General features: G+C 73.1%; 50 protein-coding genes (2 of these 50 cut by a window edge). 21 read left to right on the top strand and 29 right to left on the bottom strand.

The genetic code is table 11. The annotated features are described in order from the left end of the window. Positions 1-267, bottom strand: partial view of a PPOX class F420-dependent oxidoreductase gene (locus HDA43_RS32415; protein WP_179828361.1) — the 5' portion only. The gene continues 132 nt to the left of window position 1, outside the view; only the first 267 of its 399 coding nucleotides appear in the window; it begins with the start codon at positions 265-267; the stop codon falls past the left edge of the window. A gap of 272 nt (positions 268-539) precedes the next feature. Between HDA43_RS32415 and hypF the strand changes: the two genes are divergently transcribed. Further along, positions 540-2,903, top strand: coding sequence for a carbamoyltransferase HypF (gene hypF, locus HDA43_RS32410; protein ID WP_179828360.1), 2,364 nt, complete (start codon positions 540-542; stop codon positions 2,901-2,903). Between the two features lie 30 nt (positions 2,904-2,933). Here the strand turns inward: hypF and HDA43_RS32405 are convergent, their stop codons facing one another. From HDA43_RS32405 to HDA43_RS32395, 3 genes are all read right to left on the bottom strand, one after another. Further along, positions 2,934-4,118, bottom strand: coding sequence for an acyl-CoA dehydrogenase family protein (locus HDA43_RS32405; RefSeq protein ID WP_179828357.1), 1,185 nt, complete (start codon positions 4,116-4,118; stop codon positions 2,934-2,936). A 30-nt stretch (positions 4,119-4,148) separates the two neighbouring features. After that, complete coding sequence (locus HDA43_RS32400; RefSeq protein WP_179828356.1) at positions 4,149-5,570, bottom strand: CaiB/BaiF CoA transferase family protein; 1,422 nt, start codon at positions 5,568-5,570, stop codon at positions 4,149-4,151. A gap of 132 nt (positions 5,571-5,702) precedes the next feature. Continuing rightward, the gene (locus tag HDA43_RS32395; RefSeq protein WP_179828355.1) at positions 5,703-6,668 is read right to left on the bottom strand and encodes a LysR family transcriptional regulator; all 966 of its coding nucleotides are present in this window, start codon (positions 6,666-6,668) and stop codon (positions 5,703-5,705) included. A 262-nt stretch (positions 6,669-6,930) separates the two neighbouring features. Here HDA43_RS32395 and HDA43_RS32390 point away from each other — a divergent pair, with 262 nt between their 5' ends. Further along, a complete protein-coding gene (locus tag HDA43_RS32390; RefSeq protein ID WP_179828354.1) occupies positions 6,931-8,181 on the top strand; it encodes a serine hydrolase domain-containing protein in 1,251 nt (416 codons plus the stop codon). A 49-nt stretch (positions 8,182-8,230) separates the two neighbouring features. On the opposite strand, the gene HDA43_RS32385 is transcribed toward HDA43_RS32390, so the two are convergent. Next, positions 8,231-9,136: a Sco1979 family transcriptional regulator gene (locus HDA43_RS32385; protein ID WP_179828353.1), complete on the bottom strand. Its 906-nt coding sequence runs from the start codon at positions 9,134-9,136 to the stop codon at positions 8,231-8,233. A 108-nt stretch (positions 9,137-9,244) separates the two neighbouring features. Next, positions 9,245-9,490: a DUF397 domain-containing protein gene (locus tag HDA43_RS32380; RefSeq protein WP_179828352.1), complete on the bottom strand. Its 246-nt coding sequence runs from the start codon at positions 9,488-9,490 to the stop codon at positions 9,245-9,247. 158 nt (positions 9,491-9,648) lie between these two features. Here HDA43_RS32380 and HDA43_RS32375 point away from each other — a divergent pair, with 158 nt between their 5' ends. After that, the gene (locus tag HDA43_RS32375) at positions 9,649-10,224 is read left to right on the top strand and encodes an ATP-binding protein (RefSeq protein ID WP_179828351.1); all 576 of its coding nucleotides are present in this window, start codon (positions 9,649-9,651) and stop codon (positions 10,222-10,224) included. 102 nt (positions 10,225-10,326) lie between these two features. Next, positions 10,327-11,145, top strand: coding sequence for an SAM-dependent methyltransferase (locus HDA43_RS32370; RefSeq protein WP_179828350.1), 819 nt, complete (start codon positions 10,327-10,329; stop codon positions 11,143-11,145). A gap of 8 nt (positions 11,146-11,153) precedes the next feature. Here the strand turns inward: HDA43_RS32370 and HDA43_RS32365 are convergent, their stop codons facing one another. The 3 genes from HDA43_RS32365 to HDA43_RS32355 all read right to left on the bottom strand — a co-directional run bounded on the left by HDA43_RS32365 (position 11,154) and on the right by HDA43_RS32355 (position 14,589). After that, entirely contained in the window at positions 11,154-12,788 is a 1,635-nt protein-coding gene (locus HDA43_RS32365) for a RecQ family ATP-dependent DNA helicase (protein ID WP_179828348.1), read from the bottom strand. A 188-nt stretch (positions 12,789-12,976) separates the two neighbouring features. Next, entirely contained in the window at positions 12,977-13,648 is a 672-nt protein-coding gene (locus tag HDA43_RS32360) for a fasciclin domain-containing protein (RefSeq protein ID WP_312873652.1), read from the bottom strand. Between the two features lie 305 nt (positions 13,649-13,953). After that, positions 13,954-14,589 carry a hypothetical protein gene (locus HDA43_RS32355; protein ID WP_312873651.1) on the bottom strand — a complete coding sequence of 212 codons (636 nt, stop codon included), beginning with the start codon at positions 14,587-14,589 and terminating at the stop codon, positions 13,954-13,956. A gap of 18 nt (positions 14,590-14,607) precedes the next feature. Here HDA43_RS32355 and HDA43_RS32350 point away from each other — a divergent pair, with 18 nt between their 5' ends. Continuing rightward, complete coding sequence (locus HDA43_RS32350; RefSeq protein ID WP_179828344.1) at positions 14,608-14,811, top strand: hypothetical protein; 204 nt, start codon at positions 14,608-14,610, stop codon at positions 14,809-14,811. On the opposite strand, the gene HDA43_RS32345 is transcribed toward HDA43_RS32350, so the two are convergent. Then, positions 14,787-15,446, bottom strand: a complete 660-nt coding sequence (locus HDA43_RS32345; protein ID WP_179828342.1) for a VC0807 family protein — start codon at positions 15,444-15,446, stop codon at positions 14,787-14,789. The two genes, HDA43_RS32350 and HDA43_RS32345, sit on opposite strands and share 25 nt — an antisense overlap. A 175-nt stretch (positions 15,447-15,621) precedes the next feature. Between HDA43_RS32345 and pgm the strand changes: the two genes are divergently transcribed. Then, complete coding sequence (pgm, locus tag HDA43_RS32340; RefSeq protein ID WP_179828340.1) at positions 15,622-17,259, top strand: phosphoglucomutase (alpha-D-glucose-1,6-bisphosphate-dependent); 1,638 nt, start codon at positions 15,622-15,624, stop codon at positions 17,257-17,259. A 116-nt stretch (positions 17,260-17,375) separates the two neighbouring features. Here the strand turns inward: pgm and HDA43_RS32335 are convergent, their stop codons facing one another. From HDA43_RS32335 to HDA43_RS32320, 4 genes are all read right to left on the bottom strand, one after another. Continuing rightward, complete coding sequence (locus HDA43_RS32335; RefSeq protein ID WP_179828338.1) at positions 17,376-18,251, bottom strand: diacylglycerol/lipid kinase family protein; 876 nt, start codon at positions 18,249-18,251, stop codon at positions 17,376-17,378. A 73-nt stretch (positions 18,252-18,324) separates the two neighbouring features. Continuing rightward, the gene (locus HDA43_RS32330) at positions 18,325-18,828 is read right to left on the bottom strand and encodes a hypothetical protein (protein WP_179828336.1); all 504 of its coding nucleotides are present in this window, start codon (positions 18,826-18,828) and stop codon (positions 18,325-18,327) included. 118 nt (positions 18,829-18,946) lie between these two features. After that, a complete protein-coding gene (locus HDA43_RS32325; protein WP_179828334.1) occupies positions 18,947-19,840 on the bottom strand; it encodes a TIGR03620 family F420-dependent LLM class oxidoreductase in 894 nt (297 codons plus the stop codon). A gap of 89 nt (positions 19,841-19,929) precedes the next feature. After that, on the bottom strand, positions 19,930-20,652 hold the full coding sequence (locus HDA43_RS32320) for an NADPH-dependent FMN reductase (RefSeq protein WP_179828332.1): 723 nt from the start codon (positions 20,650-20,652) through the stop codon (positions 19,930-19,932). Positions 20,653-21,082: 430 nt separating this feature from the next. Between HDA43_RS32320 and HDA43_RS32315 the strand changes: the two genes are divergently transcribed. After that, positions 21,083-22,303, top strand: a complete 1,221-nt coding sequence (locus tag HDA43_RS32315; RefSeq protein ID WP_179828330.1) for a collagen-binding domain-containing protein — start codon at positions 21,083-21,085, stop codon at positions 22,301-22,303. Here HDA43_RS32315 and HDA43_RS32310 read toward each other — a convergent pair. After that, complete coding sequence (locus tag HDA43_RS32310) at positions 22,218-23,360, bottom strand: anhydro-N-acetylmuramic acid kinase (protein ID WP_179828328.1); 1,143 nt, start codon at positions 23,358-23,360, stop codon at positions 22,218-22,220. The genes HDA43_RS32315 and HDA43_RS32310 overlap by 86 nt on opposite strands. A 68-nt stretch (positions 23,361-23,428) precedes the next feature. Between HDA43_RS32310 and HDA43_RS32305 the strand changes: the two genes are divergently transcribed. The 3 genes from HDA43_RS32305 (at position 23,429) to HDA43_RS32295 (ending at position 26,593) form a co-directional block, all read left to right on the top strand. Further along, positions 23,429-24,457 carry an N-acetylglucosamine kinase gene (locus HDA43_RS32305; RefSeq protein ID WP_179828327.1) on the top strand — a complete coding sequence of 343 codons (1,029 nt, stop codon included), beginning with the start codon at positions 23,429-23,431 and terminating at the stop codon, positions 24,455-24,457. An 84-nt stretch (positions 24,458-24,541) separates the two neighbouring features. After that, the gene (locus tag HDA43_RS32300; protein WP_179828325.1) at positions 24,542-25,717 is read left to right on the top strand and encodes a UDP-N-acetylglucosamine--N-acetylmuramyl-(pentapeptide) pyrophosphoryl-undecaprenol N-acetylglucosamine transferase; all 1,176 of its coding nucleotides are present in this window, start codon (positions 24,542-24,544) and stop codon (positions 25,715-25,717) included. Positions 25,718-25,861: 144 nt separating this feature from the next. Next, entirely contained in the window at positions 25,862-26,593 is a 732-nt protein-coding gene (locus HDA43_RS32295) for a hypothetical protein (RefSeq protein WP_179828323.1), read from the top strand. Positions 26,594-26,785: 192 nt separating this feature from the next. Here HDA43_RS32295 and HDA43_RS32290 read toward each other — a convergent pair whose 3' ends face one another. Beyond that, complete coding sequence (locus tag HDA43_RS32290) at positions 26,786-28,342, bottom strand: glycoside hydrolase family 10-like protein (RefSeq protein ID WP_179828321.1); 1,557 nt, start codon at positions 28,340-28,342, stop codon at positions 26,786-26,788. Between the two features lie 246 nt (positions 28,343-28,588). Between HDA43_RS32290 and HDA43_RS32285 the strand changes: the two genes are divergently transcribed. After that, positions 28,589-30,175: a glycoside hydrolase family 3 protein gene (locus tag HDA43_RS32285; RefSeq protein ID WP_246424773.1), complete on the top strand. Its 1,587-nt coding sequence runs from the start codon at positions 28,589-28,591 to the stop codon at positions 30,173-30,175. Between the two features lie 77 nt (positions 30,176-30,252). Then, positions 30,253-31,146, top strand: coding sequence for a MurR/RpiR family transcriptional regulator (locus HDA43_RS32280; protein ID WP_179828319.1), 894 nt, complete (start codon positions 30,253-30,255; stop codon positions 31,144-31,146). A 173-nt stretch (positions 31,147-31,319) separates the two neighbouring features. Here the strand turns inward: HDA43_RS32280 and HDA43_RS32275 are convergent, their stop codons facing one another. Genes HDA43_RS32275 through HDA43_RS32245 form a run of 7 tightly spaced genes read right to left on the bottom strand, consistent with a single transcriptional unit; the run spans position 31,320 to position 38,369 of the window. Then, positions 31,320-32,309: an ABC transporter ATP-binding protein gene (locus HDA43_RS32275; RefSeq protein ID WP_179828317.1), complete on the bottom strand. Its 990-nt coding sequence runs from the start codon at positions 32,307-32,309 to the stop codon at positions 31,320-31,322. After that, the gene (locus HDA43_RS32270; RefSeq protein WP_179828315.1) at positions 32,306-33,289 is read right to left on the bottom strand and encodes an ABC transporter ATP-binding protein; all 984 of its coding nucleotides are present in this window, start codon (positions 33,287-33,289) and stop codon (positions 32,306-32,308) included. The genes HDA43_RS32275 and HDA43_RS32270 overlap by 4 nt, the downstream gene beginning before the upstream one ends. Then, positions 33,286-34,116 carry an ABC transporter permease gene (locus HDA43_RS32265; RefSeq protein WP_179828313.1) on the bottom strand — a complete coding sequence of 277 codons (831 nt, stop codon included), beginning with the start codon at positions 34,114-34,116 and terminating at the stop codon, positions 33,286-33,288. The genes HDA43_RS32270 and HDA43_RS32265 overlap by 4 nt, the downstream gene beginning before the upstream one ends. Beyond that, positions 34,113-35,093, bottom strand: a complete 981-nt coding sequence (locus tag HDA43_RS32260; RefSeq protein ID WP_179828311.1) for an ABC transporter permease — start codon at positions 35,091-35,093, stop codon at positions 34,113-34,115. The genes HDA43_RS32265 and HDA43_RS32260 overlap by 4 nt, the downstream gene beginning before the upstream one ends. Beyond that, complete coding sequence (locus tag HDA43_RS32255) at positions 35,090-36,718, bottom strand: ABC transporter substrate-binding protein (protein WP_179828310.1); 1,629 nt, start codon at positions 36,716-36,718, stop codon at positions 35,090-35,092. Before HDA43_RS32255 ends, HDA43_RS32260 begins: the two co-directional genes overlap by 4 nt. 8 nt (positions 36,719-36,726) lie before the next feature. Next, positions 36,727-37,437 (bottom strand): PIG-L deacetylase family protein, encoded by a 711-nt coding sequence (locus HDA43_RS32250; RefSeq protein WP_179828308.1) that lies wholly within the window; start codon positions 37,435-37,437, stop codon positions 36,727-36,729. Then, the gene (locus HDA43_RS32245) at positions 37,434-38,369 is read right to left on the bottom strand and encodes a GNAT family N-acetyltransferase (protein WP_179828306.1); all 936 of its coding nucleotides are present in this window, start codon (positions 38,367-38,369) and stop codon (positions 37,434-37,436) included. Before HDA43_RS32245 ends, HDA43_RS32250 begins: the two co-directional genes overlap by 4 nt. 310 nt (positions 38,370-38,679) lie before the next feature. On the opposite strand from HDA43_RS32245, the gene HDA43_RS32240 reads away from it, so the two are divergent. Continuing rightward, positions 38,680-38,982, top strand: a complete 303-nt coding sequence (locus tag HDA43_RS32240) for a hypothetical protein (RefSeq protein WP_179828304.1) — start codon at positions 38,680-38,682, stop codon at positions 38,980-38,982. 661 nt (positions 38,983-39,643) lie between these two features. On the opposite strand, the gene HDA43_RS32235 is transcribed toward HDA43_RS32240, so the two are convergent. After that, positions 39,644-42,226, bottom strand: a complete 2,583-nt coding sequence (locus HDA43_RS32235) for a collagenase (RefSeq protein WP_246424772.1) — start codon at positions 42,224-42,226, stop codon at positions 39,644-39,646. 307 nt (positions 42,227-42,533) lie between these two features. Here HDA43_RS32235 and HDA43_RS32230 point away from each other — a divergent pair, with 307 nt between their 5' ends. From HDA43_RS32230 to HDA43_RS32205, 6 genes are all read left to right on the top strand, one after another. After that, a complete protein-coding gene (locus HDA43_RS32230) occupies positions 42,534-43,487 on the top strand; it encodes a LysR family transcriptional regulator (RefSeq protein WP_179828302.1) in 954 nt (317 codons plus the stop codon). A 178-nt stretch (positions 43,488-43,665) separates the two neighbouring features. Then, positions 43,666-45,369 (top strand): ABC transporter substrate-binding protein, encoded by a 1,704-nt coding sequence (locus tag HDA43_RS32225; RefSeq protein WP_179828301.1) that lies wholly within the window; start codon positions 43,666-43,668, stop codon positions 45,367-45,369. Next, the gene (locus tag HDA43_RS36170) at positions 45,366-46,319 is read left to right on the top strand and encodes an ABC transporter permease (protein WP_179828300.1); all 954 of its coding nucleotides are present in this window, start codon (positions 45,366-45,368) and stop codon (positions 46,317-46,319) included. Before HDA43_RS32225 ends, HDA43_RS36170 begins: the two co-directional genes overlap by 4 nt. Next, positions 46,316-47,305 (top strand): ABC transporter permease, encoded by a 990-nt coding sequence (locus tag HDA43_RS32215; RefSeq protein ID WP_179828299.1) that lies wholly within the window; start codon positions 46,316-46,318, stop codon positions 47,303-47,305. Before HDA43_RS36170 ends, HDA43_RS32215 begins: the two co-directional genes overlap by 4 nt. Next, on the top strand, positions 47,302-48,408 hold the full coding sequence (locus tag HDA43_RS32210) for an ABC transporter ATP-binding protein (protein ID WP_179828297.1): 1,107 nt from the start codon (positions 47,302-47,304) through the stop codon (positions 48,406-48,408). Before HDA43_RS32215 ends, HDA43_RS32210 begins: the two co-directional genes overlap by 4 nt. Continuing rightward, complete coding sequence (locus HDA43_RS32205) at positions 48,405-49,412, top strand: ABC transporter ATP-binding protein (protein ID WP_281395704.1); 1,008 nt, start codon at positions 48,405-48,407, stop codon at positions 49,410-49,412. Before HDA43_RS32210 ends, HDA43_RS32205 begins: the two co-directional genes overlap by 4 nt. Before the next feature lie 237 nt (positions 49,413-49,649). Here HDA43_RS32205 and HDA43_RS32200 read toward each other — a convergent pair whose 3' ends face one another. Next, positions 49,650-50,132, bottom strand: a complete 483-nt coding sequence (locus tag HDA43_RS32200) for a hypothetical protein (RefSeq protein ID WP_179828295.1) — start codon at positions 50,130-50,132, stop codon at positions 49,650-49,652. 377 nt (positions 50,133-50,509) lie between these two features. Between HDA43_RS32200 and HDA43_RS32195 the strand changes: the two genes are divergently transcribed. Further along, positions 50,510-51,379, top strand: a complete 870-nt coding sequence (locus HDA43_RS32195) for an alpha/beta fold hydrolase (RefSeq protein WP_179828293.1) — start codon at positions 50,510-50,512, stop codon at positions 51,377-51,379. A gap of 181 nt (positions 51,380-51,560) precedes the next feature. Here the strand turns inward: HDA43_RS32195 and HDA43_RS32190 are convergent, their stop codons facing one another. The 4 genes from HDA43_RS32190 to murQ all read right to left on the bottom strand — a co-directional run bounded on the left by HDA43_RS32190 (position 51,561) and on the right by murQ (position 55,357). After that, positions 51,561-52,430, bottom strand: coding sequence for an alpha/beta fold hydrolase (locus HDA43_RS32190; protein WP_179828292.1), 870 nt, complete (start codon positions 52,428-52,430; stop codon positions 51,561-51,563). Between the two features lie 147 nt (positions 52,431-52,577). Continuing rightward, positions 52,578-53,333 (bottom strand): VOC family protein, encoded by a 756-nt coding sequence (locus HDA43_RS32185; protein WP_179828291.1) that lies wholly within the window; start codon positions 53,331-53,333, stop codon positions 52,578-52,580. A gap of 16 nt (positions 53,334-53,349) precedes the next feature. Further along, positions 53,350-54,420 carry a serine hydrolase domain-containing protein gene (locus HDA43_RS32180; protein WP_179828290.1) on the bottom strand — a complete coding sequence of 357 codons (1,071 nt, stop codon included), beginning with the start codon at positions 54,418-54,420 and terminating at the stop codon, positions 53,350-53,352. Then, the gene (murQ, locus tag HDA43_RS32175; RefSeq protein WP_179828289.1) at positions 54,413-55,357 is read right to left on the bottom strand and encodes an N-acetylmuramic acid 6-phosphate etherase; all 945 of its coding nucleotides are present in this window, start codon (positions 55,355-55,357) and stop codon (positions 54,413-54,415) included. The genes HDA43_RS32180 and murQ overlap by 8 nt, the downstream gene beginning before the upstream one ends. A gap of 67 nt (positions 55,358-55,424) precedes the next feature. On the opposite strand from murQ, the gene HDA43_RS32170 reads away from it, so the two are divergent. Beyond that, positions 55,425-56,042, top strand: the 5' portion of a protein-coding gene (locus HDA43_RS32170; protein ID WP_179828288.1) for an exo-beta-N-acetylmuramidase NamZ family protein. The gene runs 585 nt beyond the window's last position; the window shows 618 of its 1,203 coding nt (coding positions 1-618); it begins with the start codon at positions 55,425-55,427; its stop codon lies beyond the right edge, outside the window.

The following is a 56,042-nucleotide window of genomic DNA, read 5'->3' as shown; positions in this document are numbered from 1 at the left end:
GCCCTCCTCCTCCAGCTTCGCGGTGCCGGACACGCTGACCAGGTGGAAGGCGTTCTCGGGGTCCAGCACGCTCACCGACACCCGGGGGTCGGCGCGCAGGTTGCGGTCCTTGACCCGGCCCAGGGCCGTGTTGAAGACCACGTCGTCACCGTCGACGTCGACCCAGACGACGGTGTTGTGCAGCGAGCCGTCGGACCGGACCGTGGTGGCCCACCCGTGGATCGGCCGCCGGAGCAACTCCTTGGCGTCCTCGTTCAACTTCCCCATGCCGACTCCTGTCTCGATCGCCTTCTTCTCGCCCTCGAACATCATCTTTCCCCGGTCTGTTCCCTCTTTCCGGCTCATTTTTCGTCCACTGCCCTTTACGAAGTAAGACAAGGACCGAACCGGGGACGGGCAAGATCGGGGAAAGACTTCCGGTCCGGCGGGGCCGCCGCCCCGGGCACGGGAATCGATCACGCGGCGGGGCCGTGCTCCGCGGGATGACGGGTACGGCGGGCGCCGGAGGCGGCGGACGCGCCGCGGGGTGCTGGAGGGCGATGGACGGCGGGCGGGCGGGCGAGCGGGTCCGGGCGGCGATCCGGGTGGAGGGCACCGTACAGGGGGTGGGTTTCCGGCCCTTCGTGTACGGCCTGGCCACCCGGCTCGGCCTGGACGGGCTGGTCGGCAACGACGAGCGCGGGGTGTTCATCGAGGTCGAGGGGGCATCGGCGCTGGTAGGGGAGTTCACCTCGGCGCTGCGGGACGGCGCGCCGCCGCTGGCGGCGGTGGAGCGCGTAGCGGCCGTTCCCGTCCCTGTCACCGGCCGGTCCGGGTTCGCCGTCGTGCCCAGCCCCCCGGGCGGGCGGCGCCGGGCGCTCGTCACCCCGGACGCGGCGACCTGCGCCGACTGCCTGCGCGAGCTGGACGACCCGGCCGACCGGCGGTACGGCTACCCGTTCGTCAACTGCACGAACTGCGGGCCCCGGTTCACCATCGTCACGGACCTGCCGTACGACAGGCCGAACACCACGATGGCGGGGTTCGCCATGTGCGGCGACTGCGAGCGGGAGTACCGCGACCCGGCCGACCGGCGCTTCCACGCCCAGCCGGTGTGCTGCCCGGCGTGCGGGCCCCGGCTGCGGCTGCTCGGCCCGGCCGGCCGCGAACCCGCCCCTCCCCCGCCGTCCTCCACCGCCCCCGGCGGAGCCGTCCCGAAGGGAGCCGTCGCGGACGGGACCGCCTCGGACGGGGCCGTCCTGGACGCGGCCGCCGCGCTGCTCCGGGCCGGGGCGGTGGTCGCGGTCAAGGGCCTGGGCGGCTACCACCTGGCCGCGGTGGCCGCGTGCGGGCCGGCGGTGGCGGCGCTGCGGGCCCGCAAGCGCCGCGAGGACAAGCCGTTCGCCGTCATGGCGGCGGACCCGGAGGCGGCGCGGCGGCTGTGCGAGGTGGACGAGGCGGCCGAGCGGCTGCTCACCGGCGCCGCGCGCCCGATCGTGCTGCTGCGGCGGCGGCCCGGCGCGCGGCTCGCGCCGCGGGTGGCGCCGGGAGACCGGTGGCTGGGCGTGATGCTGCCCTACACCCCCCTGCACCACCTGCTGCTGCGGCGGGTCGGCGAGCCGATCGTGCTGACCAGCGGCAACCTCGGTGACGAGCCGATCGCCCGCGACGACGGCGAGGCCGTGGCGCGGCTGGGCGGGGTAGCGGACGCCTTTCTGGCCCATGACCGGCCGATCCGGGCGCGCGCCGACGACTCGGTGGTCCGCGTCTTCCGCGGCGGGCCGCTGCCGATCCGGCGTTCCCGGGGGTACGCGCCGCGCCCGCTGCCGCTCCCCCGTCCGGCTCCCCGGCCCGTGCTGGCCTGCGGCGCGGAGCTGAAGCACACCTTCTGCCTGGCCAGGGGCGGGCGGGCGTTCGTCTCCCCGCACGTCGGCGACCTGGAGAACCACGAGACGTTCCGGTCCTTCACCGAGGGGGTCGCGCATCTGCGGCGGCTGCTCGGCGTCACGCCGCGCCTCGTCGCCCATGACCTGCACCCGGAGTACCTGTCCACCAAGTACGCGCTCGCCCTGGAGGGCGTCGACCGGACGGGGGTGCAGCACCACCACGCGCACGTCGCGTCCTGCCTGGCCGACAACGGGGTGGCGGGGACCGTCATCGGGGTGGCCTTCGACGGCCTCGGCTACGGCGCCGACGGGACGCTGTGGGGCGGGGAGTTCCTCGTCGCCGATCTGGCCGGGTTCGAGCGGGCCGGGCACCTTGCCACCGTGCCGATGCCGGGGGGCGCGGCGGCGGTCAGGCAGCCGTGGCGGATGGCCGCCGCCCACCTCGATGCCGCCTACGCCGGGGACGTCCCCGGTGACCTGGCGGTGGTGCGGCGCAACGCCGGGCACTGGGAGGCGGTGGTCGCGCTGGCCCGGCGCGGCGTGAACGCCCCGCTCACCTCCAGCGTGGGCCGGCTGTTCGACGCGGTCGCGGCGCTCGCCGGCGTCCGCGACGTGATCACCTACGAGGGGCAGGCCGCGGCGGGGCTGGAACGGCTCGCCGACGAGGACGAGAGGGACGGGTACGGCTGCCGCCTGACCGGCGGGGTGCCGTTCACCGTACCGGGGGCCGAGCTGGTCCGGGCCGCGGCCGAGGACCTGCGGGCGGGCGCGGCGCCCGGGACGATGGCCGCCCGGTTCCACAACGGGCTGGCCGCGGCGGTCGCGGCGGGCTGCGAGCGCCTGCGGGAGGCGCGGGGCCTGGGCACGGTGGCGCTGTCGGGGGGCGTCTTCCAGAACGTCCTGCTGCTGGAGCGGACGGTCGCCCTGCTGGAGGAGCGCGGCTTCACCGTCCTGACGCACCGGCGGGTGCCGCCCGGCGACGGCGGGATCAGCCTCGGCCAGGCGGCGGTGGCCGCCGCCCGCGACCGGCTCGGCTGAGGACGCGGGTGGCGGGGACGGCGCCGCGGATCAGACGAAGGCGCTGTGGCCGGTGATCGCCTTGCCGACGATGAGGGTGTTCATCTCCCGGCTGCCCTCGAAGGAGTAGATCGCCTCGGCGTCGGCGAAGAGCTTGGCGATCTCGTGGTCCAGCACGATGCCGTTCCCGCCGAACAGCTCGCGGGCCCGGGAGACCACCTCGCGCATCCGCGTCGTGGTGAACGCCTTGGCCAGCGCGGCCTGCGCGGCGCCGGCCCGGTCCTCGTCCGCGAGCTGCGCCAGCCGGACCATCATGCCGAACGACGCGGTGATGTCGGCGAGCATCCGGACCAGCAGGTCCTGGATCATCTGGAAGCCCGCGATGGGGCGGCCGAACTGCACCCGCTCGACGGCGTAGGCGCGGGCCAGCTCGTAGGCGCGCACCGACACGCCCAGCGCCTGCCAGGCGACGTTGCCGCGGGTCCTGCGCAGCACCTCGGCGACGTCGCGGAAGCCGTTGACGCGCTGGAGCCGGTCGGCCTCGGGCACCTCGACGCCGGTGAGGGTGATGTCGGCGTTCTGCACCGCGCGCAGGGCGATCTTCCCCTCGATCTTGGAGGTGGTGAGGCCGGGGGCGCCCTTCTCCACGACGAAGCCCTTGACCTGGTCGTCGGCCACGTCGCGGGCCCACACGACGATCAGGTCGGCGAAGGTGCCGTTGCCGATCCACCGCTTGGCGCCGTCGAGGATCCAGCGGTCGCCCTCACGGCGGGCGGTGGTCCGCATGCCGCCGGCGACGTCGGAGCCGCCCTCGGGCTCGGTGAGCGCGAACGCGCCGATCTTGTTCCACTTGACCATGTCGGGCAGCCAGCGGTGGCGCTGCTCGTCGCTGCCGCCGCCGTCGATGCTGCCCATGGCGAGGCCGGTGTGCACGCCGTGGGCGACGGCGAGGGAGGGGTCGACGCGGTTCATCTCCAGCGAGACGAACCCGTTGAACAGCGCCCGCTGCGGGGCGTGGCCGCCGAACTCGGGGTAGGCGTGCCCGGCGAGGTCGAGTTCGGCGAACTTGCCGATGACCTCGAAGGGGAACTCCGACGACTCCCACGCCGCCCGGGCGAGGGGCCGGACCTCGCGTTCGAGGTAGTCGCGGATCTCGGCGAGCCGCGCCCGCTCGGCGTCGGTGAGCAGCTCGGCGAAACCGAAGAAGTCCGGATCGGGGTTGGCGTGCTTCGCCATGGAAATCACCTTGCTCTTTCAGTTCGGGGGTCAGTGCTCGGACACTTCCGATGCCCCCGGTTCCGCGGGGCAGGCCTCCGCCGGGCGGATCTCCGTACGGCGGGTCCCGGTACGGCGGGCATCCGTGGGACCGGTCCCCTCGGAGCGGGCCCGCGCGGCTGCGCGGCGGTCCAGCTCGGCCAGCACCTCCTCGGTGTCCTGACCGGGGCGCGGCGCGTGGCGCCGGACGGAGGCCGGGGTGGCGGAGAAGGCCACCGGCACCCCGATCACCCGGTAGGAGCCCTCGGTGGGGTGCTCGGCGACGTCCATCAGGTGGCCCTCGCGGACGTAGGGGTCGCCGGACGCCTCCTCCAGCCGCAGCACCGGGCCGAACGGGATGCTGTGCTTGGCGCAGACCTCGGCCCACTCGGCGGTGGTCAGCGCCGGGGTGACCGACTCCACCATCTCCGACAGGGCGACGCCGTCCCGGACGACGTCGATCTTCTCGCCGTTGACCCGGGGGTCGTCGGCGAGGTCGGGCCGGCCGGCGGCGGCGAAGAGGTCGCGGTGGTTCTGCGGGCTGTAGGGGATGACCATCGCCAGGCCGTCCCTGGTCGGCCGGGCCCGGTGGCCCCGGTTCAGGGCGGGGGCGTACCCGGTCGGCGCGAGGGGCGGCTCGAAGGTGTGCCCCTGCAGGTGCTCGACGAGGTTGAAGGCGATCATGGTGTCGGCCATCGGGACCTGCACGAGCTGGCCCTGCCCGGTGGCGCGCTGGTGGACCAGCGCCGCCAGCGTGGCGTAGACGATGGTCAGCGCGCTGACCTTGTCGGCGAGGATGGTCGGCAGCACCACCGGCCGCGCGATGTCGGCGGCGCGCTCGGCGACGTCGATCAGGCCGGAGGCGGCCTGAATGGTCTCGTCGTAGGCGGCCAGCCCGGCGCGGGCGGAGTCGGGGCGGAACCCCTGGGCGTGGGCGTAGACCAGCCGGGGGAAGCGTCCGCGCAGGCTCTCGTGGTCCATGCCCAGCCGGCGCAGCGCGCCGATGCGCATGTTCGTGATCAGGACGTCGGCCGTGGCGAGCAGGTCCATGGCCCGCTCGCGGTCGGCGTCGTCCTTGAGGTCGAGGCGGACGCTGCGCTTGTTGCGGTTGACGTTGAGGTACAGCGACGTCATGCCCGGGGTGCGGTGGACGGTGCCGTTGCGGGCGGTGTCCCGCGGCGGCTCGATCCTGATGACGTCCGCCCCGAGGTCGCCGAGGATCTGGGCGGCGTACGGGCCCATGACGACGGTGGACAGGTCGATGACCCGCACCCCCGCCAGCGGCCCGGACGGCTCCCCCGCCGACGGCCCGGACGGCTCCCGAGGCGGGGCGGCGGACGGCTCCCGCGGCGGCGTGGCGGTGACGGCGGGGTTCTCCGGCTCGGGCGCCCGCCGCGGCGTGGCGGCGCCGGTGTGGTTCTTCGGCTCAGGCATTGCGGCTCCCGACGGGCGCACGCACCCGTGAAGTGTTCTGCGTATTTCTCTCCTATTCAAATTACCCGCCGATACTTAGCCAGGCGAACTATTGGCCCGACCGATACGGAAAAGGCGGTGTGACCGCCGCGGTCACGCCGCGGGGGGCGCTTTCGGGAAACGGATCACACGGCGGCTCCGAAAGGGTTCGCCGAGCCCGGTCATCTCTTTCGCCCGCGCGACGAGACGGCGCAGCGCCGGGTCGGCGGCGTACCGGTCGGCGCGCCAGACGAGCCCCGTGACCAGGGAAGGATCGAAGTCCGAGAAGGGCAGGAGCACCGTGTCCTCGTGGCGGTACCTGCGCATGGCGGTCCGCTCGCCCAGTATGGAGACGGAGAACGCCGAGCCCTGCGCCACTATTTCCCCGGTGCCGGTGTAGTCCCCGGTTTTCAGGCGGATTCGCTGTTTTATTCCCGCCTCGGACAGCTCTCGGTCCAGCCGGTCGAAATAGGCGGGCGCCAGTCCGGGGGCGGCCACGACGTAGGCGTGGTCCCTCAGCTCGGCGAGCGAGACCGAGGTGCGCGAGCCGAACTCCGCGGCCGGGAGCACCGCCCCCAGCGGCTCGGTGAGCACCTCCAGCACCTCCAGCGCCGCCGCCTCCGGGCCGCGCACCGGCAGCCGGACGAACGCCGCCGTCAGCTCGCCCCGGGCCACCGCCCGCGCCAGGTCCTCGCTGCCGCCCGGCCAGCGCCTGAGGTCGTACCACCCGGCGAGCCGGCGTTCCAGGGTGCGCAGCCCCTCCCGCAGGCTCTCGTGCAGTCCCGGTGGGACGCCGACGAGGACGACGTCGCGCCCGCCGGCGGACACCCGGCTCAGCCGCCACGGGATGTCGTCGGCGCGGGCCAGGATGTCCCGGGCGATGGGCAGCAGCGTCGCGCCCGCCTCGGTGAGGCGGACGTGGTGGGAGTCGCGCTCGAACAGCGCGGCGCCGAGCTCGTGTTCCAGGTCGCGCACCCGGCGGCTCAGCGGCGAGGCGGCCATGTGCAGCCGCCGCGCCGCCCCCGAGAAGCTGAGCTGCTCGGCGACGGCGACGAAGTAGCGCAGGTGGAACAGCTCCACACCAGCGATGCTACGCGCGGCCGTACGGCCGGCCCCGCCCGCCGGGCGCGCGACCGCAGGTGGCCGCCCGGCCGCCGCGCGGGCGGGCACGGCCGGTCGTCGGCCTTCGACGGCTCGGTGTCCGGCCCGGCCGCCGCGCGCGGGCGGACACGGCACGCGGCCCTCCGGCGCCCGCCGTACCCGGGCGAACCAGAGATCACTTCCAGGAAATGTCCGTAAGATGCTGATCTTCCTGAAGTAAACCGATGCTGGAGGCCAGAAAGTGACGACGCTCAGCCGCCGGAACCTGCTCAGGGTGGGCGCGGGGGCGCTGCCCGCCCTCGCGCTGGGCGCCCGGCCCGCCCTGGCGGCTCCCCTCCTGCCGGGAGTCACGGTCTCCGGCACCGCCCCCTCCTCGCTGGCCGGGTTCGACGACGTGATGAAGACCTTCGTCAAGGAACGGGGCATCTCCAGCGCGCAACTCGCGATCACCAAGTACGGCAAGCTCGTGCTGGCCCGCGGATACACCTACTCGGACGGCTCACGCTACGTCCCGCAGACGACCCCGACCTCGCTGTTCCGCATCGCGAGCCTGAGCAAGCACATCACGGCCACCGCGATCATGCGGCTGGTCCAGGACGGCAGGCTGAGCCTGTCGGCCCCGGTCACCACGCTGCTGGGCCTGTCGGCCACCGCCGACCCCAGGCTCGCCCAGGTGACCGTGCTGCGCCTGCTGCAGCACCTCGGCGGCTGGGACCGGGACGCCTCGGGCGACCAGCTCTGGCAGGACCACGCGATCTCCGCCGCGCTGGACGTGCCGCTGCCGATCAGCCAGGACGACATCGTCCGCTACGCCACCGGACGGCCGCTGGACTTCGACCCGGGCTCGAAGATGGCCTACAGCAACTACGGCTACCTGCTGCTCGGCCGGATCGTCGAGAAGGTCTCCGGCATGGACTACGAGTCCTACGTCCGCCAGACGCTGCTCGCCCCGGCGGGGGTCACCCGGATGCGGATCGGCCGCAGCCTGCGGTCGGAGGCGCTGCCGGGCGAGGTGTCCTACGCCTCGCAGTACACCCGCAAGACGGTGCTGGACGACTCCGGCACCGTGGTGCCGTACCAGTACGGCGGGTTCAACGTGCCCAACCATGACGCCAACGGCGGCTGGGTGGCCTCGGCGGTGGACCTCGTGCGGTTCGCCCGCGTCTTCGACGCCGCCGGAACGGTGCTGAACTCCACGTCGATCTCCCGGATGTTCGCCAAGCCGGAGATCGGCGTCAGCGGCGACGGCTGGTGGTACGGCGCCGGCTGGTACGTCCGCCAGGTCACCGGCCACCTCAACACCTGGCACGCGGGCAGCATGCCGGGCACCTACACCTACCTGGCCCGGCTGCAGAACGGCTTCACCTACGCGGCCCTGTTCAACCGGCGGGAGGAGACGGGCACGCTCGACTTCGACGTGCTCAGCCCGCAGATGAACGCCGTCAAGGTGACGAGCTGGCCGACGACGGACCTGTTCGCGAAGTACCTCTGATGCTCCGGTGCGGTTCCGCCGCCCGTCCGCGCGGGCGGGCGGCGGGCCGTCAGAGCTCGTCGCGGATCCGCCCGAGGATCTCGGGGGTGCGCGAGGCCGGCTCGGCCTCGATGCAGAGCCGCTCCATCACCTCGATGTAGCGCTCCACCTCGTCGCGCTTCTCCAGGTAGACAGCGCTGGTGAGCTGCTCCAGGTAGACGATGTCCGGCAGGTCGGGCTGGGCGAAGCGCAGGATGCTGAAGGGCCCGCCGGCCGCGGCGTGGCCGCCGACGCTGAACGGCACGATCTGCACCGTCACGTTCGGCAGCTCCAGGGCTGCCAGGATGTGGTCGATCTGGCCGCGCATCACCTCGGCCCCGCCGAGCGGGCGGCGCAGCACCGCCTCGTCCAGCACCGCCCACAGGTGGGGCGGGTCGGAGCCGCGCAGCACCCGCTGGCGCGCCATGCGCAGCCGTACCCGGCGCTCCAGCTCCTCCTCGCCCGCGGCGGGGAAGCCGAGCAGGATCACGGCCCGCGCGTAGTCCTCGCTCTGCAGCAGGCCGGGCACGAACTGGACCTCGTAGTTGCGGATGCCGGAGGCCGACTCCTCCAGGCCGACGTAGGTCTCGAACCAGTTCGGCAGGACGTCGTTGTAGTTGTGCCACCAGCCGGTCTGGTTGGCCCGCTCGACGAGGGAGAGCAGGGGCCGGCGCTCGTCGTCGTCGGTCACGCCGTACATGGTGAGCAGGTCGGCGACGTCGCGGACCCGGAAGCTCACCCGGCCGAGCTCCATCCGGCTGATCTTCGAATGGGAGGCGCGGATGGCGTGGCCGGCCTCCTCCAGGGTGATGCCGCGGCCCTCCCGGAGCCGGCGTAGCTGGGCGCCGAGCATGATCCGGAGAACCGTCGAGCTGCCCCTCGGCGCGGCGATGGGGATCGGAACGGCCGGTTCGCCGTCGGCGCGAGGTATGGTCATCAGCAGTCCTTCGTGCGCGGAACGCGACCCCCCGCCCACTCTTTGTGGCCGTCGCGAGCCTTCACCGTACTCCGATCACTCGTTCCCGGCCACAGCGAATTTTATTCTTCAACCAATCGTGACAATAAGGTCGTCGAAATCCCCGCCCTTCACTCCCCTGACGAAGGCGTCGAGGTCGTTCCGGGTGTAGACCAGGGCCGGCCCGTCGGGGTCGCGGGAGTTGCGCACGGCGACCGCGCCGCCGGGCAGGGGAGCCAGTTCGACGCAGTTGCCACTGGGGTTGCTGAACCGGCTCTTGCGCCACACCGCTCCGGCCAGCAGGGCCGCCGAGACGCCGTTGAGCTGCTCGTTCATCCTCGCCTCTCACGGGAACCACAGGGAAGAAACGCCTCGATCATAGAGCTTTGTGCATCTGCACGTGCATCTGTACTTGCTTATGCACAACACTCATGGGCAATATAGCTATTCGCATTGCGCTTGTTACGCGAACGCCACGCATCCCAAGGTCACAGATGACTGGTCACCCCACGCACCCCGCCCCCTCCCTCCGGTCCGAGACCGGCGGATGGGAGCGGTGGCTGTCCCTCCTCGGCCGCATCCTTCCCCCGGGCGGCCCACCCCCCTGGTCCGGCGCCGAGGTCCCGGCCGGGCAGCTCCGCCTGGCCGCGCGCGGACTGTCCCACGATCGCTGGGCGGCCCGCACCGCGCGGGAGTTCGCCGCGGCCGCGCTGGTGTCCTGGGAGCTCGAACCCCTGGTCGACGACGCCTCCGTGGTGGTGTCGGAGCTGGTCACCAACGCGATGCGGCACGGGCTGCGGGGAGATGCCCGCGCCCGGCCGTTCCACGACGTCCGGGTCGTCGTCTGCCACACCGAGCGCGCGGTGCTGTGCGCGGTCACCGACCCCCGCGACGAGGGCCCCCGGCTGCGCGAGCCGGACCACGAGGCCGAGAGCGGCCGCGGCCTGCAGGTCGTGCAGGGGATCTGCGAGACGTGGGGATGGGCCCCGCTGGAGACCAGCGGCAAGGCCGTGTGGGCGTCGTTCGCCCTTCCCGGCGGGACCGCCCGGCGCCTGGAGGCGTGCCGCTGAGCCGCGGCGGAAAAATAAGAATATTTCTCTTTTTGTCCACTCGCCGATGTCTATCCTTCTCCGCCGGTGTTCTCTACCCTCACAGGCGACGAGGGAGGTGACATGAACGGCACGGACCGGCGTCCGCCACCGCGGCTGGACACGAGCACACCCAACGTCGCCCGGATGCTGGACTACATCCTCGGCGGCAAGGACAACTTCGCGGCCGACCGGGAGGCCGCCGAGCAGATCCTGGCGATCGCCCCGGAGATCAGGAACATGGTCGAGGAGACCGAGGCGTTCCTCGGCCGGGTGGTGCGTCACCTGGCCCACGAGGGGATCGACCAGTTCCTCGCCCTCGGCTGGGGCCTGCCCACCCGGGAGAACGTCCACCAGGTCGCCCGCTCGGTCGCCCCCGGGGCCCGCGTGGTCTACGTCGCCGACGACCCGGTCGCGCTCTCCCACGGCAGGGCGCTGCTGGCCACCGACGACGCCACCGCCGTCGTCCGGGGCGACGTCCTCCACCAGGACGAGCTGATGGCCGACCCGGAGCTGCGGGCGCTCATCGACCCCGACCGGCCGACGGCCGTCCTGATCACCAACGCGCTCCAGTTCATCCCCGACGAGGACGACCCGCACAAGAGCGTGGCGCTGCTGCGCGACTCGCTGGCGGTCGGCAGTCACCTCGTCATCGCCCACGCCGTCTTCGACGACCACCCCGAGGTGGCCGACCCGATCACCGCGGTCTACCGCAGGGTCCTCAGCCGCTACGGCGAGCGGGCCGCGCGCACGCGCCGCGAGGTGCTGCGCTTCTTCGACGGCATGGAGCTGGTGGAGCCGGGCTTCGTGTACGCCCGCCACTGGCGTCCCGACAACCCGCTCGCCGCGCGGCGCCCCACCAGGACCTGGACGATGGCCGGGGTGGCCCGCAAGACGGGCTGACCCGCCCGTCAGCGGGCCGCCGTCAGCAGGCCCTCGCGCTCGACCGCCTCCAGGAGGAGGGTCTTGTACCCGACCTCGTCGAACAGCACGGTGATGCGGTCGCTCTCCCTGCTCATCACCATGCCGTCGCCCCAGGAGCTGTGGCGCACCTTGGCGTGCATGGCGAAGGAGTCGCTGGGCTCGGACCCGGCGGGCGCGCCCTCCCGGCAGGTGTCGCACGCGCCGCAGGCGCGCTCGTACGGCTCGCCGAAGTACTCCAGCAGGAACCGGCGGCGGCAGCCGGTCGTCTCGGCGTAGCCGCGCATCATGTCGATGCGGGACTCGTCGATGCGGCGGCGGGTGTCGTCGATCTCGACGGCCCGCGCCGTCGCCTCCTTCGGCTCCGGCCCGCCGGGGACGACGCGCACGTCGCCCTCGGTGGTGATCTCGACCGCGCCGACCTTCTCCAGCAGGTTCACCACCCGGGTGAGCCGGGTGGGGCCGACGTCCAGCACGGCGCGCAGCTCGCCCGCCGGGACGGCGCCGCCGTGCTCGCCGAGCAACGTGGCGGTCCGCAGCAGAAGCTCCTCGTCGGCCCGGCCTCCGGCGAAGAAGCGGCGCAGGCCCAGGTCCTCCGGCCGGTAGAACAGCACGGCGGAGGCCGGGCCGCCGTCCCGCCCGGCGCGGCCGATCTCCTGGTAGTAGGAGTCGGGGGACTCCGGCGGGGCGGCGTGCAGCACGTAGCGCACGTCGGGTTTGTCGATCCCCATGCCGAACGCCGAGGTCGCCACGACGACGTCGACCTCGCCGTCGCGGAACAGCTCGTGCACCCGCTGCCGTTCGGCCGCCTTCATGCCCGCGTGGTAGGGCTCGACCCGGCGGCCCCGCTCGCGCAGCTCGGCGGCGTACTCCTCGGTGGCGCGCCGGGTGGCGACGTAGACCAGTCCGACGCCCTCGCGGGAGGCGGCGTCCTCCACCAGCGCCCGCCGCAGGTCCTCGGCCGTGACGAAGCGGCGCACCTCCAGGTCGATGTTGGGCCGGTCGAAGCCCCGCACGATCCGGTGGACGTCCCTCAGGCCCAGCGTCTGGACGATCTCCTCCTGGACCGACGGGGTGGCCGTGGCGGTCAGCGCCGCCACCGGCGGATGGCCGAGGGCCTCGATCACCCGCCCCAGGCCCAGGTAATCGGGGCGGAAGTCGTGTCCCCACGCCGACACGCAGTGGGCCTCGTCGATGGCGATCAGCGAGGGGCGGGCCGCGCGGAGCCGCTCGATCGTCTCGTGCTTGGCGAGCTGCTCCGGGGACAGGAACAGGAACTCCGCCGTGCCCTTGCGGATCGCCTCGAAGGACGCCTCGCTGTCGGACTGCGCGGAGTTGACGGCGACCGCCCCGCCGGCGTCGGCCTCCCGCAGCCCGGCCACCTGGTCGCGCTGCAGGGCGATCAGCGGCGACACCACCACCGTCGGCCCGTCGATGAGCAGCGCGGGGATCTGGTAGACGGCCGACTTGCCGGCCCCGGTGGGCATGACCACCAGCGTGTCCCCGCCGTCCATCAGGTGGCGCATGGCCTCCGGCTGCCCGGGACGCAGGTCGTCCCATCCGAAGGCCTCGCGGGCGGTCTCCCGCAGCCGCCGCGCCACCTGGCCGGACCCGCCCTCGCTCATAACGACTCCCCCGTCCCTGCTCGAATACCCCGCCCGTTCCCACGGACGGGCGGGGTAGTCCTCGACGAGGAGACGAAGGAGAAAGGCCTCGTCAGAAGCTCGGCCGGAGGCGCCGTCAGTGGCGCCGCCGGGAGCGCCGTCGGAGGCGCGGTCAGGGGCGTCCGCCGCGGGCGCCCCCGCCCGGCCGGTCAGCTCGGCGACGCCGAGGCCGACGCCCCGGCCTCGGGCATCAGGACCGAGTCGATGAGGTAGATGGTGGCGTTGGACGTCTGGATGTTGCCGCAGAGGATCTTGGCGTCGTTGACGGTGTACTCCTCACCGGAGCCCGAGACGTTCAGCGTGCCGCCGCCCACTGTGGTCAGCGTCCCGCTGGCGAGGTCGGCCTGGGTCTTGCGGCCCTCGACGACGTGGTTGTGGATGATCTTGGTGAGCTGTTCCTTGTCCTGCAGGACCTTGGCCATGGCCTCCTTCGGGATCTTGGTGAAGGCCTCGTTGACGGGTGCGAACACCGTGATGTTCTGGGCGGACTTCAGCTGGTCGGTCAGCCCGGCGGCGTGGACGGCCTTGTTGAGCGTGGACAGCTGGGGAATGTCCTGCAGGGCCTGGTCGAGCGACTCGTTCTTCAGCTCGGCCGGGCTGCCCTTGCCCTCCGCCGGCAGCTGGGAGCAGCCGGGGCCGAACGGCTGGCCCGCCTCACCGGCCGACGGCGAGCCGGACATCTCGGTGGGTCCGGGGGAGGTCATGTCCGTAGGCCCCGGGCTGGGCGTGGTGAGGAAGGAGGCCGCGGTGACGGCCTGCGCCGCCGGGGCCGCCGCCAGGGTGAGGGCCGCCAGTGCCGAGGCGAGAAGAGACTTCTTCACGGTGATCTCCTTGTCGGACGGTTGAGCCCTCCGGGATCCGGTCGGGCGGACCCGAAGGTGCCCATCGTTCTCTTCGTTGATCGATTCCCCCACAATTTGCCGATAAATACCGCATAAGGTGACTCTTGACCACATATCTCCCTAAGTGATCAGTTGGGGGCGCGGTCATGGTGTGTCGCCGTACCGGGGGGTGGACGGTCCCGACGCTCCACGCCCGGCACGGCTCAGAGCGGGCGGCGGCCCGAGGCCGGCCGGCACGGCGTCGGCCGGGGCTCGCGGGGCTCGCGGGCGGCCCCGCGCGGGCTCTATCCGAGCCGTACCGTGATCTCCCCGCCGAGCTGGAAGCCGCCGGTCAGCTCCAGGTCGTCGCCGCTCCAGAAGCGGCCGGGGTCGTACCAGTGGGGCCGGCGCCCGGCCGGGAGCAGGCCCATCTCCTCGTAGGTGACGGCGACGACCTCCGCGCAGTAGGCGCTCTCCAGGGCGTTGCCGGTCGCGGCGCGCCGGAGGGCCCGCGGCACCCGCCCGCGCAGCCAGCGCCCGGCGAGCCGGGCCGTGGAGGGGAACGGCGTGCCGTCCAGCCGGGAGATGACGCGCAGCACCGCGTCCTCCATCTCGGCGGTGACCTCGGGTTCGAGCTGGCGCAGCCAGCCGCGCTGGCCGTACCGGGTGGCCCAGACGCGGACCGCGTCGCGCAGGTCGTGCAGCTGGACGCCGCGCTGGTGGGTGCCGGACCACAGGTCGGGCAGCGACCGGCCCAGCTCGGCGTGCCACATCAGGGGAGGCATGTCCTCGATGACGACGGACATGCCGACGTGGTTGACGGGGCTGTTCGTCACCGTCTGGATGGCCCGGTCGGGCACGCTGCGGCCGCGGAACAGCCACACGTCGCCGGTGCGGGTCAGGTTGACCGCCTCGTCGAGGCTGACGCTTTTGCCGATCACGGGAAGTAGCCTAGGCACATGCGGTGGTGGAAGATAGTCGGCCTGGCCGGGGTGGCGGGCGTCGCGGCGACCGGGGCGGTGGTGGTCCGGGCCGAGCGGCGGCGGCGTTCCTACACGCCGGAGGAGATCCGGGCCCGGCTCCGGGCCCGCCTGGAGGAGATCGAGGAGACCTCCGCGACCGGACCCGGCGCGGACGGTCACTCCGGCGCGGCGGAGGCGTAGACGCGGCGGTCGAACAGGCCCGCGCGCACCTGGTAGACGTTGACGATCACCAGCATGAGCACCGAGTAGAGCGCGTACAGCCCGCCGTTCAGCCCCACGGCGAGATCGACGGGCAGGGCGAAGGCGATCACCGCGCGGACCGCCGCGTCGGCCAGCGCCCCGGCCCCCCAGATGATCGTGGAGACCCGCCAGATGCGGCGGAAGAGCGGCGAGTGCTCCCACAGTTCGTCCCACGGCCGCCACCGGGCGACGGCCCACCCCTCCAGCAGCGGCCGGGACAGCCGCATCGCCATCGGCCTGGGGCCGTGGACCGGGTCGCCGCCGCGCGCCGAGTACAGGAACCACCCGCCGAAGGCCGCCATCAGCAGGGCTCCCTTGAGGAGGATGAGGCGGGGGCTCCCGGTGACCAGCGTCAGGCCGGCCCCGGCCAGCGTCACACCCGTCATGAAGAGGCCCACCGGGTCGAGCCGGCGCTCCCTGACGAAGGTGAGGGTCATGCCCGCGCCCGGCATCAGCGAGCAGGTGAGCAGCGCGGCGGTCTCGCCGAGGCCGGCCGCGCGCAGCAGGTAGTAGAGCCCGGCGGGCGCCACCAGGTCGACCAGCAGGAGGAGCCCCGCGCGGGCGCGGCCGTTCATCGGGGCCCCCGGGGCCGGCTCGGCACGCGCACCGTTTTTACTCCCATGAGTAATAAATAACTCAGACAAGTAATAACCGCAAGGGGTGAACGCCGAAGGGGGCGGTGAGCCGCCGATTCGCGGGTAAGTACCGTTGGCCTTGGCGATGTGGCCCCGGTGAGGTGAGGAGAATCTGATGACGCACGACCGCGCGGGCAAGCCCGCACAGCCGTCCGACCTGGTCGACGTGGCCCGGCTGGTGACCGCCTACTACTCCCTGCGCCCCGACCCCGGCGAGGTCGGCCAGCGGGTGGCGTTCGGGACCTCCGGTCACCGCGGCTCGTCGCTGAAGACGGCCTTCAACGAGGACCACATCCTCGCCACCAGCCAGGCCATCGTGGAGTACCGGGCGGAGCAGGGCATCGACGGCCCGCTGTTCCTCGGGGCCGACAGCCACGCGCTGTCGGAGCCTGCGCGGGTGTCGGCGCTGGAGGTCTTCGCCGCCAACGGGGTGCGGGTCCTGATCGACGACCGCGACGGCTACACCCCGACCCCGGCGGTCTCCCACGCGATCCTCACCCACAACCGGGGCCGTACGGCCGGCCTCGCCGACGGCGTGGTGGTGACGCCCTCGCACAACCCGCCCGCCGACGGCGGCTTCAAGTACAACCCGCCGAACGGCGGCCCGGCCGACACCGACGCCACCTCCTGGATCCAGGACCGCGCCAACACCCTCATCGCGGAGGGGCTGAAGGGCGTGCGGCGCGTCCCCTACGCGAAGGCGCTGGCCGCCGGGACGACCGGGCGCTACGACTTCCTCGGCACCTACGTCGACGACCTGCCCTCGGTGCTGGACCTCGACGCGATCCGGTCGGCCGGGGTGCGGATCGGCGCCGACCCGCTGGGCGGAGCGAGCGTCGCCTACTGGGGGGAGATCGCCGAGCGGCACCGGCTGGACCTGACGGTGGTCAACCCGCTGACCGACCCGACGTGGCGGTTCATGACCCTCGACTGGGACGGCAGGATCCGGATGGACTGCTCGTCGCCGTACGCGATGGCCTCGCTGATCCAGAACCGCGAGGCGTACGACGTGTCCACCGGCAACGACGCCGACGCCGACCGGCACGGCATCGTCACCCCCGACGGCGGCCTGATGAACCCCAACCACTACCTCGCGGTGGCGATCTCCTACCTCTACTCGCACCGGCCGGACTGGCCGGCCGGCGCCGGGGTGGGCAAGACGCTGGTGAGCAGCGGCATGATCGACCGGGTGGCCGCCGACCTGGGCCGGCGCCTGATGGAGGTGCCGGTCGGCTTCAAGTGGTTCGTGCCGGGGCTGCTGGACGGCTCCCTCGGCTTCGGCGGCGAGGAGAGCGCCGGGGCGTCGTTCCTGCGCCGCGACGGCGGGGTGTGGACCACCGACAAGGACGGGATCATCCTGGCGCTGCTGGCCTCGGAGATCACCGCGACCACCGGCCGCTCGCCGAGCGAGCACTACGCCGCGCTGACCGGGAGGTTCGGCGACCCCGCCTACGCCCGGGTGGACGCCCCCGCCTCCCGCGAGGAGAAGGCGATCCTGTCCCGGCTCTCGGCCGACCAGGTCACCGCCGACACCCTCGCCGGCGAGCCGATCAAGGAGGTGTTCACCACCGCGCCCGGCAACGGCGCCCCGCTGGGCGGGGTCAAGGTCGCCACCGACAGCGCCTGGTTCGCCGCCCGCCCCTCCGGCACCGAGGACGTCTACAAGATCTACGCCGAGTCCTTCAAGGGACCCGAGCACCTCGCCCAGGTGCAGGAGGCCGCCCGGGACCTGGTGTCGCAGGCGCTGAAGTAAGGGGACCCCGCGGGTCCGGGGCGGGACACCGGCCCGGACCCGCGGGGCGGCGCCCGCGGCGATGACCCGAAGGGCCGGTGGCGGCCCGCCCGGCCGGACACCTCGAGGTCACGACGCTAGGCGAACATGCGCCAGGCGGCGGGGACGACCCTCCAGTGCCGCCTGGCCGCCGGGCCGGTCAGCTCGCCGTCGGCGTTCGCCGGCACGGGCTCGCCCTCGACCGCCACGTCGCGGCCCCGGGCGGTGACGACGTCCCGCAGCTCCGGGTGGCGTCCGCCCCGCAGCCGCAGCGCGTAGACGAGCCGCCGCACCGGCCCGGTGGTCAGCGCCGCGACGACGTCCACCATGCCGTCGTCGGGCCTGGCCTCGGGGGTCAGCGGGGTGCCGCCACCGATGGTGACGCCGTTGCCGACGCCGAGCATGAGCAGCCGCCGGTCGGTGAGCGTCCGGCCGTCCACGGTCACGCGCAGCCGCCAGCCGGTGCTCCGCACGCCCGCGAGCAGCGCGCCGACGGCGTAGGCGAGCTTTCCGAAGCCGGGCTTGAGCGGCGTGGCCCGCTCGGACGCCTCCGCCCCGACGCCGAGGTGCACCGCGTTGACGACGATCCCGCCCTCGTCGTCCACCAGCAGGTCCAGGGGGCGCGGCCGGCCGGCGAGCACGACGCGGGCGGCCTCCTCCGGATCCAGCGGGATGCCCAGCCCGCGGGCGAAGTCGTTGCCGGTGCCCATGGGGATCAGCCCCACGACGCGGGAGCCCAGCTCGCCGCGCCGGTGCAGGGCGGCGACCGCCACGTGCAGCGATCCGTCACCGCCCAGCACGACCACGTCCCGGCGGGGGTGGGCGTCGAGCGCCTCGCCGAGATCCCTCTCCCCCTCGCCCGTCGTGACCTCGACGACGTCGGCCCCGGCGCGCAGCGTCTTCAGCGCCGCGTCCCGCGCGGCGTCGTCGGCGCTTCCCGCTCCCCCGTTGCAGACCGCCAGCAGCTCCGCCATGCCGTCCCTCCCGGTTCCCCTGCCGTGCCTCACCTCCCCGGTCACTGCCCGCCACGGGCGCGGTCACGCGCGGTCAGCCCGCCCTCCACCAGCGGGCCGCCGTCCAGATCCCCGCGGCGAGGGCGAACAGCCCGCCGAGGCCGTACGCCCAGGCGGTCGTCGTCTCCGACAGGTAGCCGTTGCCCACGATCAGCACCGCCATGACCACCACGCTCAGCATGCCCACGCCCAGCCCGGTGAGCAGGGCGAGCAGGAACGCCTTCAGCAGGCGGACCGGCAGCCGGTCCCGGCGGGGCGGCGCCAGGACCGCCACCAGCCGCCGGACGACGATCTCGGGGTCGTCGCCCAGCCGCCCGGCGGCGAACTGGGTGGGCATCCGGCCGTGTTCCGGCTCGCTCAGGTAGATCCATCTGCTGCCGTCCAGGAAGACCGCCGCGTCGGCGGAGCCGGGCAGGCGCAGCGACAGGAAGGGGGTGCCCTCGGGGAACTCCCTGCGGTCGTGCCGGATGACGGGCGCGGTGACGTCGAACGCCGCGCTCAGCGCCCGCAGCGCCCGCTCCTCGATCAGGTCGCCCATGGCGCTCTCCCCCTCCCCCGTATGTCCATGGTTTCGTACGGCGAAGCGGAGCGGTTGCCGGACCCCGGGTTCCCGGGCCACCGGCTCCTCGGCGGCCCCTCGGCGGCCTTTCCGCCCCTCAGTTCCGGGGCCGCACGGCCAGGGCGGGCGCCAGCTCGGCGAGCTGGGTGACGCCGCGGCGCAGGTCCGGAGGGAGCGGCTGGAGGGCGACGTGGTCGGCCCCGGCGGCGAGGTGGGCGTCGACGCGCCTGGCGACGGCCTCGACGTCGCCCCACGCGACGATCGCGTCCACGAGCCGGTCGCTGCCGCCACCGGCGAAGTCGTCGTCGCCGTAGCCGAGGTGACGGAGGTTGCCGGTGTAGTTCGGCAGCTTCAGGTAGGGGCCCATGTGCTCACGGGCGATCCGCCGGGCGGTGGCCGGGTCGCGTTCCAGGAGCACGGCCTGCTCGGGGGCGAGGATCGGGGCGGATCCGAGGATCTCGCGGGCCGCCCTGGTGTGCTCGGGCGGCACGAAGTAGGGGTGGGCGCCGTCGGCCTTGTCGCGGGCGAGCTCCAGCATGCGGGGGCGCAGCGCGGCCAGCAGCACGGGCGGGGGCGGGACGGCCTCCATCGGCAGCGCCTCCCGCGCCTGGCGCATCGCGTCGAGGTAGGCGCTCATCGCGGCGCGGGGGCGGCTGTAGTCGTGGCCCCGGGAGGTCACCAGAGGTGCGTGGCTGACGCCGATGCCGAGGACGAACCGGCCCGGGTACGCCTCGCCGTACGTCCAGGCCCCGGCCGCCATGGCGGTGGCGTCGCGGACCCAGATGTTGGCGATGCCGGTGGCGACCGTGACCTCGCGGGTGGCGGCGAGCAGGATGCCCGCGGTGCTCATCGCCTCCCGGCCGGCGGCCGCCTCGCCGTACCAGATCGTGCCGTAGCCGAGGTCCTCGATCTCCGCCGCGGCCCGTCGCGCGTCAGCGACGGGGGCGCGGGTGAGAAGGGGGTGCCACACGCCGATCTGTCCCAAGCCCATGGCCGCCCCCCGTCAGCTCGCGCGGGACCGGCCCGGCCGGTCCCGCGCCCGTTCCGCCCGGACGGCGGAACGTCATCCCGTCACGGGGACTACCCCGCCTGGGTCCTGGCCAACACCTGCGGCGCGGCCGGCGCCGGGAGCCTGACGGACGCCGGGGACGGGATGGGCGCCGAACCCGGGGCGGGGACCGTACGCGCGGCGGGTGCCGGGAGCCTGACGGACGCCGGAGACAGGACCGCCGCCGAACCCGGGGCGGGGGCGGGAACCGTACGCGTGGCGGACGGCGGGACCGTGGCGCCCTGCGGCGCGCACAGGTGGCGCAGCACCGGGCGGAGCCGGTCGCGGAGCTCCGGGTCGGCGATCCGCCCGGCCTCGTCGAACCGGCCCGCGGCCGGCGACACCGGCAGGTCCACGCCGTGCACGACGGCGCCGGCGACGCCGAGGACGCGGCGCAGCTCGATCTGCGTCCAGATCGCCTCGTACGGGCGCAGGCAGGCGGTCACCACGCCGACCGGCTTGTCCACCAGGACCGCGCCGCCGCGCCGGGACGCCCAGTCGAGGGCGTGGCGGAGCTGCGGGGGCAGGACGCTGTACGCCGGGGCGGCGATCAGCACGCCGTCCGCGGCGGACAGCGCCCGGCACAGCTCCTCCACCGGGCCCGGAAGCGGGCCGTCCCCGAACGGCGGGACCTCCTCCAGCCCCTCCCAGATCCCGAATCCGGCCGAGGCCGGCAGTTCGTGCCCGGACGCCTCCAGCAGCCTCCTGACGTACGCTCCCGAGCGCAGGCTGCCCGCGATTCCAATGATCTTCATCCCCGACCCCATTCTGTCGCCACGCTGCGACGTATGAGCGAGGGAAAACTCGCCGACGCGGTCACGCGAACGCGGCCGGCGGCGCGCGAGTCCCCAGGCTGTCCGGCAAACCCGCTGTACGAAGGCGGGGTGACCCACCACGGAAGATCCCTCTGCGGCCGCCCGGGAGCGGTTCCGTCCCCCGTCCGGACCGGACCGGTGGGTGCTCCTCTCCCGGGTGCCGCCACGACACACGTCACCGGGCTTCGCGCTCCATCACGTCGTTCGCCCCTGCCCCCGGAAACGGGTCCCGAACATGACGTACATCACATCTTTCACAGAGGATCGCCAGATTCCCTCCAGGAACATCCGGCGCGCGGCGCGGCGCGGCCGGGAACGCGCCCCCGCTCCCCAGACTCGGCCGGGGAGACGGATCGGGTACGGGGGACTCATGCGCGCGCTGAGGCACTGGCTGGGGCTGGGAGCCTGCGGCATCGGCGCGGGGGTCTTCGCGCCGGTCTCCGTCCCGGCGCGGGAACCGGTCAACCCGGTCAGCGGGAACAACGGCTTCACCGTCATGGTGGAGCGGGACGCCACGCTGGCGAGCGGCGGGAACGAGGGCACACTGGCGATCGGCGGGGACCTCGTCCTGGCCGGTGACCACCGGGTCGCCCTCGCCACGGCCGGCTCCCACGTCGTCGGCGGCGACACCCGGCCGACGGCGCTGGTGGTGGGCGGCCGGGTGGCCTTCGGCCGGAGCGCCGCCACCGGCCGCGTCGCGGTCCTCTCCCGCGGCCACGCCAAGATCGGTTCCCTGGCGGGCTCCGTCGTCATGGACACCGACGACAACGGGGTGCCGGCCCGCACGCGGGTGAACGCCACGGGGGACTACGAGGACCCCAGGCGGGTCGAGCTGAGCGTCCGGCAGCCCGCCGCCTCGGTGGGCCCGGCCACCGTCTTCGACTTCCGGCGGCTCTTCGGCACCTACCGGGAACGGGCGGCGGCGCTGGCGGAGTGCGGGAACAACGTCGTGCTGCGCGACGCGGCCGGCCGGCCGTTCCCCGGCGGGACGGTCCCTCCGGGCTCCACCGTGCGGATCGGCCTGACCCGCGGCGTCACCAACGTCGTACGGACGACCGGCCGGGACCTGGCCGCCATCGCCCGTCTGGTCTTCGGCCGCGGGCCGACGGCGGCCTCGCCCCTGCTGGTCGTCGTGGACACCACCGCCGAGGGCGGCGTCCTCACCTGGGTACCGCCCGCCGTCACCGGGATCGGCGGGAAACAGGCGCGCTTCGTCCTGTTCGACTTCCCGGACGCCGTCTCGATCACCATGCCCCCCGGGCGGGGCGGGACCGTCAAGGGGACGATCTACGCGCCGGACGCCACCCTGACCGACACGAACCCGGCCGGCATCGACGGCAACGTCATCGTCGGCTCCCTCGTCCAGGGCGGGCCGGGGAGCGACGGCGGGAGGATCCGCGATCTTCCGTTCGGCGCCGTCCTGGACTGCCCCGCCGCCGCTCGTACGGGTGCCCGTCCTCCATCGGGCGGAGCGGCCGTCAGGCTTCCATCGGGCGGAGCGGCCGTCAGGTGGAAGCGGTCCTCATACGCAGCCGGGCGGGTGCCCGGGGCGGCGGTTCGGGCAGCCGCAGCGGCCCCCGGCCGGGGGTGACGCTGCCGAGCACCCGCGGCCCCGAGGCGCCCGTGCACTCCGGGACGGTCCCGGGCAGGCCGTGGGCGGTCAGCCAGCCGAGGAAGGAGAAGGCGATCGCCTCCTTGGCTCCGGACGGCACGCCGAGCTCGTCGCTGAGCACGATCCGCGCCTCCCCGGCGCGCTCGCGCAGCATGGCCATCATGACCGGGTTGCGCGTCCCGCCGCCGGAGGCGACGACCGTGCCGAGCCGGTGCCGCCGGATCTCCGCGGCGGCGGTCTCGGCCGTCAGCGCGGTCAGCGTCGCCACCAGGTCGGGCAGGGCCAGGCCGTACGGCCCGGCGACGGCGTCGAGGTAGCCGGGGTGGAACAGCTCCTTGCCGGTGCTCTTGGGCGGCGCCGCCCGGTAGTACGGCTCGGCCAGCAGTTCGGTGAGCAGCCCCTCGTGCACCGTGCCGGCCGCGGCGAGCCGCCCGTCCTCGTCGTACGGCAGGCCCGTGGCCGCCGCGACGGCCGCGTCGATCAGTGCGGACGCCGGGCCGGTGTCGTAGGCGAGGCCGGGCTCCCGGACGGTCAGGTTGGCGATGCCGCCGAGGTTCAGGGCGCCGCTGCGGCCGGGCAGCCCGGCCAGCAGCGGCAGGTCGAAGGAGGAGACCAGCGGGGCGCCCTGCCCGCCCGCGCTCACGTCGCGCGAGCGCAGGTCGGAGACCACGGGGACGCCGGTCCGCTCGGCGATCCAGGCGGCCTGGCCGAGCTGGAGGGTGCCGCGCACCCGCCCGTCCTCGACCCAGTGGTAGAGCGTCTGGCCGTGCGAGCAGACGAGGTCGACCGGCCCGCAGCCGGCGGCGGCGTCGGCGAACGCCTGGCCGATCAGGGTGTCGAGGCGGCAGACCTCCCCCATGTCGGCCGGGCGGGGCGGCAGCGCGGCGACGATCCGGGCACGCAGCGCGGCGTCGTAGGGCCGCTCGCCGATGTGCTCCACCACCCCGGTGAGCACGTCGCCGTCCAGCGACCAGTCCACCACCGCGCTGTCGATGCCGTCGTGAGATGTTCCCGAGATCAGACCGAGTACCCGCACACCTTCTCCTTGCAGGATTTTTTCACGACAATATAGTCACAGGAAAATTGGCTACAGATGGAGCTTCCGTGACGGCACTGGTCATCGGCGTTGACGGCGGCGGGACGAGCACGCGGTGCGTGGTGGCGACCGTCTCCGGGGAGGTCGCCGGGCGGGGATACGGCGGGGGTTCCAACATCCTGTCGTCCGCCGACCCGGGCGGCAGCCTGCGCGGGGCGCTGCTGGCCGCGCTCGCGGGGCTCGACCCCGGCGAGGTGACGGCCGGCGTGTTCGGCCTGGCGGGCGGGGACTCGGCGCGCGAGCGGACCGAGGCCGTCGCCGCGGAGGCGTGGCGGGCGGCCGGCCTGCCCGGACGGCCCTCGGTGGTCTCCGACGCGCTCGCCGCCTTCGCCGGGGCGACCGCGGAGGCGTCCGGCGCGGTCCTGATCGCCGGGACCGGCGCGGTGGCCGCCCGGATCGACGACCGGCGCGTCACCGGCCGGGCCGACGGGTACGGCTGGCTGCTCGGCGACGAGGGCTCGGGGACGTGGATCGGGCGGCGCGCCGTACGGGCGGTGCTGGCCTCGGTCGACGGACGGGCGGCGCCCACCGCGCTGCTGGGCTGCTTCGGCGACGCGGCGGAGCCGGCACCGTCGCGGTCGCCGGAGCAGGCGGGACCGGGACCGGCGGCACCGGGACCGCTGGGATCGGCGGGATCGGCTCCGTCGGCGCCATCGGCGCCGTCGGCGCAGGAGATCGTGCGGCTGGTCCACGCGGGGATCGCCGAGTCCGGCCCGGCGTGGCTCGCGCGGCTGGCGCCGGCCGTGGAGGCCGCAGCCCGGGACGGCGACGCCGCGGCCACGGCGATCCTGGATGAGGCCGCGCGGCGGCTGGCCGCCACCGTGGGAGCGCTGGGTCCCGTCTCGGGGCCGCTGGTGCTGGCCGGATCGCTGCTCACCGAACCCACGCTGCTCGCCGGGAAGGTACGCGCCGGGCTGGCCGGGACCGTGGTCACCGCCCGCGACAGCGCCGCCGGGGCCGCCGCCCTCGCGCTGCACGCGGCCGGCGCGGGCGCCGTCCCCGACCCGCTCGCCGCCCACCGCCGCCTGATCGGCTGACCCCCTCCGGCGGCCGGGCTCCGTGCCTCGCCGCCGTCCCGGGGCCGTCTCTCCGCGGTGCGGGCAGCCAGTAGGGTTCATCCGGTGACCAACGCTCCTCGTCTCTCACGCCCCTTCCGGTTGATCGTCTCGGGAGGAGGTACGGGCGGCCACACGTATCCGGCCCTGACCGCGATCCGCACGCTGCGGGACCGGCTCGCCGCGGGCGGTGGATCGCTGGACGTCCTGTGGATCGGCACCGAGGAGGGGCTGGAGGCGCGTGTCGCGCCGGCCGAGGGGATCGCGTTCACGACGGTCGCCACGGGCAAGATCCGCCGGTCGAGCAATCCGCTGAAGATGCTGTCTCCGGCGAACATCCGGGACATGGCGCGCGTGCCGCTCGGGGTGTTGCAGGCCAGGAGGGTGATCGCCGGTTTCCGGCCGGACGTCGTTCTGGCGACCGGGGGTTACGTCGCCGTCCCGGCGGGCCTGGCGGCCCGCATATGCCGCCGGCCGCTGGTGCTGCACGAGCAGACGGTGCGGCTGGGGCTGGCCAACCGCAGGCTCGCGCGCCGGGCGACGCGCATCGCCGTGTCGTCGGAGTCGTCGCTGCCGCTGCTGCCGGAGTCGGTGCGCGCCCTCGGGGTCGTCACGGGCAACCCGGTCCGCCCCGAGGTGCTGGCGGGACACGCGGACAAGGCGGTCGGGGCGCTGGGGCTGTGGGGCTTCGACCGGCGCCTGCCGACCGTGTACGTCACGGGCGGCGCCCAGGGCTCCCAGCAGATCAACGATGTGGTCCGTGACACGCTGCCGTGGCTGCTGCAGCGGGCGAACGTGGTCCACCAGTGCGGGCCCGCGCACGTCGACGCGCTGCGGCGGAGCGCGTCGGCCCTTCCGCCGGAGGCGTCCGCCCGATACCACCTGACCGGGTTCGTCGGGCCGGAGCTGCCGGACGTGCTGGCCCTGGCCGACGTGGTGGTCTCCCGCAGCGGCGCCGGGACACTGGCCGAACTGACCGCGCTCGGCAAGCCCGCGGTGTTCGTCCCGCTCGCCACGTCGGCCGGGAACGAGCAGGCGCACAACGCCCGCCACCTGGAGAGCACCGGAGCCGCGGTGGCGCTGACCGGTGAGGTCACGGCGGCCGATCTGTGGCAGGCGGTGGAACCGCTCCTGGCCGACCCCGCCCGGCGGGCGGCGATGGCGCATCGGGCCAGGGCGCACGGAAGGCCGGACGCGGCGGACCGGCTGGTGGACGTGATCCTGTCCGCCGCGTCCGTCTGACCCTCGCGGGAGGTCACGGCGGGCGCCGGGCGGTGTGGACGCCGCGCCCGTTTCGATCGGCAGGGCACGAGAGGGCGCGGTCGTCGAAAGCGTCGCCGCCGGACCTTTCGGGAACCTCGGCGGGCCGGCGGCGGTATCGATGGTATGAAGCGAATCCTGCTCATCGCGGCGCTCCTCGCGCCCGTCCTGGCGTTAGCGGCCCCCGCCCGCGCGGGCGGCTGGGCCGTCACCTACCTGGACCCGGTCCCCAGGGACATCCGCCCGCAGACCCCTTACGTGCTCGGGTTCTGGCTGCTCCAGCACGGCACCCACCCCTACGACGGCGCGAACCTGGGCGAGGTCGGGCTGAGGTTCGTCCAGGGGAGGAAGAGCGTCGAGTTCCCCGGGGTGGCGCTGCGGGAGCCGGCCCACTACGCGGCGGCCGTGTCCCTGCCCCGGGGCACCTGGAAGGTGGAGGCCGTTCAGGGCTGGTTCGCCCCCTACGAGATCGGCACCGTCACCGTGCCGGGGAGCTTGGAGATCGATCCGGTTCCCGCCGACCTCCGGCGGGCCATCGACGCCCAGGGTCCGCAGGAGGACCACTGGGGGGACATCCGCCCGCCGGGGATCCCGCCGTCCGGGATCGCCCCGCCGGCCCGTTCAACCGGCGGCCCCGCCACCCCGTCCGCCCCCGCCTCTCCCGCGGCGCCACCCGGCCGGACGGCGGGTGCGTCCGGCGACGGTGACGCCGGCGCCGCGGTGACCACCGCGTCCGGCGAGTCCGGCGCGGAGGCCGGATCCGGGTGGCCGATGCCGTACGGGGCGGCCGCCGCGGCGGGGCTGGTCATCCTCGGCGGCGCGGTGCTGGTCCGCCGCGGTCGGGCGCGGCGGCGCTGATCCTCCGTGCCCGGCCACGTCGACGGGCACGGAGGCGCCCTGCGGCGTCCCGTACGGGTTCCGCCGGGCCGGGACGCGGGACGGAGCCCGCCACAGGAGCCGTCACCGCGTCCCGGCCGGCGCGCGGACCGTTACCCCGCGCCTGCGCGCCGGCCCGCGGTGCTCAGGTGCCCGCGGGCCGGCGGGCCGGGCTCAGTGCGCGCGGCGGACGTCGCTCGGCGCGCTCTGCCGGCTGACCCGGTCGACGGCCGTGACGTAGTAGTGGGAGTTCCCGCCGCCGTCGGAGTCCACCCAGCGCACCTGCTTGCCGGTGGCCGGGACGAGCGCGACCAGGTTGCCGGCGTCGTCGAAGTCCCCGGGCCGGGCCGGGCGGTCGAGCCGGAAGACCGCGTACTGGAACGGCGTCTCATGGCCCCTGGCCTGGATGCGCAGCTCGACGCCGCCGGACCCCCTCTTGGCCCAGACGAGCACCGGGCGCTCCGGGGCCCGGCCGTGCGCGAGCCTGGGCAGCAGCGGGGGAAGCGCCGGGCGGGTGTAGTGGGCGGCCACGGTCCGGGTGACCGAGCCGATCCGGTCGTCGCGGACGTCGGCGGAGTTGTACCAGATGTCGCCGCCCACCTCGGGGTGGCTGCGGTTCAGGGTCAGGTGGTTGGTGAGCTCGTCGGGGCGGAACCACTCGGCGGGCTGGCCGGCGGCGCCCGCCTTGTAGGCCGCCTGGCCGATCCACAGCTCGGTGCCGGTGCCCGCGGCCACGCCGGACCACCAGGGGACCAGCTTGGCGTAGTCGGCGTTCGACTGGCCGATGTACCAGTAGATCTGCGGGGCGATGTAGTCGAGCCAGCCCTTCTTGACCCAGCCGCGGGTGTCGGCGTGCAGGTTGTCGTAGGACTGGCTGCCGCCGGTGTCCGAGCCCAGCGGGTCGGTGGACTTGTTGCGCCAGATGCCCGAGGGGCTGATGCCCCAGGCGACCTCGGGCTTGGCGGCCAGCACGCGCTGCTGCATCTCCGAGACCAGCAGGTCGACGTTGTTGCGCCGCCAGGCGGCCAGGTCCGGGAAGCCCTGGCCGTACTTGGCGAAGGCGGCGGCGTCGTCGAAGGCGGTGGTGTTCACCGGGTAGAAGTAGTCGTCGAAGTGCAGGCCGTCGATGTCGTAGCGGGTGACCGCGTCCATCATGGCGTCCTGCACGAACGCGCGGACCTCCGGCAGGCCGGGGTTGTAGTAGATCTTGCCGCCGTAGGGGATGATCCAGTCGGGGTGCTTGCGGCCCGGGTGGTCGGGGTGCAGCTTGGCCGGGTCCGGCTGCATCGACACCCGGTAGGGGTTGAACCACGCGTGGAAGGTCAGGCCGCGCCGGTGGGTCTCCTCCACCAGGAAGGCCAGCGGGTCGTAGCCGGGGTCCTGCCCCTGGGTCCCGGTCAGGTACTCCGACCACGGCTCGTACGGCGAGGGCCAGAAGGCGTCGGCCGTCGGCCGGATCTGCACGAACACCGAGTTGAGCCTGCGAGCCTGGGCCAGGTCCAGCCAGGCGAGATACTCGGCCTTCTGCTGCTCGACGGTCAGCCCGGGCTTGGACGGCCAGTTGATGTTGACCACCGAGGCGATCCACATGCCGCGCATCTGGCGCAGCGGCGGGACGTATCCGCCGGCGGAGGGGGAGGTGGCGGAGGCGAAGGCGGGCAGCGGCGCGGCGCTCGCCGCGGCGGCGAGCGCGAGGCCGCGCAGGACGGTGCGTCGGGTGGGTGAGCTCATGCAGACTCCAAGGGGGTGTTCGCCCGTAACCCGCTTCGGCCGCGGATCGTGGCGGACGGGCCGCGGAACCGCACATCACGGGTCCGCTGCCGTCGCCGACGCCCCCGGCCGAACACGAGGTTGATCGCGGGTGTCTCGACGGCGAGAATGGCAGAAATCTACTTTTGAGGCAATGAAGATGAAAGAAAGTGTCATGGATGTGTAACCTGCCCAGGACGTCCGGTGAGTCCCGGTGAGAAGGTGACGATGAGCGACAACATGTCCGGCAGCACGTCCTCCGGCGGTTCCGGCTGGTCCGGCGGGTCCTCCGGCGATCCCGGTCTGGCCCGGATGGCCATGACGGTGCTCCAGCCCGGCTTCGACGGCACCGAGCCGCCCGAGTGGCTGCGGCGGGCGCTCGGTGAGGGCCTCGGCGGCGCCGTGCTGTTCGCCCGCAACCTCACCGGCCCGGCGCAGACCGCGGAGCTGGTCGCCGCGCTGCGGCGGGAGAACCCGGACGTGATCGTCGCGGTCGACGAGGAGGGCGGCGCGGTCACCCGCCTGGAGGCGGTGGCCGGCAGCTCCTGGCCGGGCAACCTCGCGCTCGGCGTGGCCGACGACGCCGGCCGTACCGAGCGGGTCGCCCGGGGCATCGGCCGCATGCTCGCCGCGGCCGGGATCACCCTGGACTACGCCCCCTCCGCCGACGTCAACGCCGACCCGCGCAACCCGGTGATCGGCATCCGCTCCTTCGGAAGCGACCCCGCGCTGGTCTCCCGGCACACCGCGGCCTGGGTCAGGGGCATGCAGGGCGCGGGGGTGGCCGCCTGCGCCAAGCACTTCCCCGGCCACGGCGACACCGTCACCGACTCCCACCTGGCGCTGCCCACCGTGCACGCCTCCCTCGACCTGCTGCGCGAGCGCGACCTGCCGCCGTTCCGGGCGGCCGTCGAGACCGGTGTCCGGGCCGTCATGTGCGGCCACCTGCTGGTGCCCGCCCTCGACCCCGACCACCCCGCCACGCTGAGCCGGCCGATCCTGACCGGGCTGCTCCGCGAGGAGCTGGGCTTCGACGGCATGCTGGTCACCGACGCGATCGAGATGGGCGCCGTGGCGGCCCTGCACCCGCCCGGCGAGCTCGCCGTCCGCGCGCTGGCCGCCGGGGTCGACGCGATCTGCGTCGGCACCTCCTCCCCCGGCGGGGAGAGCGTCCTCGCGATGCGCGACGCGATCGTGGCGGCCGTGCGCCGCGGCGAACTGGCCGAGGAACGGCTGGCGGAGGCCGCGGCGCGCGTGCTGGACCTGGCGGCCTGGTACACCGCGAACGCCGCCGCCCGCGCCAAGGTGACCGGGGAGCGCGAGGAGGCCTCCGGTGACCTCGGGACGGGCTCCGGGGAACTCGGGATGGAAGCCGCCCGCGCCGCCCTGCGGGTCACCGTACGGGACGCCCGCCTCGCGCCCGCGCTCCCGCTCACCCGCCCGCCGCTGGTCGTGGACATCGCCCCGCGGCTCAACCTCGCGGTGGCCCCCGGCACGCCCACCGGCATCTTCGGCGCCATGACCGAGCTGATGCCGGGCACCACCGGGCACACCGTCACCACCGACTCCCCCGGCCTGCCCGACCTCGGCGAAGGCGGCGAGGCGGGCCGGCCGCTCGTGCTGGTGGCGCACGACGCCCACCGCCAGCCGTGGGCGGCCGAGATCCTGGCCCGCGCCGTACGGCTGCGCCCCGACGCGATCGTCGTCGAGACCGGCGTGCCCGGCGAACCCGCCGGCGCCGTGCACATCGCGACCCACGGTATTTCTCGGGTTTCCGCCCGGATCGTCGCTCTCCACCTGACCTGCGGACAATAGGCTTGATCCCGGCAGGAGCGGCGAGCCGGGCGGCGACCTCCGGCCTGAGGACCGGGTCTCCACGCTGGAGGTAATTGATGAACGACCATGACGACCCCACACCGGGGAACCTGGTGGCCACGGTGCGGGCCGTCCTGCCGTCGCTGACGCCGGCCGCCCAGGCCATCGCCCGCCTCATCCTCGACGACCCGGGAATGGTGGCCCGCAGCACGATCACCGAGTTCAGCGCGGTCTCCGGGACGAGCGAGGCCACGATCGTGCGCACCGCCCGCGCCCTGGGCTTCGCCGGCTACTCCCAGCTCCGCTTCGCCCTGGCCGCCGCGGTGGCCAGGGAGGAGCCCGAGCGGCTCGTCCCCGGCGATCTGGGGCCCGACGACCCGCTCACCGACGTGATCGCGAAGGTGGCCAGGGCCGAGTCGGAGGCGCTGGCCGACACCTCGGCCCAGCTGAACCCCGACCGGCTGGGCGCGGTGATCGAGGCCGTCGCCGCGGCCCGCCGGGTGGACGTCTACGGCGTGGGCGCCTCCGGGCTCGTCGCGGTCGACATGGAGCAGAAGCTGATGCGCATCGGCCTGTCCGGCCACGCGTTCACCGACTCCCACCTCGCGCTGACCAGCGCGGCCCTGCTCCGGGCGCAGGACGTGGCGGTGGGGGTGAGCACCTCCGGGGAGACGCCGGACGTGCTGGCGCCGATGCGGGTGGCGCGCAAGGCGGGCGCGGCCACGGTCGCGATCACCAACAACCCGCGCTCGTCGCTGGCGGAGCTGGCCGACCACGTCCTGGTCTCGGCGGGCCGGGAGACCGCGTTCCGGCCCGGCGCGCTGGCCAGCCGGATCAGCCAGCTGCTGATCGTCGACTGCATCTTCGTCGGCATCGCCCAGCGCACCTTCGAGACCTCGGAGGCGGCGCTGCGGGCCACCCGGGACGTGGTGGACGAGTACGTCGCCGACACCCGCCGCCGGAACAGGTAGGCCGGGGCGGCACCGGCCGGTCGCGTCTTCCAGGTACGGTTGGGCCGCCCGGGTCGGCCGCTCGCCGTACGGAGCCGTCGGCACACGGAACCCGAAAACCTGGCAAGCCCGTAAAAGTACGGGCTTGCATCTCCGGGTGGGCCAGGTCCTGAGCCTCCGGATGGTGGGCGGGTCTAGCGGCTGAGCGCCGCGCCGGCCTGCCAGCAGTGCGTCCAGCGTCCCTCGCCCAGTTCCGTACGCCCCGGCACCTCGGTCGAGCACACCGGCAACGCCACCGGGCAGCGCGGATGGAACCGGCAGCCGCCCGGCGGGTCGATCAGGCTGGGCGGCTCGCCGTGCCGCTCGCCCGCGGGTGGTGCCACCCGGTCGGGATCCGGCGCCGACTCCAGCAGCAGCCGCGTGTACGGGTGCCGCGGCGACTGCGTGAGCTCCTCGCTCGGCCCGCTCTCGATCAGCCGTCCCGCGTACATGACCGTGATGTCCTCGGCGAAGTAACGGGCGCTGGCGATGTCGTGCGTGATGTAGAGCAGCGCCAGCCCGTTCTCCCGCGCCAGCCCTTCCAGCAGCCGCAGCACGCCGAGCCTGATGGAGACGTCCAGCATCGACACGGGCTCGTCGGCGATCAGCGCGATGGGCCGCACCGCCAGCGCCCGCGCGATCGCCACCCGCTGCCGCTGACCGCCGGACAGCTCGTGCGGCATCTTGTCCATGAACTGCTCGACCGGGGTGAGGCTGACGCGTTCGAGCAGCTCGGCGACCTGCTCGCGCTCCTCGGCGTCGGAACGGGCGTGCCCGTGCAGGCGCAGGGGCCTGGCCAGGTGATAGCGGACCCGGTGGAAGGGGTTCAAGGAGGCGAAGGGGTCCTGAAAGATGAGCTGAACCTGGCGCCGGTACTCCTTGAAGGCGGCGCCGCGGTGGGCGCGTACCGGCTCGCCGCGCAGCAGCACCTCGCCGGACGTGACCGGATAGACCTGGGCCAGCAGCCGCGCGACCGTGCTCTTACCGCAGCCGCTCTCCCCGACCAGCGCCGTCACCGAGCCGGCCCGCAGCGCGATCGAGACGTCCTCCACCGCCCGCACCGGCGGCCGCTTGCCGAAACGGCCTCGGGGACCGCGGGCGGCGGTGAAGTGCTTGGTGAGGTTGCGCCCCTCCAGGATGCTCATGACACTCCCCTCCCGTCGTCGAGCAGGCACGCGACCTCACCGTCCGCCTCCGCCCTGAGCACGGGCAGGCTCTCGGAGCACTCCGCCACCGCCATCGCGCACCTGGGGTGGAAGGCGCAGCCCGGTGGCGGCGAGCGCAGGTCGGGCGGGACTCCGGGAATGCCGAGCAGCTCCTCGCGCGGCCCTCGCAGGCGGGGGAACGAGCGCAGCAGCCCCAGCGTGTACGGATGCCGCGGCGCCCGGTGCAGCGCCTCGGCCGTCCCGGTCTCCACGACCCGGCCCGCGTACATGATGGCGATCCTGTCGGAGATCTCCATGAGCAGGGACAGGTCGTGGGTGATGAAGACGACCGCGAAGCCGTACTCCTCCCGCAACGCCCTGATCTCCGCGAGGATGTCGCGCTGCACCACCACGTCGAGCGCGGTCGTCGGCTCGTCCATGATGATGATCTCGGGGTTGAGCGCGAGCGCGATGGCGATGGCGGCACGCTGGCGCATGCCCCCTGACAGCTCGTGCGGGTAGGAGCGGCGGCGGTCGGCGCTGATGCCGACGCGCTGCAGCAGCTCCACCGACCGCTCGGTGCGCTCGTTGCGGGACATGCGGGGCGCGTGGACGCGCAGCACGTCGTCGATCTGGGCGCCCACGGTGATGACCGGGTTGAGGGAGTTCATGGCGCTCTGGAAGACGACCGCCAGCTCCTTCCAGCGGAAGGCGCGCAGCTCGTTCCCGCCCAGGGCGAGCACGTCCACGGCCGAGCCGTCCTGGCGGCGATAGACGACCGACCCCGACGTGATCGAGGCGGGCGGGCGCAGCAGCCGGGCCACCGCGTTCGCCAGCGTGGACTTGCCGCTCCCGCTCTCGCCCGCCAGGCCCAGGATCTCGCCGCGGCGCAGGTCGAGCGAGACGCCGGACACCGCGTGCACGGCTCCGGAGCCGGACAGGTAGTCCACGCCGAGGCCGCGGATCTCCAGGACGTTCATGTGCGTGCCTTCCGGGGGGCCTTGATCGTGCGCAGCCGCGGGTTGGCGATCTCGTCGATGCCGAAGTTCACCAGGGCCAGGCCGGTGCCGATGAGCGCGATGCACAGGCCGGGCGGGATGAACCACCACCAGGCCCCGATGAGCAGCGCCTGCCCGTTCTGCGCGAAGTACAGCATGCTGCCCCAGCTCACCGTGGACAGGTCGGCCAGGCCCAGGAACGACAGCCCGGCCTCGGCCAGGATCGCCGCGACCACGGTGGCCAGGAAGCTGGTGGCGATGACGGGCAGCAGGACCGGCAGGATCTCGTAGAAGACGATCCGCAGCGGCCCTTCGCCGCTCGCCCTGGCGGCCTGGACGTAGTCGCGCCGGCGTACCGACAGGGTCTGGGCGCGCAGCACCCGCGCGCCCCAGGCCCAGCCGGTCACCGCGATCACCACGGCGACCGAGGCCGCGCCGCGCTGCGGGAGATAGCCGGCCAGCACGATGATCAGCGGGAGGGCGGGCAGCACGAGGAAGATGTTGGTCAGCACCGACAGTGCCTCGTCCACGGCGCCGCCGACGTAGCCGCCGACCAGGCCGACCGCGACCGCCAGCACCGTGGCGATGAGCGCCGACAGCACGCCGACGCCGAGCGAGACGCGGGCGCCGTACACGATCTGGAGGAGGATGTCCTGCCCGGTCTGCGTGGTGCCGAGCCAGTGCTCCGCCGACGGGCCCTGGAGTCCGTCCTCGCTGGTGGCGGCGGGATCGGCGCCGATGAGCAGTGGCCCGAGGACGGCCATCAGCGCGAAGAAGACCAGGATCCCGGCCCCGATCTTGATCTTCATTCCGTCTCCTGCCTGGTCCGGGGGTCGAGCACCACGTACGCCAGGTCGGCCAGGAAGTTGGCGACGAGCACGGCCAGCGAGATGACGAGGAAGATGCCCTGCATGAGCGGGAAGTCCTCGTTCTCCACGCCCTTGAGCAGCATCGAGCCGATGCCGGGATAGGAGAAGACGATCTCCGTCAGCACCGAGCCGCCCACCACGAAGCCGAGCGAGAGCGCGAAGCTGGTGATGTTCGGCAGGATCGCGTTGCGGGCGGCGTAGGCCCACATGACCCGGCGCGAGGTCAGCCCCTTGGCCTCGGCCATCACCACGTAGTCCTCGCCGAGCGTGGTCACCATGACGTTGCGCATGCCGAGGATCCGGTCGGCCATGGAGGCCAGCACGATCGTGATCGCCGGCAGCGTCGCGTGGTAGAGCACGCTCCGCGCGAACTCACCGGTCAGCCCCGGCATCACGTCCAGCCCGTACGCCCGGCTGACCGGGAACCACTGCAACGTCACCCCGAAGACGAACACCAGCGCCAGCGCGACCCAGAAGTACGGCACCGCGTGCATGAACGTGGCCCCCGGCAGCACCCCGTCCAGCCAGGTGCCGCGCTTCCACGCCATGATCACGCCCAGGGAGGTGCCGATCAGGTAGCTGATCAGCGTGGCGACGCCGACGAGCCCGACCGTCCACGGCAGGCTGTCCGCGATCACCGTCGAGACCTCGGTGGGGAAGAACGTGATCGAGCGGCCCAGCTCGCCATGAGCGAGGTTGCCCAGATAGTCCAGGTACTGCCGCCACGGGCTCGCGTCACTGATGCCGAACGCCCTGCGCATCGCGTCGATGGCGGCCGGGTCGACGTTCCCCTTCATCCGGGCCACCAGCAGCTCCACCGGGTCCCCCGGCATGAGCCGGGGGATCAGGAAGTTCAGCGTGATGGCGGCCCAGGCCGTCAGGAGGTAGAAACCGAGCCGCCGGGCCAGGAACCTCAACTGCCGGCCGGCTTCAGGCGCAGCAGCACCACGGCCGCGTCGGGCGAGGTATAGGGCGACGGCATCGCGTACGGGTCCTGCTCGGAGGGCCAGCCCACGTACTTGTCGGTCCGGTACTGCGCCCACGACGGGCTGTAGAACAACGGCAGCGTGGGCGCCTTCTCCATCATGATCTTGCTCAAGCCCTGGGTGGCCTTCTGCTGCTCGGTCTCGTCCTCGGTGGCGGCGTACGCGTCGATCAGCCTGTCGGTCTCGGCGTCCTTCCACCGCTCGTAGTTGCCGGTGGCGGCCTCGCCCACGGGCTTGGCCAGCCCGCCGAAGAGCATCGAGCGCATCTGGAAGTACGGGGTCGGCCCGGACGCGGTGGCCCTGATCGACAGGTCGTAGTCGCCCTTGCCGACCTTGGACACCCAGTCCTGGAACGCCACTCCCCTGGTCTCGACCGTGATCCCGATCTTGGCCAGGTCCTCGCGGATGAGCTGGGCGGCGTTCACCCAGTCGGTGAACGGCGACGGCACCAGCAGGGTGAACTTCAGCTGCGCCGGATCGACGTCCTTGAGCAGCTCCTTGGCCTTCTCGACGTCGACCTTGTAGGCGGCGTCGCGGTACTCGGGCGGCACGTACGCCTCCCCGCCCGGCATCGGTACGCCGGTCGGGTGCGCGACCTTGGTGTATCCCCGCTCGGCCACCCGGACGATCTTGTCCCGGTCGATGGCGAGGCTCATGGCGGCGCGTACCTCGGGCTTGGCCAGCACGGGGTTGGTCAGGTTCGGCAGCAGCGTCACCACGCCCTCCGGCGGGAAGTAGAACTTGTTCTGCTCCGGCTTGCCCTGCACGTAGATCTTCTGGATGTCCGGCACGAACGCGCCCGCCCAGTCCACCTCACCCTGCCGCAGCGCCGTCTGGAGGGCGTTGGCCGTGTACGCCGGGAACCGCAGCACCGGCACCTCCGGCTTGCCCGGCTGCCAGTAGGACGGGTTCTTGACCAGCTCGTACAGCTGCGCCGAGAACTTCGACAGCGTGTACGGCCCCGTCCCGACCGGCTTGGGGTTGGTGAAGGTGGACGGGTCCTTCTCCTTCTCCCACACGTGCTTGGGCACGATGGGCGAGCTGCCGGCGATGTTGAAGAGCTTGGCGTACGAGGTGGCGCCGAAGTCGAGGCGCACCTTGTCGGGCGCGAGCGCCTCGGCCCCCTCGATCTCCAGCGCGTTCCTGTTGAGCTGCGGATGCTTCTTCAGCATCTGGAACGTGAAGGCCACGTCATCGGCGGTGAACGGCTGCCCGTCGGACCACTTCACGCCCGGCCGCAGCGTGAACGTCACCGACCTGCCCTCGTTCGACCACTTGTGGTCAAGCGCCAGCCAGGGCGTGATCTCCCCCGGCTTGAGCTTGTTGAAGTACATGAGGGTCTCGTGGATCATCCCGCTGGTGCCGAAGTTCACGCCTTCGAGGTGGTACGGGTTGAAGTCCTCCTGGAACGTACCCGCGTCCACGGCGTGGATCACCAGCGGCGGCGCGCCCCCGCTCCTGGCGGAGCCACCGCCGCCGCCGGCACCGCCACCGGAACATCCCGCCAGCGCCAGCGCGGCCAGCACCGCCGCGATCCGGCTCGCCGGCCGGCTCATCGGCCGCCTCATGCGGAGGCCCCCTTCCCGAAGTACTTCGTGCGCAGCCGCCGCGAGCCCTTCGGGGCGGCGAAGGCCTGCGCGCGGCCGAACCCGGCCGGCGCGCCGCGCACGATCGTCAGCGCGCGGTAGTAGTCGACGTACGGGAAGCCGTAGGTCTCGCCCCTGGCGTAGGCGTAGCCGGTGATCGCCTGTGACCACAGTTCGTACGCCTCCTCGCTCAGCTCGACGAACACGTCGGGCGCGTAGCCCTCGGCGTCCTCCCAGTTGTCGGCGTAGTAGAGCTCGTTCGCCCAGTAGGCCGGATGCTCGCGCTCCAGGGTCTTCAGCCCGCCGTAGAAGCGGGCGTCCTCGACGATCCGGTGGGTGCGGGCGTGGTCCTTGTGGATGGAGGCGCCCCAGTGCGTCAGGATCACGTCCGGCCGCAGCTCCCTGATGATGTCGCCGACGCGCATCCTGGTCTCGTCGTCCTCGGGCAGCAGGCCGTCCTCGTAGTCGAGGAACCTGACGCCGGCGCCGATCCGGTCCGCGAAGGTCTCGGCCTCCTCGCGCTTCTGCTTGGCGTAGTCGGCGACGGTCATGCGCGGGTGGCCGCGTTCGCCGAGGGTCAGGTGAAGGAGCGTCGCGCGATCGCCGCGCAGCACGTGCTGGGCGAGCACGGCGCCCGCGGTCAGGTCCAGGTCGCCCGCGTGGGCCCCGATGGCGAGAACGTGTGTCATGCGGACCGCCTCATCACGTGGAACCTTCTGGTGATCTCGTAGCCCGCCTTGGTGTAGAGGTGGCCGGCCGGGCTGGTCTCGCCGGTCCACAGGAACCAGGACGAATGCAGCCCTTCGGCGCGCATCCTGGTCATGGTGAGGTGGAGGAGGATCTTGCCGAGGCCGGTGCCGCGCAGGCCGGGGTCGACGCCGAAGGGGCCGAAGCGCTCGGGGATGCCCCGGTAGGCCGCGTACAGGGCGAAGCCAACTATGTGATCTTTTTTCGCGATAACGATGCGTTCGGGATCGCGGTGCTGCCGGATGGCTTCGCCCCAGTCGGGGTTGAAGGCATCGGCCGCGAAACGGATCAGCTCAGGCAGCTCGCCGGCGGCGGGGCTGCGGAAGACGTACCCCTCGCGCTCGCGCTCGCCGATCAGCTCGTGCACCTCGGGCGGGGCTTGGTAGCCGACGAGAGTGCGGTCCATGGCGACCGGCGAGTAGAGCGTCTGGAAGCCGAGCTCGCCCAGCAGCCGGTATCCGCCGGGATAGAGTTCGGCGTCCGCGCCCGGCAGCACGTAGTTGGGGGTGTACGACGAGAAGTCCACCTTCGTGCGGCCGAGGCCCTCCAGGAACGCCAACGCCTCGCCCACCAGCCGCCGGCCCAGGCCGCCGCCGCGGCACTCGGGGACGACGAAGAAAAACGGGATCCAGCCGATGTCCGGCTCCAGGTCGGTGCCGGGCGCCAGGGGGATCAGGCGGCGGACGGCGTACGCGCAGCCCACCACGTCGTCCCCGTCCACGGCCACGCGCAGGCCCTCGGGGTCGAAGTTGGGGTCGAGCAGCACGCAGTCCCTGAACCAGGCGGACGTCGTCGGGTCGGCGGACATGCTGCGGTTCCAGGCGTTGACCAGCGAGGTCTCATCGCCGGACCGGAAAGGGCGGACTGTGACCATGGGGAGCGGTCCTTTCACCTTTCGGCACTTCCCTCACAGCTTTCCCACCGTCAACCGGTCAGGTCAAGAAGATTCCGGAAGAAATTTTCCATCGAACCGGACATCTAGAAAATTGTTTTCTCCTGCGGTATCCATGGATGGTCGCCCCTGCCCGAGGTGTGCCCGACCCCACACCGCACCACGCCGCGGTTCCCCGTGCCGCCCTGCTCACCGCCCCCGCGCCCAGCTCGCTCGCCTCGTCCAGGCAGGTCGCCGACATCGCGCCTGCCGGAAACTCCATCCATGCGACTCAAGCGGCATGTGAGTGCTCGTGGAGAACCTGGCCCCTGGCCTCACCGCAGCGCGGGCGGTCGTGCTGCGCGCCGATCGCGTCGACGCGTACGGCCGCACCCAGCTCAGCCGCATGCTCGCCGGACGCTTCGAGCGGCGCTCCTTCGACCGCGTGCGATGGGACGCCGCCAACGCGGCCACCGCGGTCAACGACACCGCCGACAATGTGATGATCGGTCAGAAGGGTGCCGCCAAGGAGCCGCACCCGCTCGATCTCCGGTTCGAGCCGGAGTTGCAGGCGCTTGTGAACGCGGCTGACGTCACAGAACCGACCGCCCGTTGACTCGATCCCCCAGAACGGGCAGGTGCTCATGGCCGACACGGCGCGGCACCAAGACGCCGTCTCATTCGGCCAGTCGGCGGTGGCGAATGAGGGCGGCGGCTCCGTACGACCGCCATCTTCGATGGTGATCCGGACCTTGGCGCACGCGCCGCCGGTCCTGTAGAGCGGTACGCGGATCTCCCACCGGGCACCGCTGACGCCTTCGTTGTGGCCGTCGCCGAGAAGTTCCGCGCGGTCGGCATCGCGACACTGGACCGCCGGCACTTCCGCGTTGTCCGGCCCGCCCACGTGCCAGCCCTCATTCAGCCGCCCGATCCCACGCGGAGCGGTCGTCCGTCCCACCGTTCGGAGCCACCGCCGAAGCGATAACGAGACGATAAAGACTCCACCCTTTACGCCCCCCCATGATGGCCCTGCGGGAAATTAAGGCATTTATCTAAATTTCCACCTTTTGCATCCCAAGAAAAACCATCCCATTTCCAGCGGCGTGTACTCCGGTCGACTCGTCGTCCAGCGGTGCGGGCCGCAAAGACAATCGTTCGACTCGGAGCGTCGGGAACCGTCGTGGCCCGCACGTCCCGGCGGGGGACGTGCGGGCCGGATGGGCCGGGCCGCCGGGGCGGGACGTGCGGAGCCGGCCCCGGCGGGGTTCAGGCCGTCGTCAGTACTCGACCTTGACGGTGGCTCCGGTGAAGGACTGCGCCGCGTGGAGGCTGATGTAGACGTAGCCGGCCGGCGGGTTGTCGATGGTCAGGGTCTCGGCGTTGCCCGGGTTGGCCGACCGGGCGGTGTAGGTCGTGGTGGTGGCCCAGGAGGCGGGGCTGTAGTAGAGGTCGGCGTTCCCGGTGCCCCCGGAGACGGTGATGGTCAGCTTCGGGGCGCCCGCGGGGACGTTGAGGTAGAAGTAGGCGTAGTTCCCCGAGGTCGCCGACACGTTGCCGCGCTGGCAGTTCCTGCCCAGCTCGTCGGTCCGGGGGGCGGTGCACTCGGGGGTGCCGGTTCCGCCGGTGGACACCGTGACCTGCTGCGTGCTCGTCCCGGTGGCGCCCTTGTCGTCGGTGACGGTGAGCTTCACCGGGTAGGTGCCGGAGGCGGCGTAGGTGTGCGAGGGGTTGGCCGCGGTCGACGTCGCCCCGTCACCGAACTCCCAGCGGCGGGAGGCGATCGTCCCGTCGGGGTCGGATGAGGTGTCGGCGAAGGTCACGGCGAGGCCGGTGGCGGTGGAGGTGAAGCTCGCGCTCGGCGTCTGGTTGCCGCTCCCGCCGCCCGCGCAGGCGCCGGAGGCGCAGGCCGCCAGCCACGTCTGCCAGTCGCTGTCGTAGCGGCTGCCGATGGTGCCGGTCAGGAAGGTGCGGGCGGCGTTCCAGTTGCCGGTGCGGTAGTGGCCGAGGACGGTGGCGACGTCGGCGGGGTGCCTTTCGAACATGTACCGCGCGGCGAGGTAGCCCCAGCGGTAGATGCGGGTGGTGTCGTGGGAGTAGGTGGTGTTCCACAGCGTGCTGAGCGCGTAGGTGCGCTTGGCCGCCTCGGTGATCGCGGCGTCGTAGACGACCCCGCGGTAGGAGTAGGAGACGTACTCGGCGAAGCCCTCGATCCACCAGATGGTCGGCGTGGTGACGCCGGCGTTGAAGTCGCCGTACATGTCGAACCGGCCGTCGAGGTAGTGGGTGTACTCGTGGTTGAGGTTCCAGATCTCGAAGGCCGGCCGTACCCATTCGGCCTCGTAGGCGATGAACCTCGGCTGGTTGCCGGAGGCGGACGGGTCGCCCTCCAGGTACATGCCGCCGTTGTCGGTGTCGATGCCGAACATCGCGCCGGCGTAGGTCTGGTAGTCGGTGCTGGAGTCGAAGACGCAGACCTCGATGGTGGTGTTGTTGTCGCCGGAGACCGGGCGGTTGCCGTCCTTGACGAGGTTGTGGAAGTAGGCGTCCTGGCTGGTGAGGCTGCGGCAGCTGTCGGCGAGCTGGGCCGGCGTCATGTCCTGGGCGCGGATCTTGATGCTGGGGCTGCAGGTGTGGTTGACGGTCAGGATGCTGGCGGCCAGGGTCTGCTGCAGGTTGCAGGTGCCGTAGGAGGAGCAGTTCGCCTTGTCGTAGGCGTCGGTCATCTCGGCCACGCCGACCCAGAGCGGGGCGGTGGGCCCGGTGATCCGGCTGCGGGAGAGCAGGTCCTTGGCCATCGGCCGGACCTTGGTCTGCAGGGCGGTGTGCTGCAGGAAGCGGCCGAGCTCGCGGCCGGCGTTGGAGGTCAGGTAGCCGCGGCCGGTGCCGAGCAGCGACAGGTTCTTCGTCGCGAAGGCGCCGAGGGTGTCGATGACGCTCGGGTCGGCCTGGACCGCGGTGACGAACGCCGGGACCTGGTGGCCGCGGAAGAGCACCGTGTAGACGTTGTTGACCGCGTTGAGCATCCACCAGTGGGCGTCGTAGGAGCTGTCGTAGCCGTTGAGCAGGCGCTTGACGACTCCGAGGTAGCGGTCGTTCTGCTGGGCGCTGTCGATCAGGGTGACCGCCTCGGAGAGCACCTCGCCGTTGGCGTCGCTGACCGTGAAGGCCCTGGAGTTGCCGAAGAAGCCGTCGAGGCCGGCGCGGATCGCGGTCTGCAGGGCGGGCCCGTAGGCACCCACGGTGGCGGGGTTGTACCACTGCACGTAGTAGCCGGCCCGCAGGTACAGCACGAGCTGGGCGGTGCCTGTGCTGTTGTCGCCGGGATAGCTGACGGCGTTGTCGCGCAACGCGTAGGCGACGTCGGCCATCTGCGACTCGCGGAAGGCGGAGTAGGCGTCACCGCCGGTCAGGTTGAACAGCGTGTTGACGCAGTCGGTGGTCGAGGACTTGATCTGCTGGACGAGGGCGCTGCCGGACTTGCCGGTGAAGTCGCTCACGTTGCACGCCGCCGCGGCGGCCGACTTCGCCGACTTCGCCGAGGGGCGGGGATGCTCCGACGTGCGGGCGGGCGTGTCGACGGTGCGCCGCAGCGCGTCGTCCGACGCCGGCAGCGGGGGGCGCGCCTCGACCTTCAGCGGGGACGCCTGCGCGTGCCGGGCGTCGTCGGCCGCGCCCACGCCGACGGGCGGGGGCCTGTCGGCGGTGCGGGCGGTCGCGGGAGCGGCGGCCGCGGGAGCGGGGACGGCGGCCTCCGCGGGGGACGCCGCCAGCGGCTGGAGGACGATTCCCAGGGCGAACACGGGTGTGAGGAGCGACCGCAGACGCTTCCCGAGTTCGCCGAGGGGCGGTTTGATCGACAACTGAACCTCCGGGGGGGTGTTCACGACGGCGCGCGAGATCGGTCCGGTCAGCCGGGTCAGGGGGGTGGGGGCCGGCGGCCCACGGGGTCGGGGGGGTCGCCGGCCTTTCGGGGTCTCCGCCCCCGAAGGGACCGGGGAGCACGTCTTCCGCGACCTCACGGCCGGGCGCGGGCCGTCGCCGTGGGGCGGCGCGGGCTCCCTCGCTATGGGTTTCGCGACCCGGCGCCTTTGCCGGTTCGCGCGCTTATGTCGCAGTTTGCTCGGGAAGTTCATGCGATGGTCATCAGCCGTCACATAATTCTTGGCTATGGAGCTCGACATCAGGCATCTCCGTACGATCTGTGCGATAGCGGAGATGGGGAGCGTCACCCGCGCCGCCGCCCGGCTGGGCCTGTCCCAGCCGGCCATGACCAACCAGCTGCGCCGGGTCGAGGAGATCGTCGGCGGGGCGCTGTTCGTGCGCAGCCACTCCGGCGTGCAGCCGACCCCGCTGGGACGGCAGGTCATCGCCCGCGCCCGCATCGTCCTGACGGAGGTGGACGCGCTCTTCGGCGACCTGCGCGTCCCCACCGCGGTGGAGACCCTCCGGCTGGGCTGCGTGCACCTGTCCTGCGTGGGGAGCATCGTCGACCGGGTCGGTGAGAGGCTGCGCGGGCACGAGATCTCGCTGCGCATCGAGCCCTCGGCGACGCTGCTGGCCACGGCGCTCGCGCAGGGACAGCTCGACGTGGCACTGCTGGGCGTCGTCGAGGGGTTCGACATCACGCTGACGGCGCCGGTCGCCAGCCGTACCCTCGTCCCCCGGTATCCGATATTCGTCGCCCTGTCGGAGGGCCACCGGCTGGCCGAACGGGAGGAGGTCCGGCTCTCCGACCTGCGGGACGAGCACTGGATCAGCCCGCCGGGCGCCGACGACGGCTCGCTCGCCGCGCTGCGCGCCGCCTGCCGCGCGGCCGGGTTCGAGCCCGACGTGCGCTACGACGCCCCGAGCGGCGCGGGCCGGCCGCTGGTGGCGGCGGGCCTGGGGGTCCGCCTGGTCGATCCCACCTGGCCCGCCGCACCCGGTACGGTCGTCCGCCCGCTCGCCGGCCAGCCGCAGACCGCCAAGCTGACCGTGGCCTGGCGCCGGGACCGGCTGGGCACCGAGCAGGCGGCGGAGCTCTACCGCGGCCTCGCCGCCGCGTACACCGACCACCTGGACGACAATCCGCTATTCCGGCGCTGGTGGGACGCCCATCCCGAGGTGCATCCGCTCATCTGACGACCGGATCGGGGCCGCCGGGCCGGGCCCCGGAAATCCGTCGGGCCGGGACCGGGAAAACGAGGGAATGCCGGATCGGACTAATTACGGATTGGTAACACACTATTGCCGGTAATATTTCACATTACTATGTTACGTGTCACTCTCGCTCTCCCCCCACAACGATGCGGAGTGACACATGTCCGTGAAGACCACGGCGGCCCCCTGCCTCCTCGCGCTGGCGGTGCTGTTCGGCACGGCGGCCTGCGGCGGCGGGACACCCGCCGCCGAGCGGTCCGGAAACGGCCCCCGGCCCCCGGCGGGTGAGGCCGCCAGGGGCGGGACCCTCGCGATCCTGTCCAACCAGGACTTCTCCCACCTCGACCCGACCCGCAACTGGACGATGCCGGAGATGGACTTCGGCCTGCGCTACCTCTACCGTTCCCTCGTCACCTACAAGGCCGAGCCGGGACCGGCCAGCCTGCAGATCGTCCCGGACCTCGCCACCACCGTCGGCGAGATGTCCGACGGCGGCAGGACCTGGACCTTCACCCTCAAGGAGGGCCTCAAGTACGAGGACGGCTCGCCGATCGTGGCCGCCGACGTCAAGTACAACGTGGAGCGGTCCTTCGCCCCCGAGCTGCCCGGCGGCCCCAACTACGCCCGCCTGGTCCTGGCCGGCGGCGAGAAGTACCGGGGCCCCTACCGGGACGGCTCGCTGAAGTCGATCGAGACGCCCGACGAGAAGACGATCGTCTTCCACCTCGACCGCCCCGTCGCCGAGTTCCCGTACTACGCCACCCTGCCGACCTTCGCGCCGGTACCCCGGGCCAGGGACACCAAGGCGCAGTACGACAACCGCGTCTTCTCCTCGGGACCGTACAAGATCGACACCTACGACCGGGGCAGGCAGCTCGTGCTCAGCCGGAACGAGCACTGGGACCCCGCCACCGACCCGGTCCGCAAGGCGCTGCCGGACAGGGTCGTCGTCAAGCAGGGCCTGCGGCAGAGCGTGATCGTGGACCGGCTCATCGCCGACCAGGGCGAGGACCGGACCGCGGTCACCTACGCCGACGTCAACGGCGAGAGCTTCGCCAAGATCCTCACCAATCCCAAGGTCAGGGCGCGCTTCCACAACGAGATCCGGGGCTGCACCGACACCCTGGCCATGAACACCGCCAAGGCGCCCTTCGACAACCCGAAGTTCCGCCTGGCCCTGCAGTACGCGATCGACAAGGAGGCGTACCAGACCGTCAAGGGCGGCCCGGCCTCCGGCACGGTCGCCACCGCCTACCTGCCGCCGTCGCTGTCCGGCGGCGTCCCGCAGGACACCCTGAAGATCCCGCCGACCGGTGACGTGGCGAAGGCCAAGGCGCTGATCGCCGAGTCCGGCGTGGCGACGCCGGTGAAGGTCACGCTGTCCGCCTCCACCGGCGACAAGGGAGCCGCCACCGCGATCCAGGAGTCGCTCAAGCGCGTCGGCGTCGAGACCGAGATCAGCACCTTCGACCCGTCGGTCTACTACGACACCATCGGCGACACCGCCAGGTTCGACGGGCTGGCCCTGTACGGCTGGTGCCAGGACTACCCGTCCGGGTCCTCCTTCATCCCGATGCTCTTCGACGGCCGCACCATCACCGACAAGGGCAACAGCGGCAACGTGTCGCTGTTCCGGGACCGGGAGACCATGGACCGGATCGACGGGATCCGGGCCATGACCGACCTGAAGGCGGCCGACCGCGCCTGGGTGGACCTGGACGCCGCGATCATGCGGAAGACCCCGATGATCCCCCTGCTCTGGCTCCGCAAGCCGCTGCTCACCGGCTCCAAGGTCGGCGGCGCGTTCGGCCACCTGATCTGGTCCGGCCAGTTCGACTACGCCACCCTCGGGGTCGGGAAGTGACCACCGCCGCGCCGCGGGAGGCCGCGGCGGCCGTCGCGGCCCCCGCCGTCCGGGGCCGCTCCCCCGGGCGGATCGCCTACGAGCGGCTCCGCCGCGACCCTGCCGCGCTCCTCGGCCTCGCCATCGTGACGGTCTTCGTCGTGACGGCGCTGGCCGCCCCGCTGCTGGCCGGGCTCAACGGCTGGCGGCCCGAGACCTTCGACAAGAGCGCGATCGACCAGGCGCTCGGCGGGGTGCCGAAGGGCGACTTCGGCGGCATCGGCGCCGAGCACTGGCTCGGCGTCGAGCCGGGCAACGGCCGCGACGTCTTCAGCCGCATCGTGTACGGCGCGCGGGTGTCGTTGCTGATCGCGGTCGCCGCCACGGCCGTCACCGTGCTCGCCGGCACCGCGGTCGGCCTGGTCGCGGGGTACTTCGGCGGCAGGATCGACACCGTGCTCAGCCGGATCATGGACCTGGTGATGTCCTTCCCGAGCCTGATCTTCATGCTGGCCCTGCTGTCCATCGCGCCGGGCACCGACCGCGTGCTGCTGCTCGTGCTGATCATGAGCATGTTCAGCTGGCCGTACGTCGGGCGCATCGTGCGCGGGCAGACGCTGAGCGTCCGGCACCGGGAGTTCGTGGACGCCGCGCGGGTCAACGGGGCGATGGGGCCGCACATCCTGCTGAGGGAGATCCTGCCCAACATCGCCGCGCCGATCCTCGTCTACACGACACTGGCGATCCCGGCCAACATCGGCACCGAGGCCGCGCTGTCCTTCCTCGGCGTCGGCGTGCGGCCCCCCACCCCCTCGTGGGGCCAGATGATCGACAACGGGCTGCTGTGGTACCAGGTCGCGCCGACGTACTTCATGATCCCCTGCGTCTGCCTGTTCCTGACCGTGCTGGCCTTCACCCTGCTGGGCGACGCGCTGCGCGACGCCCTCGACCCGAAGGGAGGCGGCCGATGACCCGCTACCTGCTGCGGCGGCTCGCCGCGGTGGCGGGCGTGCTGCTCGTCATCTGCGCGGTGACCTTCGCCGTCTTCTACGTGCTCCCCTCGGACCCGGCCGCCCACGCCTGCGGCAAGACCTGCACCCCCGAGCAGGTGGCGCTGGTGCGCACGCAGATGGGCCTGGACAGGCCGGTGTACGAGCAGTTCGGCGGCTACGTGGCCGGCATCTTCACCGGCCGCACGCTGGGCGACGGCCCGGCCGCGCTGGAGTGCTCGGTCCCCTGTTTCGGCTACTCCTACCAGAACGCGCTGCCCGTCTGGGACCTGCTGACCGACCGCCTGCCGGTGAGCGTCTCGCTGGCCCTCGGCGCGGCCGTGCTCTGGCTGGCCGGCGGCCTGGCCGTCGGGCTGGTCGCCGCCCTGCGCCGGGGGACCACGCTCGACCGCTCGCTCATGGCGGCCACGCTGGCCTCCGCCTCGGCACCGGTCTACTTCACCGCGATGATGCTGCTGCTGGTCCTGGTCCAGCGACTCGAATGGCTGCCCTACCCCGACTACCGGCCGATCTCCGAGGGCCCGGCCGCCTGGGCTGGCAACCTGCTGCTGCCCTGGATGACGCTCGCCAGCCTGTACGCCGCCATGTACGCCCGGCTCACCCGGGCCTCGATGATCGAGACGATGGCGGAGCCGTACATCAGAACGGCCCGCGCCAAGGGCCTGTACGAGCGGACCGTCGTCACCAAGCACGGCCTGCGCTCGGCGCTCACCCCCATCGTGACGATCTTCGGCATGGACCTGGGCGGGCTGCTCGCCGGGGCCGTCATCACCGAGCACGTCTTCGGACTGCCCGGCGTCGGCCAGCTCACCTACGACGCGATCTTCAAGGCCGACCAGCCCGTCGTGCTCGGCGTCACCCTGCTGGCGGCATTCTTCATCACCCTGGCCAACCTCGGCGTGGACCTCGTCTACGCGGTGATCGACCCCCGTGTGAGGTACGCGTGATCCTGCGAGTGAGAGACCTGCGGGTCGCGTTCCCCGCCGGGACCGCGGTGGACGGGATCGGCTTCGACCTGGACCGGGGCCGCACGCTCGGCGTCGTCGGCGAGTCCGGCTCCGGCAAGTCGGTGTCGTCGCTGGCGATCATGGGCCTGCACCGCGAGGCGGCCGTCTCCGGCTCGATCGTCTTCGACGGCGAGGAACTGGTGGGCGCGCCCGCCTCACGCCTCCGCGAACTGCGCGGCCGCAGGATGGCGATGGTCTTCCAGGATCCGCTGTCGTCGCTGCACCCCTTCTACACCGTCGGCGAGCAGATCGCCGAGGCGTACCGGCTGCACCTGCGCGCCTCGCGCCGGGTGGCGCGGGAACGCGCGGTGGAGATGCTGGCCGAGGTGGGCATCCCCGAGCCGAGGCGGCGCGCGGGCGAGCACCCCCACCGTTTCTCCGGCGGCATGCGGCAGCGCGTGATGATCGCGATGGCCCTGTCCTGCGAGCCGGACCTGCTCATCGCCGACGAGCCGACCACCGCCCTGGACGTGACCGTGCAGGCGCAGATCCTCGAACTGATCAAGAGAATCCAGCAGGACCGCGGCATCGCCGTCATGTTGATCACCCATGACCTGGGCGTCGTGGCGCGGGTCGCCGACGAGGTCCTGGTGATGTACGGCGGCCGCACCGTCGAGCACGCCCCGGTGCGGGAGATCTTCAGGGCTCCCCGTCACCCCTACACGCAGGGCCTGCTCGCCTCCGCCCCCCGCCTGACGGCCGGAAGCGCGGAAGGCTCACCGGATCCGGCCGCCGGGGGCGCGGCGGGCCCGGCCGCCGGGGGACGGCTGCGGGCCATCCCCGGCAGCCCGCCGTCGCTGCTCGCGCCGCCGCCCGGCTGCCGGTTCCACCCCCGCTGCGCCCGCTACGCCGCGACCCCCGAAGACGCCTGCGTCACCGAGGCGCCTGAGCTTCGCGAGTTCCGCGGGCCCCTTGAGATCCACGAGATCCGGGAGATCCATACGGGCCGCGCGCTCCGTCCGGTCGGCCCGGAAGGCGCTCCGGCTGGCCCGGTCCACCGTACGGCCTGCCACCTGACCGGAACCCTCGGAGGCCCACGATGACCGGAGCGCCGCCCACCCGCCCGGACGGCGCGCCGGGCACCGTACCCGACGCGGCGCCGGACGCCGGGCGCCGGTCCACGCCGTTGCTGTCCGTACGGGACCTGCGGATGACCTTCGGGAAGCGGAACGGGGTCAGGGCCGTGGACGGCGTCACCTTCGACGTGTGGCCGGGAGAGACCCTCGGCCTGGTCGGGGAGTCCGGCTGCGGCAAGTCCACCACCGGCCGGATGATCGTCCGGCTGCTGGAGCCCACCGGCGGCACCGTCGTCTTCGACGGCCGCGACATCACCCGGCTCGGCCCGCGCGACATGCGCCCGTTCCGCCGCGACATACAGATGATCTTCCAGGACCCGTTCGCGTCGCTGAACCCCCGCCAGACCGTCGAGCGGATCGTCTCCGGCCCGACGCGGCTGCTGGACCGGCGCGGTGTGATCGAGCTTCTGGAGATGGTCGGCCTGGGCGCGGAGCACGCCGACCGCTACCCGCACGAGTTCTCCGGCGGCCAGGCCCAGCGCATCGGCATCGCCCGCGCGTTGGCGTCCCGACCCAGGCTGATCGTCTGCGACGAACCGGTCTCGGCGCTGGACGTGTCGATCCAGGCGCAGATCGTCAACCTGCTCGCCGACCTTCAGCGGGAGTTGGACCTGGCGTACCTGTTCATCGCCCACGACCTGTCGGTGGTGCGGCACGTGTGCGACCGGGTCGCGGTGATGTATCTCGGCCGCGTCGTGGAGATCGGCTCCCGCGACGCCGTCTACACCGCCCCGGCACACCCCTACACCCGGGCCCTGCTGTCGGCCGTACCGGTCCCCGACCCCGAGGTGGAACTCGTCCGCGAGCGGATCGTCCTGCCGGGCGACCCTCCCAGCCCGGCCGACCCGCCCCCGGGCTGCTCCTTCAACCCGCGCTGCGCCATGGCCCGGGACGTCTGCCGGGCCGAGGCCCCTCCGCTCGAAATCCACGGACCGGGAGAGAGGGAGGTGGCCTGCCACTTCGCCGGCTGACGGCGTCGCTCGCCTCCGTGCGTCCGGCGAACCCGCCGGACGCACGGAACACGCGGGAGCTTCGGACCCGGAACGCGTGGAAGCTCCGGGTCCGGAACCGCGCGGAAGCCGAACGCGCGGAAGCCGAACGCGCGGAAGCGCGCGACCGCGGTCGCGCGCTCCCGCCGGCCCGACGACCCGGCCGGTCCCCCGAGCCGGTCACCCGAGTCGCCCATCCGAGCCGGTCATCCGGGCCGGTCAGTAGACGACGGGCACGTCCACGGAGACGGACGTCGGGCCGGGCAGGGGCGTGCCGCCTCCGCCTCCGGGGCCCGCGGGGCCGGGGGTGATCGTCACCGTGGCGCGGACCGTGGACCCGGAGGCCACGGTCGTGGTGACGCCCTCGACGGTGAAGACGTTGTTCCAGATGCTCAGGGCCCGGTGCCCGGAGCCGAGGAAGAGGCCGCCGACGATCGCGCCGGAGACCTCCGCGCCGACGTCGCGGGGGTTGACCGGCGGCTCGGAGATGCCGAGGGCGCCGACGATCCCGTACACGCGTACCCGGTCGCCGGTGACGTCCGCGCACGCCTTGACGTTCAGGCCCTGGATCGGTCCCGAGGTGCTGCACGTGGTCGTCGTCGTGAGGGTCGCGGCCGACGCGGGGGCGGCCGTGGCGAGCCCCCCGGCCACGACCGTCCCCGCCGCCAGGAACGCGAGACCACGCTTGGCGATCTGGTTCATCGAATTCCTCCAATGGAACGGGGCCCGGCCCCGTGCCGAGCGCCCGTACAGAGAAGATGTCATATGTGAAATTGCACATAAAGATCTTCGAGCCGAAGAGCAGGAAAACCGCCTGGAACGGTCCCGTGACGCCGTGATGACGCGTCCTCGCACAACAGAACGGCGGCGCGGCGGAACGGCGGCCATGACCGAGCGACGGGCGGAGGCGGACGGTCGAGGCGGACGGGGAAAGGCGGACGGGCGGAGGCGGACGGGCGCGTCACGACGGCGCGCGGGACGCGGCCGGTCGCGGAAGGCGCCGCGCGATCTGCGGTTTGGATCTCGCGCCGGCTGGAAGGGGCCTTTCGACCGGATCCGCGACCGGAGGGAGACACGGGATGTTCGAGGGGTTCGCCGAGGAGCGGGTCGACACCGGCGAGGCGGAGCTGTTCGTCCGGCACGGCGGCTCCGGGCCGCCGCTGCTGCTCCTGCACGGCCACCCCCGCACCCACGCGACCTGGCATCGGGTCGCGCCGCTGCTCACGGACGGCTTCACCGTGGTCTGCCCGGACCTGCGCGGCTACGGCCGCTCGTCGAAACCGCCGACCACCCCCGATCACGAGCCCTACTCCAAGCGGGCGATGGCCCGCGACTGCGTGGCGCTGATGCGCGCGCTCGGCCACGAGCGGTTCGCCGTCGCCGGCCACGACCGGGGCGCCTACGTGGCGCAGCGGGTGGCGATGGACCACCCGGACGCCGCCGCCCGCCTCGTCGTGATGGACGCGGTGCCGATCGGCGAGGCGCTCGACCGGGCCGACGCCCGGTTCGCCGCCGCGTGGTGGCACTGGTTCTTCCTCGGGCAGACCGACAAGCCCGCCGAGCGGGTGATCAGCGCCGATCCCGACGCCTGGTACCGGGCGACGCCGGAGCAGATGGGCGCCGAGGCGTACGAGGACTACCGGCGGGCGATCCACGACCCGGCCACCGTCCACGCGATGTGCGAGGACTACCGCGCGGGGCTCGGCGTCGACCGGGCCGCCGACGACGCCGACCGCCGGGCGGACCGAAAGATCACCTGCCCGGTCCTGTTCCTGTGGTCCGAGCGGGACGACATGGAGGACCTCTACGGCGATCCGCCGGCGATCTGGCGTGACTGGGCCGGCGACGTCCGCGGTGCCTCGATCGACTCCGGCCACCACATGGCCGAGGAGGCCCCGGCCGAGCTGGCCGCCGAACTGCGCCGCTTCCTCGGCGCGTGGCCGGTCTGAGATCCGCCCCGGGCGGGTCATCGGTCCGGAGGTCTCGCCGTCCCGGGCCGGGCCACCGGGCGAGGGCGTCCCGCGCGCGTCACCGGCCGGGGGCGTCCCGTGCGCGTCATCGGCCGACGGGGACGCTCCGGACGGGCGCCCGCCTCCCGGCCGATGGCGCCCGTGCCCGCAGGGATCGCCGTCAGGCCGGGAGCACCTCGCGCAGCCGGGCGGCGAACGCCTCGGCCTCGGCGCCGAAGCCCCCGTGGTCGCCGGGGAACACCTCGGGCCGCCCGCCCAGCCGCTCGGCCAGGGCTAGGGTCGCCCGGTACGGCGGCTCGCCCTCCGACGCCTCCCCCACCGCCGTCACCACCCGAACCCCGGAGGCCCGGAGCGCGTCGAGGTCGGGGGTGTGGCCGGAGAACGGCGGCACCTCGTATCCGATGAAGAACTCCATGTTCGCCGCCGTGCGGGCCATGATCGCGGCGGTCTCAGCGTCCGGCTCCCCCTGCGGTGCGGCGGCGTCGCCCTGACCGGTGTCCCCGTCCCCGGCGTCTTCGCCGCCCATCCCCATCCCCATGGCGAAGACCCCCATCGCCTGCCCGGCGCCTCCCTCGCGGAAGGCGTCCGCCACGTCCCGCATGAGGGCGCGCCAGTGGTCGCGGTCGGGCAGCAGCTCGAAGACGGGCGGCTCGTGGGCGACCATCGCGCGGACCCGCCCGGGGTGGCGGGCGGCCAGCTCCAGGCCGATCACCGCACCGGAGCTGTTGCCGAAGACGCAGGCCGGCTCGTCCTCGGTGACGCCCACGGCCGTCAGCAGGCGGTTGGCGTCGTCGGCGTGGACGGCGATGCTCTGCGGCTCCGGCGGCCCGTCGAGGGGGCTGCGCGAGTTGCCGCGCCGGTCGTAGGTGACCACCGTGTACCGGTCGGCGAGCCGGTCGGCCAGGCCCGCGTACCCGGCGGCGTCATAGACACCGCCGCAGATCAGCAGCAGGACGGGGCCGGAGCCGCGGACCTCGTAGTAGAGGTTCGCGCCCGGCACCGGCAGGCTGTCCGTCTTCGCGTTCTTCATGTCGTCACTCCAAGGATCATGTGTCGCTGCTCCGCCCGATCCGGCCGGTACACCCATGGGTCGGAGCCGGGGCCGCCCTCTTGACATGCCCGCCGGAGGAATCCGGAGAGATTTCCGGCCCTCCGTGCGGGCCCCCTGAGCGGCGGGTCAGTCGCGGCCCTGCCAGGTCGTCACGCACGCCTCGTTGCCCTCGGCGTCGGCCAGGACCCAGAAGGCGGGCGCCCCGGAGTCGGACACCAGCACTCCCCCGGCGGCCAGCGCGGCCCGGATGCGGTGCGGCGCCTCGTCGTGGGGGACGGAGACGTCGAAGTGGATCCGGTTGCGCTGGGGCCGCGGGGCGTCCATCTGCTGGAACCAGATCGCCGGGCCCTGGCCCACCGGATCGACGAGCGGGTCCTCGGGGCCGGTCGCGCCGGCCTCGTCGGTGTAGCCCATGACGGCCTTCCAGAACGGGCGGACCGCGGCGATGTCGAGCGCGTCGATGGCGATCTCGAGGATCTGGTCCGATCGGGCTTCCCGGCCGGCGACCTCCTGGCCGGTGGTCTCCGGGCCGGTGCGCAGGCCCAGCTCGCCCACGGCGGCGGAGATCCGGTGGGCGAGCTCGATCTCCCGCTGTGTCACCGCGGCCGTCGCGAGCGACTGGAGCGTGAGGACCACCCGGTCGCCGCGCACGTCCATCCAGAGGCTCCCGTCGGCCCGGTCACCGGCCGCGGCGGCGGCCCGGGCGGCGACGTCGGTCCCGCGCGCCAGCGACGGCACGGGCACCGACGTGCGGAGCGCGCCGAGGATGTAACGCCAGCCGGCGTCGCCGACGGCGTCGGAGATCTCCCTGCGGGTCGGCTTCCCGGGACGGCCGGAGAGGTCATCGGCTCCGGAGGGATCACTGAGGGGGTTCTCGGTCATCCCGCCATGATCGCACCTACCCGCGTCCACCGGCCGCCGACAGGCGCAGCGCCTCGGCGGCGACGGCGTGGCGCAGGTCGCGGATGCCCGCGCGGCCCCGCAGCGGGTGGACGTTGTTGGTCAGCAGTACGGCCGTCAGCGCCCGGCCGGGGTCCACCACCACCGACGTGCCGGTGAAGCCGGAGTGGCCGTAGGCGTCGGCGAGCGGGCCGACGATGGCCGGGTCTCCGATCCGCACACCGAGCCCGTGGCGGAAGGCCGCGCCGCGCACCCCCTGGTCGCGGGTCATCTCGGCGACCGACTCCGGCCGCAGGATCGGGGCGCCGCCGGTGCGCAGGGTCTCGGCGAACCGCAGCACGTCGTCGGCGGTGGCGAAGATCCCGGCGTGCCCGGCGACGCCGCCCAGGTCGTAGGCGGTCTCGTCGTGGACCTCGCCGCGCACGCACCCGGATCCGGGTCGCCCGGGCTGGTCCTCGGTGGCGGCGATCCGGTGGCGCAGTTCCGCCGCGGGCCGGTAGCCGGTGTCGGCCAGGCCGAGCGGGCCGGTGACCCGGGCCCGCAGCAGCTCGTCCAGGGGCGCTCCCCCGGCGATCTCCGCCACCCGGCCCGCGGTGATCATGCCCACGTCGGAGTAGACGTAGCCGCCGCCGAGCGGGCCCGCGGGCGGCGTGGCCAGGACGTGCGCGAGGTGCGCGGCGCGGGAGCCGTCGCCGGCGGCCTCGTGGCCGGGGGCGCGGCTGGGCGGCAGTCCGGCGGTGTGGGTGAGCAGGTGGCGCATGGTGACGCCGGCGGGCGCGCCGGGCAGCCGGGCGGCGACCGGCTCGTCCAGGCCGAGCAGGCCGTCCTCGGCGAGCGACAGGATGACGGCCGTGGTGAAGAGCTTGGTGACGGACGCCAGGTCGAAGATCGAGTCGCGGCGGGCGGGCGGGCGGTCGTCGGCGAGTTTCCCGGAGGCGTCGGCGTGGCGGACCAGTTCCCCGGCCGCCGCGGCTGCCACCACGTCGCCGCCGACGGCGATCACGGCGACCGCCGCCGAGCAGGCGTCCGGTACGGCCGCCGCCAGTATGCCGCCGAGCCGGTCAGGCATGCCGCACGTCCTCGGTGGCCCGCTCCCCCACCGCCGCACCGTCCGACCGGGCGTCCTCCAGCCGGTCACCGTGCGCGGCGAGCAGGTCCCGGGCCGCGTCTGCGCCGATCCCGTGTTCGATCACCAGCACCGCGACCTTGACGTTCCACTCCGCCTCCTCCAGCGCGGCGCGGGCCGCGGTGAGGTCGGCGCCGGTGAGGCCGGAGACCATGCGGGTGGCCCGGCCCTCCAGCTTGGAGTTCATCGCCGACACCTCGATCATGGTGTTCCCGTAGGTGCGGCCCAGTTTGACCATGGTGATGGTGGACACCATGTTCAGCACCAGCTTCTGCGCGGTCCCGGCCTTGAGACGGGTCGAGCCGGTCACCACCTCCGGGCCGACGACGACCTCGATCGGGTGCGCGGCGGCCGCGGACAGAGGGGTGGCGGCGTTGCAGGACAGGCCGACGGTCAGCGCGCCGCGGCGTTCCGCCTCGCCGAGCGCGCCGATCACGAACGGCGCCCGGCCGCTGGCGGAGACGCCCATCACCGAGTCGAGCGGGCCCACCTCCAGGCGGGTGATGGCGGCGACGCCGGCGGCGTCGTCGTCCTCGGCGCCCTCGACCGAACGGGTCAGCGCGGGCTCGCCGCCGGCGATGACGCCCTGCACCACCTCGGGGTCGGTGCCGAAGGTCGGCGGGCACTCGGAGGCGTCCAGCACGGCCAGCCGGCCGGAGGTCCCCGCGCCCACGTAGATCAGACGTCCGCCCCGCCGCATCCGGTCGGCGACGGCGTCGATGGCGGCCGAGATCGCCGGTACGGCGGTGGCCACGGCGGCGGGCACCGTGGCGTCGGCCGCGTTCATCAGCCGGGCCACCTGCTCGGTCGAGAGCCTGTCGATCTGGCCGTAGCGCGGATCGCTCTGCTCGGTGGACAGGTCGGCGAGTGGATCAATCATGACGCCCCATGTCGCTAATTTTCACCAAAGTCTTCTATTCTGCAAATTATCTTCTATGAATGGAGCGATGTCACTCGTGCGGACCGGAATCGAACGAGTTGTTCACGACCCCGACCTCCTCGGCGGTGGGCGGATCGGCCTCGTCACCAACCCCACCGGGGTGCTGCCCGACCTCACCCCGGGCGTGACCGCCCTGCTGTCGGCGGGCGTGCCGGTGACCGCGCTGTTCAGCCCGGAGCACGGGGTGCGCGGCGCCGCCCAGGACGGTCACGGCGAGGCGGCGGGCACCGACCCGGCCACCGGCCTGCCGGTCCTCGACACCTACGGCGCCGGGAGCGCGGCCCTGGACGAGCTGGTGGAGGCGGCGAAGGTCGACACCCTCGTCTTCGACATCGCCGACATCGGGACGCGGTTCTACACCTACGTCTGGACGATGTACGACCTCATGGCCTCCGCCGCGCGGCTCGGGGTGCGCTTCGCCGTACTGGACCGGCCCAACCCGCTCGGCGGGACCGTCGCGGAGGGGCCGCTCCTCGACCCCGCCTTCGCCAGCTTCGTGGGGCGCGCGGCGATCCCGCTGCGGCACGGGCTGACCGCGGGCGAGCTGGCGCGGCACGTCAACCGTTCCATCGGCGCGGACCTGCTGGTCGTCGCGGCCGAGGGGTGGCGGCGCGACATGCCGCAC

It is taken from the genome of Streptosporangium sandarakinum (assembly GCF_013409935.1).
GTDB classification, from domain to species: Bacteria; Actinomycetota; Actinomycetes; order Streptosporangiales; family Streptosporangiaceae; genus Streptosporangium; species Streptosporangium nondiastaticum.
Note: the sequence above shows the minus strand (reverse complement) of the source record. Positions and strands in the feature narration are given on the sequence as shown.

Coding starts and splice junctions, on each gene's coding strand:
- hypF (WP_179828360.1), top strand. CDS start 540: ATGGACGGCGGGCGGGCGGGCGAGCGGGTCCGGGCGGCGATCCGGGTG.
- HDA43_RS32405 (WP_179828357.1), bottom strand. CDS start 4,118: ATGGCGAAGCACGCCAACCCCGATCCGGACTTCTTCGGTTTCGCCGAG.
- HDA43_RS32400 (WP_179828356.1), bottom strand. CDS start 5,570: ATGCCTGAGCCGAAGAACCACACCGGCGCCGCCACGCCGCGGCGGGCG.
- HDA43_RS32385 (WP_179828353.1), bottom strand. CDS start 9,136: ATGACCATACCTCGCGCCGACGGCGAACCGGCCGTTCCGATCCCCATC.
- HDA43_RS32380 (WP_179828352.1), bottom strand. CDS start 9,490: ATGAACGAGCAGCTCAACGGCGTCTCGGCGGCCCTGCTGGCCGGAGCG.
- HDA43_RS32375 (WP_179828351.1), top strand. CDS start 9,649: ATGACTGGTCACCCCACGCACCCCGCCCCCTCCCTCCGGTCCGAGACC.
- HDA43_RS32370 (WP_179828350.1), top strand. CDS start 10,327: ATGAACGGCACGGACCGGCGTCCGCCACCGCGGCTGGACACGAGCACA.
- HDA43_RS32365 (WP_179828348.1), bottom strand. CDS start 12,788: ATGAGCGAGGGCGGGTCCGGCCAGGTGGCGCGGCGGCTGCGGGAGACC.
- HDA43_RS32350 (WP_179828344.1), top strand. CDS start 14,608: ATGCGGTGGTGGAAGATAGTCGGCCTGGCCGGGGTGGCGGGCGTCGCG.
- HDA43_RS32345 (WP_179828342.1), bottom strand. CDS start 15,446: ATGAACGGCCGCGCCCGCGCGGGGCTCCTCCTGCTGGTCGACCTGGTG.
- pgm (WP_179828340.1), top strand. CDS start 15,622: ATGACGCACGACCGCGCGGGCAAGCCCGCACAGCCGTCCGACCTGGTC.
- HDA43_RS32335 (WP_179828338.1), bottom strand. CDS start 18,251: ATGGCGGAGCTGCTGGCGGTCTGCAACGGGGGAGCGGGAAGCGCCGAC.
- HDA43_RS32330 (WP_179828336.1), bottom strand. CDS start 18,828: ATGGGCGACCTGATCGAGGAGCGGGCGCTGCGGGCGCTGAGCGCGGCG.
- HDA43_RS32325 (WP_179828334.1), bottom strand. CDS start 19,840: ATGGGCTTGGGACAGATCGGCGTGTGGCACCCCCTTCTCACCCGCGCC.
- HDA43_RS32320 (WP_179828332.1), bottom strand. CDS start 20,652: ATGAAGATCATTGGAATCGCGGGCAGCCTGCGCTCGGGAGCGTACGTC.
- HDA43_RS32315 (WP_179828330.1), top strand. CDS start 21,083: ATGCGCGCGCTGAGGCACTGGCTGGGGCTGGGAGCCTGCGGCATCGGC.
- HDA43_RS32295 (WP_179828323.1), top strand. CDS start 25,862: ATGAAGCGAATCCTGCTCATCGCGGCGCTCCTCGCGCCCGTCCTGGCG.
- HDA43_RS32290 (WP_179828321.1), bottom strand. CDS start 28,342: ATGAGCTCACCCACCCGACGCACCGTCCTGCGCGGCCTCGCGCTCGCC.
- HDA43_RS32285 (WP_246424773.1), top strand. CDS start 28,589: ATGAGCGACAACATGTCCGGCAGCACGTCCTCCGGCGGTTCCGGCTGG.
- HDA43_RS32280 (WP_179828319.1), top strand. CDS start 30,253: ATGAACGACCATGACGACCCCACACCGGGGAACCTGGTGGCCACGGTG.
- HDA43_RS32275 (WP_179828317.1), bottom strand. CDS start 32,309: ATGAGCATCCTGGAGGGGCGCAACCTCACCAAGCACTTCACCGCCGCC.
- HDA43_RS32270 (WP_179828315.1), bottom strand. CDS start 33,289: ATGAACGTCCTGGAGATCCGCGGCCTCGGCGTGGACTACCTGTCCGGC.
- HDA43_RS32265 (WP_179828313.1), bottom strand. CDS start 34,116: ATGAAGATCAAGATCGGGGCCGGGATCCTGGTCTTCTTCGCGCTGATG.
- HDA43_RS32255 (WP_179828310.1), bottom strand. CDS start 36,718: ATGAGCCGGCCGGCGAGCCGGATCGCGGCGGTGCTGGCCGCGCTGGCG.
- HDA43_RS32250 (WP_179828308.1), bottom strand. CDS start 37,437: ATGACACACGTTCTCGCCATCGGGGCCCACGCGGGCGACCTGGACCTG.
- HDA43_RS32245 (WP_179828306.1), bottom strand. CDS start 38,369: ATGGTCACAGTCCGCCCTTTCCGGTCCGGCGATGAGACCTCGCTGGTC.
- HDA43_RS32230 (WP_179828302.1), top strand. CDS start 42,534: ATGGAGCTCGACATCAGGCATCTCCGTACGATCTGTGCGATAGCGGAG.
- HDA43_RS32225 (WP_179828301.1), top strand. CDS start 43,666: ATGTCCGTGAAGACCACGGCGGCCCCCTGCCTCCTCGCGCTGGCGGTG.
- HDA43_RS32215 (WP_179828299.1), top strand. CDS start 46,316: ATGACCCGCTACCTGCTGCGGCGGCTCGCCGCGGTGGCGGGCGTGCTG.
- HDA43_RS32205 (WP_281395704.1), top strand. CDS start 48,405: ATGACCGGAGCGCCGCCCACCCGCCCGGACGGCGCGCCGGGCACCGTA.
- HDA43_RS32200 (WP_179828295.1), bottom strand. CDS start 50,132: ATGAACCAGATCGCCAAGCGTGGTCTCGCGTTCCTGGCGGCGGGGACG.
- HDA43_RS32195 (WP_179828293.1), top strand. CDS start 50,510: ATGTTCGAGGGGTTCGCCGAGGAGCGGGTCGACACCGGCGAGGCGGAG.
- HDA43_RS32190 (WP_179828292.1), bottom strand. CDS start 52,430: ATGAAGAACGCGAAGACGGACAGCCTGCCGGTGCCGGGCGCGAACCTC.
- HDA43_RS32185 (WP_179828291.1), bottom strand. CDS start 53,333: ATGACCGAGAACCCCCTCAGTGATCCCTCCGGAGCCGATGACCTCTCC.
- HDA43_RS32180 (WP_179828290.1), bottom strand. CDS start 54,420: ATGCCTGACCGGCTCGGCGGCATACTGGCGGCGGCCGTACCGGACGCC.
- murQ (WP_179828289.1), bottom strand. CDS start 55,357: ATGATTGATCCACTCGCCGACCTGTCCACCGAGCAGAGCGATCCGCGC.